The sequence below is a fragment of the Streptomyces sp. NPDC021622 genome (assembly GCF_040640795.1).
Lineage (GTDB): Bacteria > Actinomycetota > Actinomycetes > Streptomycetales > Streptomycetaceae > Streptomyces.
Window position 1 is genome coordinate 1 of sequence record NZ_JBFACK010000022.1, and the last position, 57,671, is coordinate 57,671.

General features: G+C 66.5%; 44 protein-coding genes and 5 pseudogenes. 25 read left to right on the plus strand and 24 right to left on the minus strand.

Annotation, left to right across the window (positions count from 1 at the left end; all coding sequences use genetic code 11):
- Nucleotides 1–541: 541 nt before the first annotated feature.
- Nucleotides 542–1,360, minus strand: a pseudogene (locus AB0G47_RS34635) (MFS transporter); the annotation flags it as partial.
- 112 nt (nucleotides 1,361–1,472) lie between these two features.
- On the opposite strand from AB0G47_RS34635, the gene AB0G47_RS34640 reads away from it, so the two are divergent.
- Nucleotides 1,473–3,077 (plus strand): recombinase family protein, encoded by a 1,605-nt coding sequence (locus tag AB0G47_RS34640; RefSeq protein WP_360778077.1) that lies wholly within the window; start codon nucleotides 1,473–1,475, stop codon nucleotides 3,075–3,077.
- Nucleotides 3,078–3,642: 565 nt separating this feature from the next.
- Entirely contained in the window at nucleotides 3,643–4,221 is a 579-nt protein-coding gene (locus AB0G47_RS34645) for a helix-turn-helix domain-containing protein (RefSeq protein WP_360778079.1), read from the plus strand.
- Nucleotides 4,222–4,286: 65 nt separating this feature from the next.
- Here the strand turns inward: AB0G47_RS34645 and AB0G47_RS34650 are convergent, their stop codons facing one another.
- Nucleotides 4,287–5,087, minus strand: coding sequence for a hypothetical protein (locus tag AB0G47_RS34650; RefSeq protein ID WP_360778080.1), 801 nt, complete (start codon nucleotides 5,085–5,087; stop codon nucleotides 4,287–4,289).
- Nucleotides 5,088–5,305: 218 nt separating this feature from the next.
- On the opposite strand from AB0G47_RS34650, the gene AB0G47_RS34655 reads away from it, so the two are divergent.
- The 10 genes from AB0G47_RS34655 to AB0G47_RS34700 all read left to right on the plus strand — a co-directional run bounded on the left by AB0G47_RS34655 (nucleotide 5,306) and on the right by AB0G47_RS34700 (nucleotide 17,371).
- Nucleotides 5,306–6,136: a hypothetical protein gene (locus AB0G47_RS34655; RefSeq protein ID WP_360778082.1), complete on the plus strand. Its 831-nt coding sequence runs from the start codon at nucleotides 5,306–5,308 to the stop codon at nucleotides 6,134–6,136.
- A gap of 78 nt (nucleotides 6,137–6,214) precedes the next feature.
- Entirely contained in the window at nucleotides 6,215–6,589 is a 375-nt protein-coding gene (locus AB0G47_RS34660) for a pilin (RefSeq protein ID WP_360778084.1), read from the plus strand.
- Nucleotides 6,590–6,603: 14 nt separating this feature from the next.
- On the plus strand, nucleotides 6,604–8,052 hold the full coding sequence (locus tag AB0G47_RS34665) for a hypothetical protein (RefSeq protein ID WP_360778086.1): 1,449 nt from the start codon (nucleotides 6,604–6,606) through the stop codon (nucleotides 8,050–8,052).
- Nucleotides 8,049–9,149: a PrgI family protein gene (locus AB0G47_RS34670; RefSeq protein WP_360778088.1), complete on the plus strand. Its 1,101-nt coding sequence runs from the start codon at nucleotides 8,049–8,051 to the stop codon at nucleotides 9,147–9,149. The genes AB0G47_RS34665 and AB0G47_RS34670 overlap by 4 nt, the downstream gene beginning before the upstream one ends.
- 244 nt (nucleotides 9,150–9,393) lie before the next feature.
- Nucleotides 9,394–11,052: a DUF87 domain-containing protein gene (locus AB0G47_RS34675; protein WP_360778090.1), complete on the plus strand. Its 1,659-nt coding sequence runs from the start codon at nucleotides 9,394–9,396 to the stop codon at nucleotides 11,050–11,052.
- A gap of 13 nt (nucleotides 11,053–11,065) precedes the next feature.
- Nucleotides 11,066–13,552, plus strand: coding sequence for a type VI secretion protein (locus AB0G47_RS34680; RefSeq protein ID WP_360778092.1), 2,487 nt, complete (start codon nucleotides 11,066–11,068; stop codon nucleotides 13,550–13,552).
- Nucleotides 13,553–13,588: 36 nt separating this feature from the next.
- Complete coding sequence (locus tag AB0G47_RS34685; protein ID WP_360778094.1) at nucleotides 13,589–14,617, plus strand: replication-relaxation family protein; 1,029 nt, start codon at nucleotides 13,589–13,591, stop codon at nucleotides 14,615–14,617.
- Nucleotides 14,618–14,635: 18 nt separating this feature from the next.
- Nucleotides 14,636–15,571: a bifunctional lytic transglycosylase/C40 family peptidase gene (locus tag AB0G47_RS34690; protein ID WP_360778096.1), complete on the plus strand. Its 936-nt coding sequence runs from the start codon at nucleotides 14,636–14,638 to the stop codon at nucleotides 15,569–15,571.
- Between the two features lie 841 nt (nucleotides 15,572–16,412).
- Complete coding sequence (locus AB0G47_RS34695) at nucleotides 16,413–16,976, plus strand: hypothetical protein (protein ID WP_360778098.1); 564 nt, start codon at nucleotides 16,413–16,415, stop codon at nucleotides 16,974–16,976.
- Between the two features lie 86 nt (nucleotides 16,977–17,062).
- Entirely contained in the window at nucleotides 17,063–17,371 is a 309-nt protein-coding gene (locus AB0G47_RS34700) for a hypothetical protein (protein WP_360778100.1), read from the plus strand.
- A 13-nt stretch (nucleotides 17,372–17,384) separates the two neighbouring features.
- On the opposite strand, the gene AB0G47_RS34705 is transcribed toward AB0G47_RS34700, so the two are convergent.
- Nucleotides 17,385–18,947 (minus strand): hypothetical protein, encoded by a 1,563-nt coding sequence (locus AB0G47_RS34705; RefSeq protein ID WP_360778102.1) that lies wholly within the window; start codon nucleotides 18,945–18,947, stop codon nucleotides 17,385–17,387.
- Between the two features lie 181 nt (nucleotides 18,948–19,128).
- Complete coding sequence (locus AB0G47_RS34710) at nucleotides 19,129–20,832, minus strand: hypothetical protein (RefSeq protein ID WP_360778104.1); 1,704 nt, start codon at nucleotides 20,830–20,832, stop codon at nucleotides 19,129–19,131.
- A gap of 388 nt (nucleotides 20,833–21,220) precedes the next feature.
- Here AB0G47_RS34710 and AB0G47_RS34715 point away from each other — a divergent pair.
- Nucleotides 21,221–21,547, plus strand: a pseudogene (locus AB0G47_RS34715) (transposase family protein); the annotation flags it as partial.
- 275 nt (nucleotides 21,548–21,822) lie between these two features.
- Nucleotides 21,823–22,056, plus strand: a complete 234-nt coding sequence (locus AB0G47_RS34720) for a hypothetical protein (protein WP_360778105.1) — start codon at nucleotides 21,823–21,825, stop codon at nucleotides 22,054–22,056.
- 653 nt (nucleotides 22,057–22,709) lie between these two features.
- On the opposite strand, the gene AB0G47_RS34725 is transcribed toward AB0G47_RS34720, so the two are convergent.
- Nucleotides 22,710–22,838: a hypothetical protein gene (locus AB0G47_RS34725; RefSeq protein WP_360778107.1), complete on the minus strand. Its 129-nt coding sequence runs from the start codon at nucleotides 22,836–22,838 to the stop codon at nucleotides 22,710–22,712.
- A gap of 178 nt (nucleotides 22,839–23,016) precedes the next feature.
- Here AB0G47_RS34725 and AB0G47_RS34730 point away from each other — a divergent pair, with 178 nt between their 5' ends.
- Both AB0G47_RS34730 and AB0G47_RS34735 read left to right on the plus strand, forming a co-directional pair.
- The gene (locus AB0G47_RS34730) at nucleotides 23,017–24,480 is read left to right on the plus strand and encodes an NB-ARC domain-containing protein (protein ID WP_360778109.1); all 1,464 of its coding nucleotides are present in this window, start codon (nucleotides 23,017–23,019) and stop codon (nucleotides 24,478–24,480) included.
- Nucleotides 24,481–24,537: 57 nt separating this feature from the next.
- Nucleotides 24,538–25,491, plus strand: a complete 954-nt coding sequence (locus AB0G47_RS34735; RefSeq protein WP_360778111.1) for a hypothetical protein — start codon at nucleotides 24,538–24,540, stop codon at nucleotides 25,489–25,491.
- A gap of 176 nt (nucleotides 25,492–25,667) precedes the next feature.
- Here AB0G47_RS34735 and AB0G47_RS34740 read toward each other — a convergent pair whose 3' ends face one another.
- From AB0G47_RS34740 to AB0G47_RS34790, 11 genes are all read right to left on the minus strand, one after another.
- A complete protein-coding gene (locus AB0G47_RS34740) occupies nucleotides 25,668–25,898 on the minus strand; it encodes a hypothetical protein (RefSeq protein WP_360778112.1) in 231 nt (76 codons plus the stop codon).
- A 72-nt stretch (nucleotides 25,899–25,970) separates the two neighbouring features.
- Nucleotides 25,971–26,999 carry a DUF932 domain-containing protein gene (locus AB0G47_RS34745; RefSeq protein ID WP_360778114.1) on the minus strand — a complete coding sequence of 343 codons (1,029 nt, stop codon included), beginning with the start codon at nucleotides 26,997–26,999 and terminating at the stop codon, nucleotides 25,971–25,973.
- Nucleotides 27,000–27,239: 240 nt separating this feature from the next.
- Nucleotides 27,240–27,533, minus strand: coding sequence for a hypothetical protein (locus AB0G47_RS34750; RefSeq protein WP_360778116.1), 294 nt, complete (start codon nucleotides 27,531–27,533; stop codon nucleotides 27,240–27,242).
- Nucleotides 27,534–28,270: 737 nt separating this feature from the next.
- Complete coding sequence (locus tag AB0G47_RS34755; RefSeq protein WP_360778118.1) at nucleotides 28,271–28,873, minus strand: hypothetical protein; 603 nt, start codon at nucleotides 28,871–28,873, stop codon at nucleotides 28,271–28,273.
- A 656-nt stretch (nucleotides 28,874–29,529) separates the two neighbouring features.
- Nucleotides 29,530–29,958, minus strand: a complete 429-nt coding sequence (locus tag AB0G47_RS34760; protein WP_360778119.1) for an NUDIX domain-containing protein — start codon at nucleotides 29,956–29,958, stop codon at nucleotides 29,530–29,532.
- Entirely contained in the window at nucleotides 29,955–30,608 is a 654-nt protein-coding gene (locus AB0G47_RS34765) for a dTMP kinase (protein ID WP_360778121.1), read from the minus strand. The genes AB0G47_RS34760 and AB0G47_RS34765 overlap by 4 nt, the downstream gene beginning before the upstream one ends.
- The gene (locus AB0G47_RS34770; RefSeq protein WP_360778123.1) at nucleotides 30,605–32,107 is read right to left on the minus strand and encodes a radical SAM protein; all 1,503 of its coding nucleotides are present in this window, start codon (nucleotides 32,105–32,107) and stop codon (nucleotides 30,605–30,607) included. Before AB0G47_RS34770 ends, AB0G47_RS34765 begins: the two co-directional genes overlap by 4 nt.
- Nucleotides 32,061–32,867, minus strand: coding sequence for a hypothetical protein (locus AB0G47_RS34775; protein ID WP_360778125.1), 807 nt, complete (start codon nucleotides 32,865–32,867; stop codon nucleotides 32,061–32,063). The genes AB0G47_RS34770 and AB0G47_RS34775 overlap by 47 nt, the downstream gene beginning before the upstream one ends.
- A gap of 225 nt (nucleotides 32,868–33,092) precedes the next feature.
- Entirely contained in the window at nucleotides 33,093–33,488 is a 396-nt protein-coding gene (locus AB0G47_RS34780) for a DUF6302 family protein (protein ID WP_360778127.1), read from the minus strand.
- Nucleotides 33,485–33,970 (minus strand): ATP-binding protein, encoded by a 486-nt coding sequence (locus AB0G47_RS34785; RefSeq protein WP_360778129.1) that lies wholly within the window; start codon nucleotides 33,968–33,970, stop codon nucleotides 33,485–33,487. The genes AB0G47_RS34780 and AB0G47_RS34785 overlap by 4 nt, the downstream gene beginning before the upstream one ends.
- Nucleotides 33,971–34,107: 137 nt before the next feature.
- Nucleotides 34,108–34,536, minus strand: a complete 429-nt coding sequence (locus AB0G47_RS34790) for a hypothetical protein (RefSeq protein WP_360778131.1) — start codon at nucleotides 34,534–34,536, stop codon at nucleotides 34,108–34,110.
- 384 nt (nucleotides 34,537–34,920) lie between these two features.
- Here AB0G47_RS34790 and AB0G47_RS34795 point away from each other — a divergent pair, with 384 nt between their 5' ends.
- The 3 genes from AB0G47_RS34795 to AB0G47_RS34805 all read left to right on the plus strand — a co-directional run bounded on the left by AB0G47_RS34795 (nucleotide 34,921) and on the right by AB0G47_RS34805 (nucleotide 37,414).
- Complete coding sequence (locus tag AB0G47_RS34795) at nucleotides 34,921–36,192, plus strand: transcriptional regulator (protein ID WP_360778133.1); 1,272 nt, start codon at nucleotides 34,921–34,923, stop codon at nucleotides 36,190–36,192.
- A gap of 11 nt (nucleotides 36,193–36,203) precedes the next feature.
- Entirely contained in the window at nucleotides 36,204–36,749 is a 546-nt protein-coding gene (locus tag AB0G47_RS34800) for a GNAT family N-acetyltransferase (RefSeq protein ID WP_360778135.1), read from the plus strand.
- Nucleotides 36,750–36,928: 179 nt separating this feature from the next.
- Nucleotides 36,929–37,414 carry a hypothetical protein gene (locus AB0G47_RS34805; protein WP_360778137.1) on the plus strand — a complete coding sequence of 162 codons (486 nt, stop codon included), beginning with the start codon at nucleotides 36,929–36,931 and terminating at the stop codon, nucleotides 37,412–37,414.
- On the opposite strand, the pseudogene AB0G47_RS34810 reads toward AB0G47_RS34805, so the two are convergent.
- Both AB0G47_RS34810 and AB0G47_RS34815 read right to left on the minus strand, forming a co-directional pair.
- Nucleotides 37,407–37,837 (minus strand): annotated as a pseudogene (locus AB0G47_RS34810) (transposase); the annotation flags it as partial. The gene AB0G47_RS34805 and the pseudogene AB0G47_RS34810 overlap by 8 nt on opposite strands.
- On the minus strand, nucleotides 37,783–38,574 hold the full coding sequence (locus AB0G47_RS34815) for a transposase family protein (protein ID WP_360778139.1): 792 nt from the start codon (nucleotides 38,572–38,574) through the stop codon (nucleotides 37,783–37,785). The pseudogene AB0G47_RS34810 and the gene AB0G47_RS34815, both read right to left, overlap by 55 nt.
- A gap of 579 nt (nucleotides 38,575–39,153) precedes the next feature.
- On the opposite strand from AB0G47_RS34815, the gene AB0G47_RS34820 reads away from it, so the two are divergent.
- Together AB0G47_RS34820 and AB0G47_RS34825 are read left to right on the plus strand one after the other, a co-directional pair.
- On the plus strand, nucleotides 39,154–42,444 hold the full coding sequence (locus tag AB0G47_RS34820; protein WP_360778140.1) for a hypothetical protein: 3,291 nt from the start codon (nucleotides 39,154–39,156) through the stop codon (nucleotides 42,442–42,444).
- 13 nt (nucleotides 42,445–42,457) lie between these two features.
- Nucleotides 42,458–42,751: pseudogene (locus AB0G47_RS34825) on the plus strand (transposase family protein); the annotation flags it as partial.
- Nucleotides 42,752–42,755: 4 nt separating this feature from the next.
- Here the strand turns inward: AB0G47_RS34825 and AB0G47_RS34830 are convergent.
- A pseudogene (locus AB0G47_RS34830) lies at nucleotides 42,756–43,504 on the minus strand (IS110 family transposase); the annotation flags it as partial.
- Nucleotides 43,505–44,381: 877 nt separating this feature from the next.
- On the opposite strand from AB0G47_RS34830, the gene AB0G47_RS34835 reads away from it, so the two are divergent.
- Nucleotides 44,382–45,095, plus strand: coding sequence for a hypothetical protein (locus AB0G47_RS34835; RefSeq protein ID WP_360778142.1), 714 nt, complete (start codon nucleotides 44,382–44,384; stop codon nucleotides 45,093–45,095).
- Between the two features lie 801 nt (nucleotides 45,096–45,896).
- On the opposite strand, the gene AB0G47_RS34840 is transcribed toward AB0G47_RS34835, so the two are convergent.
- Both AB0G47_RS34840 and AB0G47_RS34845 read right to left on the minus strand, forming a co-directional pair.
- Nucleotides 45,897–46,094: a hypothetical protein gene (locus AB0G47_RS34840; protein ID WP_360778144.1), complete on the minus strand. Its 198-nt coding sequence runs from the start codon at nucleotides 46,092–46,094 to the stop codon at nucleotides 45,897–45,899.
- A complete protein-coding gene (locus AB0G47_RS34845; RefSeq protein WP_360778146.1) occupies nucleotides 46,091–47,137 on the minus strand; it encodes a hypothetical protein in 1,047 nt (348 codons plus the stop codon). Before AB0G47_RS34845 ends, AB0G47_RS34840 begins: the two co-directional genes overlap by 4 nt.
- A 442-nt stretch (nucleotides 47,138–47,579) precedes the next feature.
- Here AB0G47_RS34845 and AB0G47_RS34850 point away from each other — a divergent pair, with 442 nt between their 5' ends.
- Both AB0G47_RS34850 and AB0G47_RS34855 read left to right on the plus strand, forming a co-directional pair.
- A complete protein-coding gene (locus AB0G47_RS34850; RefSeq protein ID WP_360778148.1) occupies nucleotides 47,580–47,996 on the plus strand; it encodes a hypothetical protein in 417 nt (138 codons plus the stop codon).
- A gap of 9 nt (nucleotides 47,997–48,005) precedes the next feature.
- Nucleotides 48,006–50,048: a hypothetical protein gene (locus AB0G47_RS34855; RefSeq protein WP_360778150.1), complete on the plus strand. Its 2,043-nt coding sequence runs from the start codon at nucleotides 48,006–48,008 to the stop codon at nucleotides 50,046–50,048.
- A gap of 512 nt (nucleotides 50,049–50,560) precedes the next feature.
- On the opposite strand, the gene AB0G47_RS34860 is transcribed toward AB0G47_RS34855, so the two are convergent.
- The 3 genes from AB0G47_RS34860 to AB0G47_RS34870 all read right to left on the minus strand — a co-directional run bounded on the left by AB0G47_RS34860 (nucleotide 50,561) and on the right by AB0G47_RS34870 (nucleotide 56,421).
- Nucleotides 50,561–50,986, minus strand: coding sequence for a hypothetical protein (locus AB0G47_RS34860; protein WP_360778152.1), 426 nt, complete (start codon nucleotides 50,984–50,986; stop codon nucleotides 50,561–50,563).
- A gap of 75 nt (nucleotides 50,987–51,061) precedes the next feature.
- The gene (locus tag AB0G47_RS34865) at nucleotides 51,062–52,276 is read right to left on the minus strand and encodes an RHS repeat-associated core domain-containing protein (RefSeq protein WP_360778154.1); all 1,215 of its coding nucleotides are present in this window, start codon (nucleotides 52,274–52,276) and stop codon (nucleotides 51,062–51,064) included.
- A gap of 116 nt (nucleotides 52,277–52,392) precedes the next feature.
- A complete protein-coding gene (locus AB0G47_RS34870; RefSeq protein WP_360778156.1) occupies nucleotides 52,393–56,421 on the minus strand; it encodes a DUF6531 domain-containing protein in 4,029 nt (1,342 codons plus the stop codon).
- Nucleotides 56,422–56,982: 561 nt separating this feature from the next.
- Here AB0G47_RS34870 and AB0G47_RS34875 point away from each other — a divergent pair.
- The gene (locus AB0G47_RS34875) at nucleotides 56,983–57,219 is read left to right on the plus strand and encodes a hypothetical protein (RefSeq protein ID WP_360778158.1); all 237 of its coding nucleotides are present in this window, start codon (nucleotides 56,983–56,985) and stop codon (nucleotides 57,217–57,219) included.
- Nucleotides 57,220–57,671 lie beyond the last annotated feature (452 nt).

The following is a 57,671-nucleotide window of genomic DNA, read 5'->3' on the forward strand; positions in this document are numbered from 1 at the left end:
TGACAGAGCACTTCATGCATGAGGACCGAGAGGGATCGAGGATGACGCGAGGCCGTCAACCGTCTCTGAGGCACCTCGGGAATGGCTGGCTGACCCATGTGGTCATCGACGTTGCTACCTACAACTGCCAGCCCCACGAGAGTGTGCTTGCGCTCGCAGCACACAAAGATGAGTGTGGCAGGGCCCCACTCCGGACCGAAACCGGAGGGGGAAGGGTGGGGTACGGTCGATCGGCCGCAGGATTTCGGCTGGGAGCAATTGTCGGCTCCGAGCCCAGGATGAGTGCCGCCCCCGGCGAGCGCCGGGCTTGGATTGACGATGGACAGGCCGGCCGTTTGCCGCACTCCAGAAGAGGCGTTCTGGGCGGGATACAACGAGCCTTGCGAGCACGGTCTCTTGGACCCGAACGAATGCCTGCGCTGTCGACTGATCGATGCAGAGGTAGGCCGACTCGCTGTGCTGCACCGCAACTACCTGAAGGTGCATCTCAACGAGTCAGCTGCGGCCTGAGCCGGTGCATGGATTCTGCTTCACGGCTCCGTCAACGTCGGGTGCTGTAGCCGATCACTGCGGCGAGGGCCGCGAGCACCGCGACGCTGGTGAGGGCGATGGGCAGGGTGAACCAGTCGGCCATGAATCCGATGGCGGGCGGTCCCAGGAGCATGCCGCCGTAGCCGAGCGTGGAGGCGGTCGCGACGCCGCTCGGTCCGGCCAGGGCGCCGGCACGTTCCACTGCGACCGGGAAGATGTTGGCGAGGCCGAGTCCGGTGATGGCGAAGCCGAGGAGCGCCAGCCATACGGACGGGGCGAGTGCGCCCAGGAGCATGCCTGCGGCGGCCGTCGTGCCGCCGGCGACGAGTATCGCGGTCTGGCCGAGGCGTTCGAGCAGGGTTGTTCCGCTGAGCCGGCCGATGGTCATGGCGAGGGCGAAGCAGGAGTAGCCGGCGGCTGCGATGCCCGGGGCGGCGTCGAGGTCCTGCTCGAGATGCAGGGCGCCCCAGTCGGCCAGTGCTCCTTCGCCGAACGCCGTGCAGAGGGCGATGAGGCCGAAGACGAGGACAAGGCCGCGGGTGCGGCTTTCCAGGTGGCGCGGGGCGCCGTCCTCGCGATGGACGTCGCTCGGCGGGTTCGGGGGTTCGAGGCGGAGCAGGGTGCGTCCTGCGACGGCGGTGACGATCAGGCCGATCACGGTGAGGCCAAGCAGGTGGCGCGTGGGGGACAGGGATCCGGCGATCAGTCCGCCGAGGCCCGCGCCGACCATGCCGCCCAAGCTGAAGGCGGCATGGAAGCTGGGCATGATCGGGCGGCGCAGGGCGGCGACCAGGTCTACGGCCGCGCTGTTCATCGCGACATTTATCCCGCTCAAAGTCTGCTAAACACGAAGAAGCGAAGGCTGGTTGAGGGCTCGCCCATGCTGCCTCCCTGACAGCCGGTCTTCCCACGTAACTCGGTTGATTGTTACGGAGGCCGCGATGCTGCCGACTCCACAACGACCCTGTCTGTACTGCCGGTTGTCATACGCGCCGGATGGGTCCCTCGAAAAGGTTGAGCGCCAGGAAGCCGATGGCCGCGCAATGGCACTGCGTCTCAACTGGCCTGACTTTTGCTGCGTGTACGTCGACAACTCGCGCAGCGCATGGCAGCGCAACCGTAAGCGGCCGCGCTGGGACGCCATGCTCCTCTCGTTGGAGACCAACGCCGATCACCAGCATGACGGGATCATGGTCTATCACGGCGACCGTCTCATCCGGCAGCCGTACGACCTGGAGCTCCTCCTCAGCGTTGCTGATACGAGGCGTATCCCGCTTGCTTCCGTCTCGGGCATCCGTGACCTGAGTAATCCGGATGATCGATTCATCCTGCGCATCGAAGCTGCACAAGCATGCCGGGAATCGGATGACATCTCCAGACGTGTGAAGCGCGGGGTGAAGGCCCGGGTAGTGAAGGGCCGTGCACGCCCTGGCGGTCGACGTCCATACGGCTGGGGTGCGCCGACAGGGAGAACGCGAATCAAGGTTGATCCCGAGACGGGCAACGAGCGCGAACTGCCTGTACTCGACTACGACAGGATCGTTCCCGAGGAGGTCGCGCACCTGAGGGAAGTCGGCCAGATGGTCCTTGCGGGCCTGAGTAAGTACGGCGCAGTGCGATGGATGAACCAACGCAGTGCTACCTCGATGGGCAATCCCTGGTGCCCGTCAACTCTGACGCGTGCCCTCACCGCATGGAGGATGGCCGGCCTGATCGAGCACGAAGGGATGCTCCACGAAGCCGTCTGGGACAAGGTCATCGCCCTGGAGATGCTCGAAGATCTCAAGGCTCTCTTTGCTGAGAGTCGGGACTCCTACGGCTACTTCGGGAAGGAACGCAGGCACTTGTTGACTGGCATCGGGGTCTGCTCTCAGTGCCATAAACCAGGTGGGGCTGATGGAGCCCCTGCTAAGTGTGCGAAGTCCGTGCGGATCTGCGAGCACCAGCACATGCCGCTATGGGCGAAGCCGGTCGGGAGTCCAGGACACGAATCCCGTATCTATTACTGCAGGTTGTGTGGGAGGGGCCGCAATGAACTGCTCCTTGACGCCTACGTCGAGGGGAGGGTGCTCCGGCTCCTGGCAGATCCACGATTCGTCGCCGAGCTGAATCAGGCGGATGACGAGCAGCGCCCAGGCGTGAGCGAGGAGATCGCAGGGTTTGAGCGACGGAAGGCCACGCTGTACACGCAGATAGAGCATGCGGCGGAGCACCCAGACCTGGATCCCGTCGTCCTCATGCGGGCGATCACCTCGTACGACCGCAAGTTGATCCAGCTGCGTGCCCAACTGGAGGCGACAGCCCAGCAATGCCTGGTGAGGCGTATGGCCGGGATCACGCGTAGGGAGTGGGAGCAGGAGCCCGTCGAAGTGCGCGCTTCAACGGTTAAGGCGCTCTTCCACGTAGCCATCTTGCCGGCGCAGCGGCGGGGGCCAGGATTTTCCCCGGACTCAGTCAAGATCTGGCGCAGAACACTCTCTGCCGAGCGGAATGGCGAGGGAGACGACAGCGCACCTTCGCCCCGTCAGGTGCAGTCTGCCAACTGACAATCTCCACCGACAGCACGCTGCGATACGAGGGCTCCACCTGCCCTCGATCGCGGTGTCTGGAATTCGGGCCACCCGCTGTAAGTGCTGTTGCTGGATTCTGGATACGTCGATGGTTTGGCAGCGCTTAGGGTGCAACCTGTCGGGCAACTCGACGGATTTAGCGGGGTGTACTACCAAGAAAGATGATCGGCGATCCAGACGGCTGCAGCGCGCACCAGCCCACCGCATACTCCTGCCGCTGCGGCCCGCTGTAGGTCTCGCCTTGAGGTAGATGGATCGTGCTCATGCCCGCAGGGGCCTCGGCCCTGAGGAGGCTTTGCGTTGTCGGTGTCCGACTGACGTGCGGCGGGCGTGGGGGCTGAGGCTCGACGAAACACGAGTATGCCTTCCGTTCGCTTACGCATCAGGGTTTCCTGGCGCAGCTTCAGGCTCGTTCGATGTCGAGGTACTCAACAGCCCCATGGATAACTCCGGTCAAGGCGCCCCATCTTCCGCTGCCGTCGGACTAGGTGAAACCCTGTGTGGACGGTGTCGGACACCGTGGGACGGCAGGGGGGACCGTATGCCGGCGCTCAACAGGCCACTGATCGCTGAGGGAGCCCACAAGTCGCTCAACACGCTGCTGCACTCCCTCCATCTGAAGGCCGGGCATCCCAGCTGTCGGCAGTTGGAGAAGGAGATCGGTCAGGCGGGGATATCGCGAAGCACGATCCATGATGCTTTTAGTAGTCCGAGACTTCCAGCCCAGGACGTGGTCATGGCCCTCGTGGATCATTTGACCAGCAAGACACCGATGGCCAACCCGAAACGGGCGAAGGTGAATCGGCGCCTGGTGTACGAGATGTGGGTACGTGCCGCGGAGCGGCTGAGCGAAGAAGCCAACCCCGGCGAATCACCGACAAAGCAGGGAAGCGCTGGGGCGCCTTCGACGCAACTGCCGCAGGAATCCAGTCTGGTGAATTCCATCTACGTCACTGTCGATGAGGCGGCCATTCTGTTGGGCGTCTCAAGGCAGCTGATTTACCGGATGGTACACGCTGGTGAAATGGCCGCGATTCGAGTGGGGCGGATGTATCGCATTCCGGAGGGGGAAGTGTGGAGAACGGAGCGCGTCCTGGGGCACGGTTCCGTTGAGTCGTGAGATCCGTAGGCGGTCGGCCACTTCCTGAGCTGTCAACCAGCGCTCGTGAGGCGTGGGATTCGGCATCAGTGCCCCACAGCCCGCACCGCGGGGAGCGGACGGATGAACAGCGACAGGCTGGCGTGAATGTGCCGTGGCACCCCGCGCAGGGTCACTTGCTCCAGCTGGATGAGGCCGGCGCGGAGCGCGGCCGGTGCCAGGAACCCGGGGATCGTCGTCGAGCAGCTACCTGCGGCATGACTGTGGGTGATGAACGCGAGAAGTCCAGCCGTGCTCAGAAGGGTGTTCCACGGGACCTGGTCGATCCAGTCGGTCAACCGTGCGTCCACGCACGCGATCACCATGTCGAAGCGCTCGGGGTCGGACTCGATGGACTCTGCCCGGTCCTTGAGAGTCCGATGGGCGACTGTATGCGGGGCAGGCGGCCATGGCGTCGGTCCGGGTCCGGACTGCACTGTCGTGGGCCCGAGGCTGCGGCCCGGCGGCCGACGGACCGGAAGGACCGTGCGCACGGCGACCGGTCTGCCCAGTCCGGAGGCGGACTCGGCGGCCTTGCCCAGAGGGCCGCTTTGGTTGTGGTGGGGGTCATCTGCGTCCGCCGTGAGCAACAGCACCGTCTCGCGAGGCTGACAGTAGTGAGTGACCACGTCGAGGACGGCGAGTGTCAGCCAGTCGGGGGTGCCGTGGCCGTCCGGCGGGTCGTAGAACTGCGGCATCTCTGAACCCTCGTGTTCCTCTTCGGTGACGTGTTCTGTCGCCTCAAGAGGCCGGGATTCGCCGCGACTTTCGACACCGGTCGGCAAGCTTCCCCAGCCGCGATCGTCGGAATGGCTGTTGTCGGCGTCCTGAACTTCCGCTGCCAGCACTACTAAACGGGCTGGTCAGGCACTGCTGCGGTGCTGCTAAACGGCACTTGAACAGTCAGTATGCAACAGCCTGAGCGCGCCACCGCACGACCGCCTACCGCTATGTACCAAGTCAGGTGACCGACGTACTGACCTAGGTGGCAGTTGCTGCTCTCTTGGCGGCAGGCGTGCTTGCTGAGGGCGTCAGGACGTTGGTCGCTCTCGAAGGAGGCGTCTCCATGTCAGGCGCCAGGCATGATGCCCGCGGGGCCGCGGGCTGGCGATCGGACGGGCAACTGCCGTTGAGCATCGCCCGACAGTGCTTCAAGGCGCTGGTGAGGGGGCCGCAGCCACTGGCCCTGGACTGCCGAACTCTCGCTGGGCTGCCCCAAGGCCTCGTCCCTCTGGACGAGTTGCTCGATCAGTTGCTCCACGGGCATTGCCCACGCGCCACGAAGGACGCTGTCTGGTCCGAGCTCGTGCAGCGCTCGCGGGCCGATGGTGCCATCTGGACCCTTGCCTGCACGGGAATGGCCCTGCCCGCGCTGGCCAAGGTTTCGAGACGGCTCGCGACGTCCTACCCCGGGGACCCGGCCGACGTACACGCCGAAGTCCTCACCGGGTTTCTGGGGGCGCTGCCCACCATCGATCTGGACCGGCCGCGTGTGCTCGTGCGGCTCAAGTGGGCTGCGTACCGACGGGGATTCGCCGCGCTCTCCGAAGCATTGGACGCTCCCACCCCTGCTGGCCCCGGATTCGAGTCCGCCCCGCCGAGACCGCCGTGGGGTCATCCCGACCTCGTGCTGGCGCGGGCGGTCCGGTCGGGAGTCCTGACCCGGACCGAGGCGCACCTGATCGGCAGTACCCGGCTGGACAAGGAGTCCGTCAGCGACTGGGCGTGCGCCCACAAGGCGACTCCTGCCGCTGTCTACAAAGCCCGGCGCCGGGCCGAACACCGACTGATCGCATTCATACGGGACGGAATCCGGACCGGTGGTGCGGACGACCCGGTAGCCGGAGCCGCGATGGCGGGCATCGCGGGACCCAAGTTGTCCAAAGGCGCCGCCTAGCGCGGTCTTCTCGGGTGCGGGGGCTCCTCATCGACCGCTGCTTCCGCGATTCCCGCTCCGTCCTCGGAGGTGCTCCCGATGCGCCAGAAGTCTCCCCGCACCATCTGGAACCGCATAGCCCGGTGGGTACTCCTGGGCCTGCTCACAACCGCATTCTCTGTTGTCTGCGTCCCCTTGGCATTCGCCGTGGAGGCTGGCCAGGTGCTTGCGTTGGCCAAGTCCGTCAACGAAGTCCTGGACAACATCCGCAACTGGATCATGGGCGTCCTGGCCGGTCTGGCGACGGTGTTCCTCACGGTCGGGGGCGTGCGCTACCTCATGGCCGGCGGGGACCCCGGCGAGGTCGAGAAGGCCAAGACCGCCTTCAAGAGCGCGGGGTGGGGATACAGCCTTGCCGCCCTGGCTCCACTCGTCGTCGCGATCCTCAAGGGGATCGTCGGGGCGGGGGACTGATGAGCCTCTTCCTGATGTCCGCCAGCCTGGCTTGTGCGCCCGCTGCATCTTCGCCGCGGCACGCTGAGGCTGCCGTCACCGCCGCCCCGGACGGCATCGAAGACTGGGTGGCAAAAGGGGTCACCGCGGCCATCAACGCCTTCTTCGAAGGGCTGGTGAGCGCCGCGCTCAAGCCGCTCCTGGATCTGCTCAGCCATACGCTGCTCGCCACACCGACTCCTGATTCGCTGCCGCGAGTCGGCGAGCTCTGGACGGACTCGTGGCAGATCACGATGGCCTGCTACTCGCTCCTGATCATGGTGGCCGGGGTTCTCCTGATGACTCACGGGACGGTTCAGGCCCGCTACTCGATCCGGGAGATCGGGCCACGGATCCCGCTGGGATTCCTCGCCGCCGGCCTCTCACTCATCTTCGCCGAAAAGGCGGTGGACCTCGCCAACGCGCTGTCCACGGCCGTTCTGACCGGAGGGCTCGACAAGAAGTCTGCGGGCGCGGCACTACGGGAGTTCGTCCTCAGCAGCTTCGCCTCGGACGACGGCATCTTCATGGTGCTCATGTGGGGCGCCGTAGCCGTCGTCCTCGTGGCACTGCTCGTGACCTACATCGTGCGGGTCGCGCTGACGATCCTCCTGATCGCCGGGGCCCCGCTGGCCCTGATGTGCCATGCCCTGCCGATGACGGACGGGGTCGCGCGCTGGTGGTGGCGGATCTTCGGCGGGCTGCTGGTGATCCAGGTAGCTCAGTCCATGGCCTTGATCGTGGCCATCCGGGTGTTCCTGACGCCCGGGAACTTCAGCCCGTTCGGTCCGACACAGAACGGGTTCGTCAGCGCGCTCGTAGTGCTCGGGCTCATGTACATCCTCTTCAAGATTCCGTTCTGGATTCTTGGGTCGGTGCGCGTCGGTCATGGGCGGTCGTTCGCCGGCCGGTTGGTGCGCGCTGCTGTGGCCTACAGGGTCTTCGGGATGATGCGCGGCGTGGCCGGACGTGGTGGCGCGGGCGGCCATGGCCCGCGTGGGGGAGGTGGGCCCGGTGGGGGTAGGCCTCCCGCCGTCTCCCCGGTGACTCCTCCTGGCCGTGGTCCGGCACCCATCGGCGCGAGGCGGGGCCGAGGTGTTGCCGGCCCTCAGCGGGGCGGCGTTACGGGAGTACCCCGTCGGCCTCCCGGAGCACCGCTGTTCCTCGCCCCGAACCAGGCATCCCAGGGATCGCCTTCCAGTTCCGGTACCCGGACAAGGGCGATGGGCCACCCCGCGCAGGCCCCAGCAATGCCTCGCTTTCAGGAGCCTGGCGCGCATGCCCGCCCGCCCGTCGTCCGCCCCTTGCGAGCCGCGCAACCCCCCGCTCCAGCGACCTTCCGAGCTCCCGTACAGGGCTACAGCGGTTCTCCGTCGCACAGGGGCACCGCGCCGACGCCACCACTTCCCCGCACCTTCTCCCGCCCAGGAGGTGACCGGCCATGACCCAGCCCGTGCGCATTCCCGCAGACGTCGATCACGAGGACACGGTGCTGGGGAATCTCAACGCCCGGCAGCTGCTGATCCTCGCCCTCACCGGCGCCGTCCTCTACGGCTTCTGGTCACTCACCCGAAGCGTTGTACCGCTCCCCGTTGTTCTGCTCGTCGCCTTGCCCTTCGGAGGCGTGGCCACGCTGCTCGCGCTCGGAAGCCGCGACGGCCTGTCTCTGGACCGGCTCGCCTTGGCCGCCGTTCGGCAGCGAATGGCGCCGAGTTATCGGGTCGCAGCGTCGGAGGGCTTCCATCCGTCGCCTGCCTGGCTGCGCGAGCGCGCGAACCCTGCGGGGCACTCGCACGACCCGACGCTTTCGCCGGACTTTGCCCCGGCGCAGCTGAGGCTGCCCGCCGAGGACGTATCGGAGGCCGGTGTGGTGGACCTCGGGACCGACGGAGTCGCGCTGGTCGCCATCTGCGGAACGGTCAACTTTGCGCTCCGAACCCCCACCGAGCAGGAGGCCCTCGTCAGCTCCTTCGGGCGCTATCTGCATTCGCTCACCTCACCGGTGCAGATCCTCATACGAGCTGAGCGCCTTGATCTCTCAAGTCAGATCAGTGAGCTACGGGAGTACGCTCCCCAACTGCCGCACCGCGCCCTCGAGACGGCAGCACATGAACATGCCCAGTACCTGGGGCAGTTGGCGCGCGAAGCCGATCTGCTGCGCCGCCAGGTCCTGCTTGTCCTACGCGAGCCCGTCCACTCCGCTGTCCGACGGGCCGACGAGCTCGATGGGGCCTCGCCTCTCTCCGGACTCGCTCTGCGCAAGACGCGCTCGGGTACGTCCAACCGGCGGTTCCTCAGCGAGGACCACGCCCAGCGCCGTGCCGCAGAATCCCGTCTCGCGCAGCGGCTGACAGAAGCTGCCGAGCTGCTGGGTCCCATCGGAATCGTCGTCGCACCGCTGGACTCGGCGCAGGCCACTGCCGTGCTCACGGCCGCCTGCAACCCGGACAGTCTGGTGCCTCCGTCACCTGCGTCGGCCAGTTCTTGGCAAGTCATCACCGGGACTCCTGAGGCTGGGGCTGAGCCGTATGAAGCACCGTGATCGCGGGCGTCGCAGCCGACCTCACGCCGCCACAGGACGAGAAGAAGCACGGCCGATGCGCGATGCCGCCTTCGTTCCCGATTCCTTGGCTGTGGCGGCGCGACACCTTGAGATCGGAGCCGAGTGGGTGGCTTCCTTTGCCGTCACTGGCTACCCCCGCGAGGTCCACCCGGGCTGGCTGCAGCCCCTGCTGACCTATCCGGGGCGCGTAGATGTTTGCCTCCACATCGAACCGATCGACTCAGTGACGGCTGCCAACCGGCTCAAGCGGCAGTTGGCACGCCTCGAATCCAGCCGACGCTACGGCCAGGACAAGGGACGACTTCTCGACCCCCAGGTCGAGGCCGCCACCGAGGACGCGTACGACTTGTCGTCCCGCATCGCCCGCGGCGAAGGCAAGCTTTACCGTCTCGGCCTCTACCTCACGGTGCACGCCTCCGGCGAGGAGGCGCTCAGGAACGAGGTGGCCGCAGTCCGCTCGCTGGCCGCCAGCCTGCTCCTCGATGCCAAACCGGTCACCTACCGCAGCCTCCAGGGCTGGGTCACCTGCCTGCCCATGGGCCTGGATCTCCTGAAGACGCGCCGCACATTCGACACCAGCGCCCTGGCCGCGGCCTTCCCCTTCACGAGCCCCGATCTGCCGTCAGCCGACCCCACTTCGGCCGCGGCTCCGAACGGAGTGCTCTACGGCTACAACGTCGGCAGCCAGGGCCTGGTCCACTGGGACCGTTTCGCTCAGGACAACCACAACTCGGTCATCCTCGGCCGCTCCGGCGCCGGCAAGTCGTACCTGGGCAAGTTGGAGTTGCTGCGCTCGCTGTATCGCGGGATCGAGATTTACGTCGTCGACCCCGAGGACGAGTACGCCCGCCTCGCCGGATCCGTTGGTGGCACCTACGTGCACCTGGGGAGCGAGAACGTACGACTCAATCCCTTCGACCTTCCCGTCCACACCCGCCCGGACGGGCGTCGTACCGCTCCCAGGGACGCGCTTGTGCGCCGGTCGCTGTTCCTGCACACCGCCGTCGGCGTGCTGTTGGGCGGTCCGATACCGCCTGCCGAACGGGCCGCGCTGGATCGTGCCATCACGGCGACGTACCAACAGGCCGGGATCACCGCGGACCCGCGCAGCTGGATGCGCCCCGCGCCGCTTCTCAGCGACCTGACCGACGTCCTCAGCCGATCCAAGGACCGCGAGGCCGGTGAACTGGCAGCGCGGCTCGCGCCGTTCGTCCACGGCCCATTCTCCGGGCCAACGACTCGTCGCCCCGAGGGACACCTCGTGGTCTTCTCCTTGCGAGACCTGGCCGATGAGCTGAAGGGCATCGGAACCCTCCTAACCCTCGACGCGGTCTGGCGCCACGTGTCCAACCCAGCGGCGCGCAGGCCCCGATTGGTGGTCGTCGACGAAGCATGGCTGCTGATGCGGGAGCCGGCCGGGGCTGACTTCCTGTTCCGTATGGCCAAGGCCAGCCGCAAGCACTGGGCAGGGTTGACCGTCGCCACCCAGGACACCGCCGACCTGCTCGGCACCGAACTCGGGAAGGCCGTGGTGTCCAACGCCGCCACACAGATCCTGCTCCGCCAGGCGCCCCAGGCCATCGACGAGATCACTCGGACTTTTGATCTGTCGGACGGGGAGCGGCAGTTCCTCCTCACCGCGGACCGAGGGCAGGGGCTGCTGTGCGCGGGCCCCCAGCGGGTGGCCTTCCACGGCGTCGCCTCTCCGACTGAGCACTTCCTCGTGACGACGAACCCGGCCGAGCTCGCTGCGTACGCGGAGGACGAGATGGCAACTGCGGTGTCCCACGACTCATTCCTGGAGTTCGAGGCCTCGGATGACGACCCACGTGTTGGGTCGGACGAGACATCGGACGGCCATATCGAACTCGACCTGACGTGAGGGCGGGATGGGCATGTCCTTCGCCGCCGTCGCATCCGGGATTTCCGTCGCCGGACCGCGTCTGGACGAGTATCTGCGCGATCCACTCGGCTTCATGGAGGCCTGTGCCTCGTACCTCCATCAGCTCCTCCGCGTCTGGGGTCCGTTCGCGCTCCCCGCTCTCGCGCTCGTACTCACCACGATGGTCGTGATCCACCGTTGGTGGAGGCGGCGTTGTCGCAGAGCGCTGGCCGCTCACGCTCACGTCCTGCGGATTCTTCCGCCACCCGAGGTCGAGCCGGCCGGCGCAGCCGTGCTGTGGTCCCACCTCGTCGGCCTGCTGCGACCGGCGTGGCGCCGGTTGCTGACGGGCCAGCCACACCTGTGTTGGGAGTACGTCTTCGACCACGACTGCGTCCGCATCCAGCTCTGGGTCCCCGGCGGTGTGCCTCCCGGCATGGTGGAACGAGCCGTCCAAGCCGCATGGCCGGGCACCCACACCCGCACCCACACGGCAGATTCACCCCTCCAGACGAACGGTCACCCAGAGGCCGCCACGGGGGAACTCCGGTACGCCCGCAGTGAGGCGCTCCCTCTCCGGGAGGACTTCCCAACTGACCCGCTCCGATCGCTCTTCGGAGCCGCGACCAGCCTCGGGCCGCGGGAACACGCAGTCGTCCAGATCCTTGCCCGGCCCGTCACCGGGCGCAGAGTCAGGAAGACGCGACGCGAAGCTCGGCACATTCGCCGCTCCGGTAGTCCTGCCCGCCAGGTCAGCCGCCTCCTCGACGCCATCACACCGGGCTTCCGTACCAGTGCTCGCACGAGGTCACGCGCAGCCGATCCCGTGGCCGCCCTGGAGGTGTCCGCCGAGGACCGGGCGATCGCGGCCAAGCAGCGCGGAGCTTCGTACGAGACCCGCATCCGCTATGCCGTCATCGCCACCCCTCCGGCCCACCCCGCCAGCCCAGAAGATCGCAGGCGCGTGCGCTCCCGGCTACGGGGCCACGCCCATGGCCTGGCCAGCACGTACGCCGCGTACACCGAGCACAACTACTTCCGCCGGGCTCGCTCTCGCCATGTGCTGCGCGATCTCGCCGAACGTCGCCTCAACAAGGGTGACCTCCAGTCGATCGGTGAGCTGTCGGCGCTCGCGCATCTTCCCTGGGACGCCCATTTGCCTGGTCTTCAACGGGCAGGTGCCCGCGCGGTCCCGCCTCCGCCCGGCATCGCAGTCTCAGGCTCGTCGGTCAGGCCCATCGGACTCACCGATACAGGTAAGCCCCATCCGGTCGGCGTTTACGTGGCTGACGCTCGTCAGCATGTGCACCTGCTCGGGGCAACCGGGACCGGCAAGTCGGAGCTGCTAGCCCACATAATCCTGGCCGATGCGGAGGCCGGCCGGGGGCAAGTCGTGGTCGACCCGAAAGGAGATCTCGTCACCGACGTCCTGATGCGGCTGCCTGAGCATCTGGGCGAGAAGGTGGTGCTACTTGATGCCGACAGTAGGTCCCGTCCTCCCGTTCTCAACCCCCTTGAGGGCAAGGACGCCGAACGGGCCGTGGACAACCTGGTGTCGATCTTCTCCCGGGTCTACGCGTCGTCCTGGGGGCCTCGCACCGACGACATCCTCCGTGCGGGCCTGCTGACTCTCCGGGCCCTGCCTGGCACCCCGACTCTCGTCGATCTGCCCAAGCTCTTGTCCGTCCCCGCCTTCCGGCAGCGTGCGGTCCAACAGATCCACGACGATGTGCTCCGCGGCTTCTGGTCCTGGTACGACGCGCTGTCCGGGCCGGCCCGTGCCCACGTCACGGCTCCGCTGATGAACAAGCTCCGCGGGTTCCTGCTCCGCCCGTTCGTACGTCAAGCACTCGCCGGAGGGCCCTCGACGGTCCACATGGACCAGGTCCTTGACCGTGGCGGGATCTGTCTCGTCCGGATCGCAAGGGACGCTCTCGGCGCCGAGACCGCCCATCTCGTCGGCTCCGTCGTGGTCGCCCGCACCTGGCAAGGGGCTACCCGCCGGGCGCACATTCCGCAGACCCAACGCCGCGACGCGTCGCTCTACATCGATGAAGCCCACCACTTCCTCAACCTGCCGTACGCGCTGGGAGACATGCTCGCCGAGGCACGCGGCTATCGGCTCTCGGTGACCTTGGCGCACCAGTACCTGCGCCAGCTCCCGCGAGAGCTCGAAGAGGGAATCAGCACGAACGCCCGCACCAAGATCTTCTTCAACGCCTCACCCGAGGACGCGCACCATCTCGTACGGCACACCGAGCCTCGCATCACCGAGCACGACCTCTCACATCTCGACGCCTTTCATGCAGTCGTACGCCCCGTGCTGCACGGTGCCCAGATGCCCGCGTTCACAGCGGTCACCCAACAACTGCCACCGCCGGCCCCTGGACGCGCCAAGAGAATCCGGGCCGCCGCCCGCCGCAATGCGCGCCCGGAGGCGGGGCCCACCCCTCTCCCAACGCCCGGCAGCCCCACCGCAGATCCCCGACGCACCAACTGACCAAGACACTCCCGGAACCTCTGGAGGCAGGACCTCATGATCACCAACCCCACCCCTCAACGCTCCCTCCGTGGTCACCGACCCGCGCGCCTCAGCGGACGGACCGCCGCCACCGGTGACTACATCGCGCGTCTCGCCCCGCGCCTGACGCCGCGCGACCGGTGGCTGATCCGCATGCTGTACGAGCACAAGGTCTTCACCACACACCAGATCTCCGAGCTCGCCTGGCCCTCGGTCCGCGCCGCCAACATCCGTCTGCTGCAGCTCTTCAAGTGGCGAGTCCTCGACCGCTTCCAGCCCTTCATCTCGTACGGATCCGCGCCCATGCACTACGTCCTCGACGTCACCGGAGCCGCCGTGCTCGCTCGCGAAGCCGGGACTGATGCCCACGACTTGGGCTACCGGCACGAGCAGGCCGTCGGTATCGCCTACTCACTCCGCCTGGCGCACACGATCGGAGTCAACGACTTCTTCACCGCGCTCATCGCCCACTCGCGCAGGGCGAATGCTCGTGAGCGGCTCATCACGTGGTGGTCCGAGGGCCGCTGTCAGCGGCACTTCGGGGACGTCGTGCGCCCGGACGCGTACGGCCGCTGGCGGGAGCGAACAGGTGAGTTCGAGTGGTTCCTGGAGTACGACACCGGCACAGAGCGCCCAGCCAACCGCGTCGGCGCCAAGCTGCCCGGGTACGCCAAGCTGGCCGAGCACACAGGCATCACCACGCCCGTCCTCGTGTGGACCACCACGACGCAGCGCGAAGTACGGGTCCGGTCGGCGATGACCGAGGCGCGTTCCGCACTCGAGTCACCTCTCCATGTACCGGTCGCCACAACGAGCGCGGAACGCCTCGCAGATGAATCGCTCTCCGACCCGTCGGATGCCTGCTGGCTCCCCTTGGGCGCTGGTACGGCGCCCCACCGACGCTTCCACCTGGCCGAGTTGAGCACGGTCTGGCCCCATCTCGCCCCGCTCGCCTGCAGCGCGCCGGGCCCGGGCGGCGGAGGTGACACAGACCGTCAGGTGCCTCCACCAATACCGCAGCCCCCAGAATCCTCCGCCGCGTGATGCGAGGGGTGATCTCCGATGCTCAAGCTGGTAGCCGCAGTAGCCGCCGCCCTGTTGCTGATCACTACGGCGGCCGCTGCCGGAGCGACCTCTTTCCTCACCTCCCTGGCAGGCCAGGGAAGCCGACCCAGCTCAGCCGCGGCCTCGGACATCCCGGCGGACTACCTGGCTCTTTACCAGCAGGCCGCTCCTTCATGCCCCGGTCTGGACTGGTCCGTACTGGCCGCCATAGGAAAGATCGAGTCGGACCACGGCCGCTCCCGCCTCCCGGGCGTCCACCGCGGTGCCAACTACGCGGGAGCACGCGGCCCCATGCAGTTCCTCAGCACCACCTTCGCGGAGGTCACTGCGAAGCATCACTTCCCCGAAGGGGGCTCCCGACCGCCCTCTCCTTACAACCCGCACGACGCTGTGTACGCGGCTGCCGCCTACTTGTGCGACTCCGGGGCTCGCGGCGGACGCGACCTCCGTGGAGCGATCTTCACGTACAACCGCGCGAGCTGGTACGTGTCCAAGGTCCTGAGGCAGGCCGAGAGATATCGAACCGGGGGCACCTCCAGGAGGGTCAAGGAGGCCGCTCCTGCCGCACAGCGAGCCGTCAACTACGCCGAGGGAAAGCTCGGAACGCCCTATGTCTGGGGTGGCGACGGCCCAGCCGCCGGCGACCGCGGGTTCGACTGCTCCGGCCTCACAAAGGCTGCGTACGCGGCAGCAGACGTCACTCTGCCTCGTACAGCGGAGCAGCAGTATCGAGCCGGCCCTCGGCTCGCCGCCGGGAAGCAACTCCGACCCGGTGATCTCGTCTTCTACGGCTTACAGGGGCGGATTCATCATGTCGGCCTGTACATAGGGCAAGGCCGGATGATCCACGCACCCGGAAGGAATTACCACATCAAGATCTCGCCGTACCGCTACGGCGGGGACGATTACGCCGGTGCCACAAGGCCCATTTAAATGATCACGACAGCATCGCCAGGCCTGGCCCTCGACTGTCCACGTCTGCGGCTCGCTTCAAGTGAGGTGCTGACAAGCCGCTTAGAGCTCGTAACAGGATCCTCTTGAGGTGCCCTGGTTGGGCGTGACTGATGTGACGATTCGGCCGTTCGGGAGGGTGTGAGTGTTCGGCCGTGGATCGTGGATGACGACTTGTGGATGCTGATCGAATCGCTGCTGCCGCCCTGGCCGGAGCGGTCACCCGGCCTGTGGCGGACCGGCTCTGCCTGCAGGGCATCCTGTACGTCCTCTAGACCGACACAGCCTGGCAACTCCTGCCGCTGGAGATGGAGTTCGGCTCCAGACAGACCTGCCGCAGTAGACGGGACATCGTTGCCGTCGACCGCGGTACCAAGCGGGCCCGGGCCCACCGGGGTGAGCTGTTATGCCGAGCGCCCGCTGGGGAGTTCGCAACAGGAAATCCAGGCGGAGAGGACCCCTTTGCCTCGCTGGTCCCACACGGCACCGACCGGCTGTCTCTCTCGGCTACCTTCAGAGAAGGTGCCGCGCCGACGCCGAGGGGGATCACATGGCCGGACCACGATTCAAAATACCAACGCCGCAGGCTGCACGCCCCAAGCCGACACCTGCCCCGTCGTCGCCTGGACGTCAGCGGACGCCGGACGCGTCATCTACTCGGCGTCAGTCGTCACCGACGGTTCCTGATCCTCCTCGAGGCACGAACCAAGCCCCGCCCTCGCCGCGTACGACGCCTGACCCTCCGCAGCTCCGGGGGCAGGCTGATGCCTCGCAGAGTAAGACACCGAGACACGACCAGAGGCAGCAGTCACAGGCTCCGGTGTTGCCGGACGCCAAACACGACGTAGCCATCGGCTCCCCGCCCACGACCGCGCCGCCCGCTCCGGACGTGCGGGTGTATTTCCTCGGCGCGATAACCCACAGCCAGGTGGCGATCAACAGCGGCACGGTGACGCAGACCATGGTGAAGGAGTTCACCGAGACCTACCTGGGCGGCACGGCGCAAGCACTCTCGGAGCCAGAGGGCGGATCCGTGTCCAGCGAACCCGACCAGCCCCAACAGCCAACGCAGCAGCCGTGGTCGGCGGCAATGGACGAGGATGTGCGGTCCATCAGCGCCGAGACCTTCTGCCGCAGGTATCTGCCTCTCATGCTCGACGATCTCCAGCGCCGCATCCCGGAGCTGGGGCTGAGCAGGGCAGCTGAGGAGGCCCTCGAGCAGACGATCGTCGACCTGCGAGGCGAAGTGGCTTGCACCCCTGTCGACATGAAAGCCGTCGCCGTGGGGATGGAACACATCCATGAGGCATTGAGGACGGCACCGCAGAACGTCGTGGTCTTCCCGGACGATCCGCGGGGTGCGCCGACGGGGGAAGGAGCGCTGTGACGAGTACGGGCGGTCCGCAGTTCCACGGTGCCATCCACGGAAGTCAGATCGCTATCGGAAACCACGATGTGTCACAGCGGCAGTACGTGACCGCTGAAAGCCGGCCCGATGACGGTCTGGCCGAGGGGGTCGGCGCTCTCCTGGCGGCCCTGGAGCATCTCGGCCTGCGCGCGGAGGAGGAGACCGGGGTACGCCAGGATGCGGAGGCCGTCTTGGAGGAAGCGGCCCGACAGGAGCCGGACGTCGGGCGCCTGCGCCGCCTGATGGGGCGGATCCAGGCCGTCCTGGTCCCGATAGCGGCGGGTGCCGCCGCTGGCGCTGCCACCGGGGTGACCAATGGGACGGCTCAGCTGGCCCAGACCGTCCTCACCGATCTTCAGCAGGCTCTGCCCTGAGTGGAACGTGGGATCATTCCGCCAGCCAGCGCCGCTCCAGTTCTTCGGTCGGTAGCCATATCGGCAGGAGAGCGGGGAGCCCCGCTGCCGCGCGCTCAGCCCAGAGTTGGATGAATGCGGCGACACGCTTTTCCTGCGGCGTAGGTTCCTTCTCCTCCTCGTCGGCCTTCGGAGGGTGGGCGGACCACGGGGGAAGGAGATAGGTGGATGAGAACTCCTTGTGCCCGTCACGAGCGAGTGCCTGGTGGAAGATAGTGGTTAGCGCGGCATCGTCGAGACGACTCGTCGCAGGTGAGGGGACCTCGCCGTGGAGGTGGTTGGCGTGGTTGGCACCCTCCGCGACGGGAATGTTCGCCTTCCGCCCCACCTCGGCGAACAGTCTTTGATCGACAACCCATCCGAGATACTCCGCAGCGAGGATCATGTTCTCCACGTCGGAGTACAGGTAGCGGTGCAGCCCTGATAGTGCCGCGGCCTGGAAGACGACCAGCGCGCTGAGGGCCTCAATGTTCCGGTGGCTGTGCAGTTCAGGATCTCCGGGCACCGGCTCCAGTGAGAAGTACTGGTCCCGTTCCACGTCTCGAAAGATCCCGGTCCCGTACTTTTTCCTGCGGCGTGCGAGATTGCGGACCTTGTCGCTCGGGTTCGACGTGAACGTCCAGTCCACGTCGAACTCCACGCCCTCTCGGTGTGTGACGTGCTTCGGGTGCCGACCCCCATGGGCGTTGCTGCACGCGTTCACGTAAACGGTGAATCCGGCCTGGCAGACGAGCCGGCAGAAGTTCTCGAAGACCTGCCAGCTCTCCGGGAGGGCATGAAAGCTACGGGCGTGGAGACGCTCGCCGTCAGCGTCGATCACGGTTCCGTAGTACGGCAGCGGCTTGTCTTCGGGGCCGGCGTTCGAGGGCTTGCCCAGCTGGGCTTGGCGGTTGTCCGGCGGACCGTGGACCCAGAACTCTCTGGCTCTCATCCGCTGGGCGAGCTCAGCGGCGGGAACCCTGGTCCGGGGCGGCAGGTTGGCCTTGTGCTGCTGGAACCGGGTCACCGAGTCCAGCTTGGTGCCAGCCATCGACTGCAGGACATCGAGCGTCGTCACGAGCAGGTACTCCTCATCGGAGGAGAGGGCACGCCCGCTCCCAGAGCCGCCGAGCACCATCTCGGCATGGGCGCCGCGCGCCGATGCCCGTGCTCTGGCGAGCACCTTGACGTGACGGTCAGCGATCACGGTATACGCGGCCGTCCCATGGAAGTGGTGGTAAGCGATCCGGACGGGGACGGAGCAGAGCACCACGACGCCGGCCACGAAGTTGGCCAGGCGGGAGCCAAGCGGAGGAGCGAGAGCTGAGCCCAACGCTTCGTCGAGTTCCATGAAGGTGCCGGTGAATGCCCTGAGCGCGTAGTCGACATACACCGGGTCACCAGGCACCTGCGATGTCAGTGCCGTCCCGCCCGGGTAGCGGCGCAGGAAACGGTCACCAGTGCGCGCCGCCACGTGGAAGCCGTCGGGACTGAGCAGCGGGGCGAAGAAGCCATCCAAGAAAGTGACGGCGTCCTCCGTCTCCTTGTAGGCATCCAAGCCTGGATCTGGTCGCTCCCAGATGCCCTTCAAGCTCAATTGGAGGGCCTTGGCCTCGCGCGTGAAACCGCCCCCTCTGGATGCAGGCGCCGCCGTCTCGAAGAGACGCCGAAGCTGAACAGCGATCACCTCCGAGGCCGCGAATTCCTCGGCCAGGTCCTGATTTTCCTGGGAACGCCGGTCAGTCGCTCGCCGTGTGCCCACCGGCAGTTCCCCCTGCTCCGCTCTTGGACGAGGGCAATACGCAGCGTCCCGCTACCGGTTCGATGAGCAGGCCGTCGGCGGTGACCAGGATTTCCTCGGTTCGCGGGTCCGGCCTTGTCGCACCTGTGATGGCCTTCGCCAGGTCCTCCATACCCTTGGCGAACACCCCGGCGCTCGGCGTGCCGCCCTTGGCGAGGTCGGAGATCGCGCTTGCCTGGATCGGAATGAGCACGCACAAACCGTCGCGCTGGACGTCCTCGACACGGTACATGTTCCGGAACGGCCGGAAGCTCTCGACGTCGGGCGGGGCCGGCGGCACGGCAACGCCGTTGTAGACGACGTGCAGCAGCGCATTGACGAGTCGGACAACGAACGTCCGCCCTAGGCGGTCCCACAGGAATCGCAGGTACTGCTCGGTGTAGTAGTGCCGGTGACAGCGCAGGTGCTCCTCCTGCGCTGTGATCAAGGCCATGATCTTGGGATCGTCAGGCTGGGGAACCGTGTCCGCCAACAGTGCCTCCGCCATGCAGAGGAAGCCGGGAATACGACGGAACAACTCCGACATGGCGTGGTCGTCGAGCAGGGCCTTGCGGCCCGCGTCGTCCAGCCCGGTGCCCCACAGCTGCCCGACCGTCTTGGCCAACGACTTGAAAAGTTCGTACCTCCGCTTCTTGTACTCCTCCTTCTGGAAGCTCGCAGCCTCGCGGAGGGTGTAGACGGAGTGCAGGACAAGGAAGAGCTGCAAGGCGTCCGCACCGACCGCAGCGGCCGCGCGGGCAGCGGGGATCTCATCAGGTCCGCCGCCGACTACCGCAGTTGTTGTCCCGTCCTTGAACGCGCCTATCTCTCGCGGTCCCTTCGGTGTCTGCAGGACGTCCGCGATGATGTCTTCGACGTAGTTCGCGTGGTGGTACGGCTGCCATCCCGAGCGGTTGCCGAACAGGTACTCCTCGATGCTGTCCAGGGACTGCTCAAGACGCGCTTGCTGCGCCAAACGCTGTTGCCGCACGGTCCCGAGCTGCCGCACTGACTCGACGATCGAAGGCAGAGAGTCTCGCAAACCGTCATCAATCAAGTACTCGGACAGGAACTGTGCGTTGGCGGCGATGAAGGACTGAGCCGCACCCGAGGTGCCGAAGTCCAGCGGAGCCAACTCTGCGATGACAAGCGGCTGAGTCTGGTCCTGAGCTGTCGTCACTCGGAACCGCTTGCATATCTCGTAGAGATTCAGGGCGAGTGACCGGTCCTGGTAAGGATTGCGCAGAACGCGCGTGTGACGGCTCTCGACCGTCCCCTCGGTGACTCCTCGTACCTGGATCTTGGCCTGGGTGGCGATCTTCTGGCTGGACTTGACCGTTGTTTCGTGAACTTCGTTCACGGTCGAGGAGAGCGTGTTGCTGATCGTGCCCGAAGAAGTCGCGTTCGCAGAGACACCTACCCCACCCAGGGAGAAGCTGCCGTTTCCGGACACCGACCAGTTCGAGCTGCGAGCCGAGGTATGCGCGGCAGTGAGGGCCTCCTTGTCGCTTGACGTCCCCTCGGTCGCCGCCTCGACAGTCGAAGCTCGCTCCCGGCTCTCCTCGATCAACGACCGGTCGGTGCGGTGGAGTTCAACAGTGAGCACTTCACCTGGGGCGAGCGAGAGCGTGCTCGTGAGATCCCCGACCAGCACTTCCCGCAATGCCCACCGCTGGGTGAACTCGGCCTGTACGGAGACGCTGAGGCGAGCCGTGGTGCTCCAGCAGCCCAGAGCGACAGGGAATCCCGCCTCAGTCGGATCACCTGCCGATGTGATCTGCCGCTGGAAGCCCAGGTGCTGGTCAGGCCAGGCACGTTGGTCCGGGGAGGAGCATGGCGCCAGCGGTCCGACGGAGCCGTGGGGCGTCTGTGAGCCTGAGGAGGGAGAGCCCTCTCTTGGCGCGTCGGCCTGGGAGGTTGTACGCGAACTGGACGGAGAATGGGACTCTGCCATGGTTCAGACCACTCCTGTCCGACTCAGGGAGGCGGCACCAACGCGTGCTCCTATTGCAGCACCGGAACGCATCGGTCAGAAGAGGCGAGCCAACATCTGCGCCCGCCCCCATGGCCTGGTCGACGCCCTCAATCGGCTCGCCGCCACCCTGGGCGTCCCCACCCTGACCGACCTCGGCTACGAGGACATCGGCGACGGGTTCCGCCACCCGGTCAAGCAGCCCAAGGGCGGCGAACTGACCGATTCAGAGCGGACCTTCAACGCGGTGATCCGCGGCGTGCATGGCATGGCGGAGCGTGCGAACACCCTGCTGAGCGTCACCTTCAAGGCACTGCGCAGGGTCAGCCTCGATCCAGCCGCCATCACCAGCATCACCCGGGCCGCACTCGTCCTGCTCCGCCTCGAACACGGCCGCGCTTCCTGAGCAATGATCACGAACCATCACCAGGCGTTACCGAGAAGGGTTCATTGAGGTCACGGACCGCGAATTCCTCACCAAGGCTGGCCTCCACCCGAACGAGCTAAGAACCAGCGAACCCATCCTGTCTGCCGAACTTGCTGCATAGCATCCAAACGGAATCGCCGAGTGGCCGTCAGATGCACCGCTCCAGCGGACGTGATCTATGCGTCCCTGAGTGCCACTCAATACTCCTGCCGTGTGGGCGGCTCGGCGGGAAGGTAGCGTCAAGGAGGTTTGTCATGTCGGCGTTCAGTTATGCATTGTCGGAGTTCGGTGGGGGATTCCTAAACCAACTGGGGCGAGAAGCTGCCTCGGCTCTCACGGAGTGGGTCAAGAATCCAGAGAATCGGGCTACTGTCAAGAAGATCGGCATGATCGCAGCAGCGGCCACGGCGGGGCTAGTCGCCGGGGTGCTGATCGTCAGTGCCGCGACTGTTATCCCAGAAGCTGTGGTCATTTTGGTCATCGCGTAGGGTGCACCTCATTGCCGGTGCCAGCAGTACGGCAGTGAAGTACGGCGACCGTGGAAACCACAGGCGGCCATCCTGAGCCGCCGACATCACCTGTGAACATGCCTGCAGACCTCGGCGACCTTCGCGCCCGTAGCTTGCTCCACCAAGAGCTGATCTCCCGTCTAAATGCGCTTGCACTGACGAAGAGCAATCGGCGGCCCTTGCGGCACTGATCCAAGAAGCTGAGAGGCGCTGCGGGGGTTCCTCACCCAGGGAGCCGCACGGTGCAGGCGGGCCTTCGTGAGCCCGGTGGGGGTTAGACCGCTCCTGTTCCGGCTGTACATCTCTGAGGGGGTGAGGTGGCGGACGAGATTGCTCATGTGCTTGCGGACTGGGACGGGATTCTGCAGCGGGCGCACGAGGTGCTGTCGTCCAGGGCCTGTGACCGGGGCTTTGTCCGGTGGGGTTGACGACGTTGCATTAAGCGATTCGCGGTGACCTGCCAGGGCTCATGGCGGGGGTGAGGGAGGGGGTTTCGGCGATTCGGTAATGGGCGTTCAATCGGAAGAGCGAGGCCTGGACTTGGCGAGGGGCGGCAGCCCTCCCAGCAGGAAGAGGTGCCGCCCCTCGGGCTTGCCGCACGGCAGGTTCAGGTGCCCAGCCCGCCGGTGTCTTCAGTGGCGGGTGTTGTACCAGATTGCCAGGGCGATAAGGCTGCTGCCGAGAGCGGTGGCGGCACCACGGACGGCGGCGAAGAGGATGGTGGTGCCGAGGCGGCGAGTGATCCTACGAGTTCGCGTCATGGGGGCTGGTTCCTCTTCAGATAGGGCCCGGCCGGGTGCCGGTGCTCGCGTCCCATCACAGTGCGCGGCCGCGGCGAATTGAATGGTTTGCGGATCCGGGGTGGGTGTGAGCGGTTACGCTCCTGTTCGAACCGGGTTCCGGGATAGTCCGGGTCGGATCCGGGAGGGAGACAGCGCGATGGTCGGCACTCCGTTTCGACCGGTGGCTACGCAGTCCAGGGTGCTGGCCGAGTTAGCCCGGTTGTGGGATCAGGCGGCGCATCGGGCTTCGGTGACGAAAGTCCGGGTCACCCAGACTGAGTTGGCCAAGCAGTCCAGAGTGCCGATCCAGACGGTGAATTCCTGGGCGAAAGGCGCGTCCACGCCCCGCGACCTCGACCAGCTCACCGCCGTCGGACGAGTTCTGGCTGGATGGGCTGGGGAATCGGCACCCATGGCGGCCACGTGGGACGAGCTGAAGCGCGCGGACCAGGCCTCACCCCCGGCTGGCCACCGAGCGGGGACGGGTGCCAGCCGTCCGCTGGTCGAGATGACCGACACTGGGCCCGAGCGAGCCTCGGTCGCTCCAACCGATCGGCCTGCACGACGAAGTTCGGCCGCGCCTTCCGGCAAGGCAAGTCAGCAAGTCGCAGCCCAGGTTCCGCCGATAGAATTTATCGGACGCCGAGAGATCTTGGCCACGCTTCTGGCCACCCTGAGAAATCCGCGGATTCCGCTCATCACTCTTAAGGGCATGGGGGGAATCGGGAAGACAGCGCTTGCGCAGGAAGCCGCACGCACTCTGGCGGATGAAAACCTCTTCAGCAGCATCTTCTGGCGCAGCACCCAGACAGAGAGGTTCATAGGAGAGGGGGTGGTGCGCACCGAAGTTTCTGACTATTCGTTCGAAGCGCTTCTCGACGATCTGCTTCGACACTCGCAGTTGGCTTGGAGTGCTGACGCATCCACGGTAACGAAACAGCAGATCGTCAGGAATTGGCTGGCCGATAACGATAACCAAGTGCTCATCGTGCTCGACAACCTGGAAACCGTGCCAGACCGAGATGCAATGGTCGCCTCGCTGATCGATATTCTTGGCCGAGGCAAGATTCTTATCACAAGCCGTTACTCTATCCTCCGCGAGCGCGCGTTTTCCCTGGATCTTGGAGGGCTGTCGCGGCAGGACGGCATCGCCTTTCTTGCGAGCACTGCTGAGCGCCAGAACAACGCGAACCTGATGAGTGCCGACCCTGACACGCTCGCCCGCATCCGAGACGTGGCCGGCGGGGCGCCATTGGCAATGCAGCTGATTAGTGGGCAGATGGACCACCGGCCGGTGGAACAGGTCCTTCGAGTGGTCGAGGAAGCCGGATTCACTGATCTGAGTTACGCATTCTACAGCTTCCTGTTCCGGCGAATTTGGGATGAGCTGGATGGTCCGGCCCGCAAGGTGCTGGTCGCCATGCGACATTTCGAAGGAAACCCGACCGCGTCCGCGATTCAGCACACGGCAAACGTGATCGATGACGAGTTCTATCCAGCGACCGCGAGACTGGGACAGCGATCCATGCTCGCTATGACGAGAGGCCGCGAAGCGCGGTACTCGCTGCACCCGCTGACGAGGTACTTCATCAACACCGACATCGTCGCGCGATGGGAGTGAGTGGTGGCTCGCGCAGTCTTAGATGGACCTGATCGCACGTTCGATAGGGAGTGCCGCATGCGGCGTATGCAGTACCTGATGCGGGAGGTGGTAGCCAACGCTGCCGATAACGCCACATTGGAAGCAGATCGAGTCGACATTATGTCGGCGTTGGCAGTTGCGCGGGAGCGTTGTCAAGGAAGCGACCTCGAGCAATGCTGGCTCTATATACGAGCGGTGGGGGCCCTGGCCAGATTCCTGGGTTTCCGTAATGCGCTGAACGAGCGCGTCGCTTGGGGTAAGTCTGCACTAGAGGTGGCCGAACTCATCGAGGACGACTCGGCGATCGCCGAACTTTGCGCCTCAGTCATAGCGTGGCCCTTGCTCCAGCTTGGTGACTACCCTGAGGCGGAGCGCTACTGCCTGGAAGGACTCAAGGCGGCCCAGCGGTGCGGCGATTCACGTGTTGCGGCCCGGTGGGCTGGCAATGCTTCACGATCGCTCTCCGGCATCGCCCGGGACGCCGATGACGGTCCCAAAGCGCAGCATTGGGCTGAGCAGGCAGCGATATACGGCCGCCGCTGTGAGGACGAGTCGCTGATACGAGGGGCAAAGCTGGATTTCGGGTACGCGGCCCTGCTGCTGGGAAATTTCGAAGAGGCGGAGTGTCTGTTTGCCGCCTTGCTGGAAGAGGAGGAACGCGGCGGCGACGAGGAGCGTATCGGGAACCGCTCCGGCGATGCGGCGCTGGCGATCATGAACCGGGCGTTGAGGTCTGACGTTACCGCCGAGCGAACCCGACTATGCGATCTGGCCAGCGCGAATGTGGAGCGCAGCCTGCAGCTTGGTGAGAAGATCAAGCATGCCGTCCTTGTCGGCGAATGCGAGATCGCTCTGGCGACTCTGGCGCGGATCAGAGGGGATGAGGACGAGTACCGGCGATTGATGGTCAATGGCCGACGCCGCTTCGAGGAGCTCGGGATCCGCCGCAAGGGCCGCGCCGAGCAATTCGTCACATTTCCTAGCGGTTAGCAGGTTGACGGGATCACGGCTCAATCGGTTGGCCGCATGAGGAGCCCGCGCCAATACGCTGAGGCGACCGCACGCATCGCGAAGGCGGACCGCCGCGGTCGGCGACCTCACTCGATACGAGCTGCGCCCAAGCCAGTCACGGGTCAAATCGTGCCATCCCTAAGCCCTCCCCCTGGTTACTCTCCAAAAGGATCATCGCGCAGCTTGTAGCCGTGATACGCGTTCATGACTTCGACAGACGCGCGATTCGCCAGGTGGGACAAGTACAACAACTCGCGGGTGATCTCGGCTCGCCTCCGGCGTGCGGCGCGGGTAGGTGCCTCATCTGGCTCGGCCTCGTTCAACTTCTCCAGAGCTGCCAGGAGTTCTCTCGTAGTCGCCACCGCGTCGTGCAGGTCGATCCTCACGCCACCACCTCCAGGCTCTCCGGCAGTCTCGCGCATGAGCGCTGCCGAGAGAGCCTGTGTGGCGAGGCGCAGTTACGCCGACGACGAGCTCCCGGTCGCCACCAGGACACCATTGAGCGTCTCCAGGGTGTCGAGGTCGAGTTCGTCGATCCCGCCCGTGACGGCTCGGAGCATGTTGCGCTCCGCACGCTCGGCGCCGCGGACTGTCTGCTCGTGATGGGCGTACGTGTTCACGGCCTGCAGCACTCCGTAGGCAGTGTGCTGCCACGGTGCGACCCGCACATCGGTCCGCCACAGCCTCTCCAGGGCTTCGCGCTTGTGCTCGGCGAGTGTGCGGGAGCGGCCCGGCTCGTCCGCCAACGGTGCGTGAGCCTCAAGGAATTCGGCCCATTGGCGGTCGGTCACCGTTGTCGCACAGAGCCGCTTGACCTCGGCAGCGAACTCGTCCGCGATCTCGTAGACGATGTTCAGTGCCGCCCGCGCCTCACCGATCCGCAGCTTGGAGTGCCGGGAGTGCCGGATCTTGATCTGCTGGCCGGCTTCGGCGAGCCCCGCGCTCATGGTGTTGTCGCAGACGACGTTCGTCACGGCCCGTTTGAACGTGGTCGCGAGCGAGCCGTCGAAGCTCGTCGCTCCGAACAAGTGCGGTCGGAACTCCACGCCTTCGGGTGTGGTGACGTTCTCCGGCACTTCGACCGAGACCCAGGCAACGGCTCCCTGCCGGAGCAGCCCGGCCGAGCCGATGGCCAGCTCTGAGTCGAGCAGCTGGTCGATGGTGCCGATCAACCATTCCTCGTACGGGTGCGGTTCGTACCCGTCGCTGAAGATCCCCATCACGTGCTCGGTGTCACTGCGGATGAACGCCCGCCGGTCCGGTACGCAGATCAGCCCGCCAGAAGCGGGACCCTCCACGTACACGGCGCTCGGGATCGCGTCCCATCCGAAGAGCCGCCGCTTGACGTCGCCGACGGGGATTGCGCCCGGGTAGTGGTTGGGCTCGGCACTCTGCAGATCCGCTCGGTAGTGCCAGGCCGTCCCGCGCTTCTCGGTGAACCCGATCAGCGTGTTGGCGTTGAGCCAATCCAGGGTTTCTTTGGACATGAAATTCCCTCCTTCGGTGCGTGGGCTTGGAGTGGCGGGACACCTGCTGCCGCCTGACTAGTTCAGCCAGAACACAGCAGGCAGTTGCAGTCGTGAGACTCGTGTGCGCACGGTTCTGCCCCACTGCTGCACGGGCGGCCGTGATCGGCCTGGCAGGGCGCTTCTCCGTGGCACATAAGGGTGTCCTGGGAGCATGCGTTGGGGTCGTCCCCGTTGGCCGCGCAGTGCGATCGAAGCTGTTCAGCGGCCGGAGCTGTACGCGAGGTCAGGGACCCCCAACAGGCTGATGGGGCCGCAGAATTCCTCTTCCGACGCGGTCCACTCCGCGGCTGCTGGCTCCTGCTCCATGGACGCGGTGATGCCATCGGACTTGATCGACCGCAGGAATGCCCAGCGTCCTCGCGGCTGGCCGCAATCGGGCGTGACGCACAGATCCATCATGAAAGCTGGTCGCGTCGGCGAGCCAACGTCCCGGTAGCCCGTGGCCCGGAACCGCTCCTCAAAATCTCCGGCCCCCCGGTAGGTCTCGAGCATGGTGCGCACTGCCGCGTTCGGGTAGGTCCCGAACACCTCGCCGAGGACGTCCCTGTACGCATGCCAGCAGGCATACGGGCCGTGCCTACCCGATGCCGCTGTGCGTGCTCCGGGGCCGTGACTGTTCGCTGCGCGGAGCCGCGCCACGATGGCCCGGCAACCCGAAGCACGCGCACCGGACGCCACGATGACGTTCCCGTCGTAGAGGTAGTCAGACACCTCTTCGGTCAACTCATGGAAGTCGTTCAGTGGGACTCCCCGTATGTACATGACGTATTGCCCCCTTACTACTTGAGTTTGCGCCTCGCCCTAATGCGGCAAGGCGGGGCACCTGTCAACGCGCTGATCCGGTTCGTCGACTCCAGGAGTCCGGCAGGAACCCTCCACGGTTCAACCATTCGTCCAGGGCTGCGAAGTGTTCGAGGACATCGATCAGCTCTCCACTCCAGTCCTCATCCGGCCCTGCAGATACGGACTCCAGTCCGTCTACGGCCCGTCGCAATCGCTGGAGTGCGGCATTGGGATCCATCGGCGCGTTCCCTTCGTGATGCACCTGGCTACAGTTCCAGGCAATTCCGCACTGTCAGCTAAATGCGGGGATCCAATTGCCCCAATTACCGATCAGGGGAGGTCTTTTCAAAGTCTTTATGCGCTCCGCGTCGAGTCAGCCGCAAGCCCTCGAAGGGAAAGGGCTCTGGAGCGGCGAAGCTCCAAAGCCCTTTGCTTCACTGCCTCCGCTATGCGGCTTCCCCCACCCGCAGACTGCGGTAGACAAGTTCGTCGCGCACCGCGTCAAGCTGGCACTTGAGGTCCCGCCACTCCTTAAGGGCAGCGTCCTTGGTGCGCTGAACCTTCGACGACGAATGCCGGGGCCCGCCATGCAAGGCTCGAGCCGCCTTGCTGATCACGCCGGCGCGACCCAAGTCATCTGCTTGGCACGCCAGCTGGAGAAACAGTCGAAGCGTCGGATACTCGCGCCCACCCGCCCATGCGACGTGGAAGATGGCCGCACAGTTCGTCGCCAGATAGGGCGCAGTGGCGAGGATCGGTGCCACTTCCGCGTGCTGAATCCCGCGCATCACTTGACGTCCGGGCGCAGCATCGACGTCGTCAGGCCCGAGGTCGAGTCGGTACCCGTTGCTCGCCGCCGCGTCCCGCACTGCCCAGTACTGGATCCTCATGCGAGAGACGACGATCGTTGCCCCGTCCCTACGGACGTACTGCCACGCAGCCACATCCCGGGAGGACACCCAAACTGCGGCCGGCTCGCAGTTGGTGGAGATCTCTCCAAGCCGCTTTGCGAACAACAGGATTGCGTCCTGCGTGACGTCGTCACTCACGTCGTCCGTGCCATGCGGAGCGTGGCCCTCGCGGGCAACGGTCGCGCTACCGTCCATCCGCTTCCGTGAGCGCGTGGCGTCTACCGCACGACAGTACGCTCGCGCCACGCGTCGAATTTCGAGAAAGTCATCCGTAGTCACCTGTGCCATCTGATCGGCGGTGACTCCTAATGCCGAATTGCCCACGATCGTGCCCCGATCGCTCGCGACGCGCGCCCTCTGCGCTGCGCCTCGACAATTCAATTGTCCCGCAATTCCGGAACTTGGCAAGGGAGTTGACCGTATCTCGCCAGTCGAATTTGGTAAATCAATACCCGGCGCGGGAGGGGTGGAATTTGACCTAACTGCCGAGCTTCAGTAATTCGCAATCCCGGTGAATGGGAATTGGATTCAAACTCAAAACGGAGAGTGGGAATTGAGGTCTGGAATATCTCGGAACAGAGAGCCCCTACATGCGACAAACAGGAAGCCCTGGCAGCTGACCCCTCCTACTCGGATACCGCTCCCGCGGGAGTGAGTTGCAAACCGCGCAAGAAGGGCCTCCACCCCGTCGAGCAGCACCATTGGTCAGCCTTGGGGCTACCTCTCTAACAGGCAGGGTAGTTGGCGGGCCTCATGGTAGGGAGAAAGGAAGGGGTGTTCACCTCCCCGAGCGGCTACCAGCCGTGCAGTGTCAGTCCGCTGGCGCCTGACAGGCAGCGGTGGAGGCCGGCGGCTGGGTATTCGATGATGTCGTCCGGGAGGTCATGCACGTCGAACCACCGCAGGTCGAGACACTTGCCCGGCTCACGATTGACGGCCTCACCGGTCCACTCCGTGGCGAGGAAGAAGAAACCGACACGGTCGCCTTCCGCCTGGCGGTGGTGGACGACGTGAGCCATCCGCAGATGCGCGGGGTCCACGATGACACCGGTTTCTTCGAGGAGTTCGCGGGCGGCCCCGACCGGTAGCGGCTCGTCGGAATCGAGCTTCCCGGACGGCAGGTGCCAACGGCCGTTCCCGTAAGGGCCGCCGCGTTGGGACATCAGGATCTTGTCGCCGCTGCGCAAGATCACGTGTGTGTCGAGGATGGGGCGATTCGTCATCTGTTCACCGTGAGCGGGTCGGGGTCACTGGGACCGACGCTACCGGGGCGGCGGGTGAGAGATACGGCGATCTGTGCGGCTGACTCCGATGGGGTGGTGTTGCCGGTGTCGAGGGCGAGGAGGGGCACGTTCATGGCGCGCAGCGTCTGGGTGGCCCTCTCGTACAGAGCGAGTTCGCGGGCTGGGCTGTCGGGGTCGCGCTCGAAGCGGTGATGCGCTCCGCGTTCTGCGAGCCGAGCGGCGATCACGGGTGGCTCGGCGGTGAGGACGACCGCCAGGTCGGGCAGCGTGATGCCGTCGTTGAGCGCTAGGAGGAACGGCTCCGGTACCTCGTCGAGCCGCTGTACGACGAGGGTCGAGGCGAGGTAGCGGTCGCATACGACGGTATCGCCGGCGGCGAGCCGGGGGCGTATCTCGTTCTCGAGGTGGTCGTAGCGGTCTGCGGCGACGAGGCAGGCTAGGGCGTATCCGGTGATCTCGTCGGCATGGGTGCGGGTGAACGCCCCGATGGGGCGGTTGGACGGCTCGCGTGTGGCGTGCACACGATGGCCGCGCCCGCATAGGTAGTCGGTGAGGGTGGTGACGAGGGTGGACTTGCCGACACCGCCTGGACCGTCCACGGTGACAAAGGTGCCGGGGCGCCGATTCATGCCGCGATTCCCTTCGTCCTGCGGTCGTGCTGTTCGCGGGAGAGAGCGGCGAGGTGGGCGCGTATCTCGTATAAGGGGGTCTGGGCGAAGGGGATGTCCACGGAGAAGTTGAACTCGTCCCTGCCGCGCATGGCCTCGTCCGCGCCGTGCTCGGTCAGGTCGACGTCGCCGTACGCGAGCATCTGCGCGGGGCCGTGGCCGACTTCGACCAGACGGGACCAGATCGGCGTACCGGGGTAGGGCCGGAACTCGAACACCGACGCGCGGAAGGTGCCGGGTAGTTGGTCGGACAGCGCCCAAAGAGCGTGGATGTGCTGGACGGTGGCGTCGAGGTCTTCGCGCTGCTCGCCGGGGTAGCCGAGGATGAAGTACCCCTTCACGTCGATGCCACGTTCCAGGAGCCGTCGGGATACGGAGGAGGTCATCTCGGCCGTGATCCGTTTGTCCATCGCCTTGAGCACACGGTCACTGCCCGACTCGATCCCTAAGGCGACCTCGCGCAGTCCGTTCACGGCGAGGATGCTGAGCAGGGTGTCCTCGGCGCGGTGGAGGACGTTGATGCGGCCGGTGGCGTCCCACATGTACCGATCGCCGATGTTGTGGGCGGTGAAGGCTGTCATCGAGTCGCGGATGATGCGGTCCGCGCCGAGGAAGAGGTCGTCCACGAACCGGAACGCCGTTGCGCCGTAGGCGGCATGAAGGTTCTCGAGTTCGTCGATGATCCCTTCCGGTGCGCGGGTCCGGATCTTGATGTCCGGGTTGGCGGACACCGCGGCGCCGCAGAAACCACAGTCGTACGGGCAGCCGCGTGATCCGACGATGTTGGCTTCGGTGCGGCCGTCGTCGGCGCGGTAGGGATCCTGGGGCAGGAACGCACGGTCGACCAGCGGCAAGGCGTTGATGTCGGGAGCGGTCCACCGCAGGCGGTCTCCGCCGCGTGCCAGGCCCATCGCGTTCGTGCCAAGGAGCCGGTCCCGCCACATTACGTCGGGAAGCTCGGTGCGGCGCTGTTCGTCGTCGAGGAGGGCGGCGACGCGGGTCTCGCCCTCACCCAAGACCAGGGCGTGCAGCCGCGTCATGCGGGGGTCGGCGAGCACGGTAGCGGGCATGGCCTTGGCGTGGTGGCCGCCGACCATGAGGCGGATGTCCTCGTCGAGTTCGGCCGCGATGCACGCGGATAACTCGTAGGTGGGGGCGAGGAGGTTCATGCCCACCCACCGAGGGCGGGCGCTGTTGATGGCGGTGACGGTCTGTGCGAGGCCTAGGCCGTGTGCTTCGGCGTCGAGGACGCCGACGTTGAACCCTTGCTGTGCGGCGTAGGTGGCGATGTACGCCATGCCGAGGACGGGCAGTGTGTAGTCGTTGACGCGGGGCCGCTGGTCATAGTCGCGCAGTGGTGCGTTGACGAATAGGGCGTCCAGTGCGCGGGAGTGGTCCGCTCCATGGATGAGTTCAGCGGTCGTGCCGGGCTGCGCCTCCGTCGTGCTCTGTGCGGGCATGGCTCCCCCAAGTGAGAGTGAACAGGGTCAGTGCGTGCAGTTGCGGGCGGTTGGGCGCCCATCGGCGCCACTGGGCTTCGAAGTCGCGTTCGGCTTCGGGCAGAGGCAGGGGCACGGTGGAGGTCGCGGCGCGCGCCCAGGTGCGGACCGCGAGGTCTCCGTGCGGGTAGACCGAGAAGTCGCCGGTGTAGTCGGCGGCGGCGGCCGACGCCGTCCACGGGCCGATGCGCGGTACCTCGTCGAGGGCCTTGACGAGTTCGTCGGGGCTCATGGCGGCCCACCGCTCGTGGTTGTCCTGGTAGGCGGCCGCGGCGGCTTGCAGTGCGGTCCGGTGGAACTTCGCGCCAGCCTCCGCGAATGCCTCGTCCGATAGACGCAACACCGCCTCGGGGTCGGGGGCAATAGCCATCGGACCGGCCGGGGTGTCGAAGGTCTGGCCGTGCTCTGCGCACCATCGCCGGTAGACCTTGCGCGCCTGGGCAGCGCGGACGACCTGGCGCAGGATCGCCGTGGTGATGGCGTCCCAGAGTGAGGGGTTGCTGAGGCGGGCGGTCGTGCCGAGTGCCACGAGAGGACGCAGGAGCGGTTCGGGGGCGTTGCCGTGGGGGAGTTGTGCGGTAGGCGTGTGAGACAGCTCAGGCGGTGCCTCGGCGTCAGCGCCCACGGGGCGAAGGGCGAGCGTGATGCCGTCCCAGTGTGCGAACCAGGTGACGCCGTCGTGCCGGAGGACTCGCGTAGGCAGCCCTTTGGCGTCGGTCATCCATGCGGGGTGGTCTGTGGTCAGGGTCGTATTCAAGAGTTCGTCTCCACTCGTGGGATCGGCGCGACGGGCGAGGCGCCTGCGCTCGGACCCTTTCTAACGAGGCGGACGGGTCTGATGTCGGCGGACTGCCTCACGTACCGGTGTGGACCCACACGCCGATCGAGATGGACAGCACCGCGACTCCGAGCAGCAGGATCTGGAGGATCACCTCCGTGCGCCGCTTCACGAGGCCGTCAGGCATTCCTCGGCGTAGGCGGCTGCGCCCGCCTCGGTGTAGCCGAAGCTGCGCCCTCGCTCGAAAGGATCACGCTCGGGCCCTGGGCTGCCCCAGCGCACGGTCTGCGAGTGGTCAGGAGGGCCGAGGGGGTGTGCCTTGCGCAGGTTGGGAAAGCCGGGGCGTTCGTCGAGTCTGATCAGCGCCGTCAGTGCCTCCTCCCAGTTGGCGAGGGTGAGTTCGCCGGCCCTTCGGCTGCCGCCGACCGGCACGGCGAGTCGCGTGCTCCGGTGCTCTCCGTTGCTAGCGGCTCCGGTCGACACGATGACCGCCCTGTCGAGGAGGCCGGGGTCTTCCAGGCGTTCGCGCATCCGCTCTCGGTCGTCTTTGTGGCTCTGGCTCATCTCTGCTCCGGTGTGCGGGCTGGGGTTAGCGTCGGACGGGCAGGGAGGTCGGGGTCATGTCGGGGAGCATCAAGGGCTGCCTCGGAGTTCAGGACGGGAAGGGCCGTTATCTGGTGGCTTGGGAGATCGATGGCCGCTTCCACCGTGGTGCCGCCGCCGTCGGTCTCGCGCTGATGCCAGCGGCTTGCCAGGGCAGCGACGATCCGTAGGCCCCGGCCGTGCTCGGCATTAGCGGCGACATCTTGCGGGCGGAGCTGGCGGTGAGGGCCGCGGTCGCCCACGCTCACGACGGCTTCGTCGTCGGTGAGCCTGACCCCGAGAGTGATTTCCGGACTGCGCGTGTACGTCACCGCGTTGGTGGCGAGCTCGCTCACGATCAGCCGCATGTCCGCGCGTACGGCCTCGGCGACACCCCAGTCCGCGAGCGTGTCACCGACGAACGAGCGGGCCTTGCCCGGTGTGCGCTCGGAGTGCCCCGACAAGCGGAGTTCCGTCGAGCGTTCGGAGGGCTCATTGTGGCCGCCTTGGCGGGCACCACTACCGCATCGCGGTACGGGGACTGACCGGGCAGTAGGTGGCTCAGCAGCCGCGCGGCTTCTCGGAGTGGATGCCTGGGGGCTCATGCCGTCGCCCCCGCAGAGCCCGGCACGGCACGTTCGTACCGTCCGGCCTGGGGATACATGGCGAACACGGATACCTCCAGCAGCCACGCCCGCAGCGCGGCGCGGTCACCGGGATGCCAGGCAACCTCTTGCTCGGCGGGAGCGATGAGCCCGTTGGCTTCGCCACGGGACAGGGCGCGCTCAGCCGTCAGCCAGCCGGTGCGGAGGCTGCGCGGCGCGTCGGGCGGAGCGAGGTCGTAGAGCTCGTGTACGACCGTCCAGCAGTGGGGCGCTGCGACGGCGAAGTGATGGAGGACGTCCAGCGCCCGGATCGCGATCTGGTAGTCCACATTGCTGCTGTAGAGCACCACGTGAGGGTGAGGGGAGACCGTGCCGAAGGTCTCCCAGCCGGGCTCGGCGGGCGTGGTGGTGGAGGCGTCGTGCATGGCCCTCAGCTCCTGAGCGCTTGAAGTAGAAGCAGCTTGGCGGTGAACATTGAGGCGATCGCGGTGGCTTGGGCCCGCGGCGAGTTCGCTGATCTCCCCCCCACGCGGTGAAGCGCGAGCACAACGTCGCGCCTTTCGGCAGCGACACGCGCGCCGGTTCAGGCATGGAGCCGACCGGCCATCCAGGCCAAGTGGCCCGCTGATCCGTGCCCTGCCGCTCAGGTCCGGCGCCTCTGGTCATGACCTCGAGGAAACCGGAAGTGTCCTGTTGGGCATCAGGACGGAACTGGGGCAGTTACTCGCAGGCAACCGGACAGTTTTACCCGGATGGGGGCGGAGGTAGGTCTACCGTCGAGACACGTGGGCGCACGGTGGGGGACAGTCATGGCAAGGCAGAGGAACACCAAGCTCGAGGCCCTGTTAGTGGAGTTCGGCTACACCCACCAGCAACTCGCCGACGAGGTGAACCACGCCGCGCAGGTCGTGGTCGGCAAGCCCAGCAACTGCACCGACCGCCACGTGCGGCGCTGGATCGCGGGCGACGTGCAGTGGCCCTGGTCCCGCTATCTTCTGCCTCTGCAAGACATCTTCGGCCGCAGCCCGGAGGCCATGGGGTTCATCCCGCGCAAGTCCTCACGCGTACCGGCCCCGCCTCGGCGTCCGGCGCCCGTGAAGGAGGAACGCCCCGTGAGACGCAGGGAGTTCATCGCCGTCGGCCTGGCCGCGGCCCTCGGCCTCGACGCCATTCCCAGTGCCGGCCGCCTGGGCACGGCAGATGTCGAGCGGATCCGTGGCATCGTTCCTGCCCTGTACAACCACGATCACGCGCTCGGCGGAGGCGCACTGCACGCGGTCGCCGAGCAAGCCCTGCGCAGCGTCCACTACGCGCTCAACCACTGCACTTACGGATCGCGTGTCGAGCGCGCCCTGTACGCGGCGACTGGAGACCTCGCCGCGTCGGCAGGATGGTTCGCGTACGACGCCGGTCTACAGGAGGACGCAACAAGTTTGTACAGCGAGGCTCTGCAAGCGGGCATGCTCTCCGGCGACGGCATGCTGCAGGCCCGCGTCTGGTCCAACCTCGCCATGCAGGCGCGTCTGATGGATCGGGACCAGGAGGCACTGAGGATCGGAAGGGCTGCGGTGGAGACCCGGCAGGCGAAGCAGGACCCGTGGTTGATGTCGTTGTTGCACTGCCGCCAGGCAGTTGGCCACGCCAGGGTCGGCGAGCGGACACGTGCCGAGCGCTCCCTGGCACGGGCTGAGAGCGCCTACGATCGCGCGCACGGCGAGCCCGCTGCCTGGCTGTCGTTCCTCACACCGGCGGAACTCACCGGACTGGCCGGGGCTGCGCATCAGGCGCTGGGCCGGTACGGGCGGGCGCAGCAGCTCACAACGTCCGCGCTGGGCATGCTCGAGCCGCGCTTCGAGCGCAACCGGGTCTACTACACCGTGCAGCGCGCCCAAGCCCTCTTGGACGGGGGAGAAGTTGAGGAGGCTGCAGCCGAGGCCGGGCGCGCGGTGGCGATAGGCAAGCGGGTGCAGAGCGAGCGGGTACAGGGCAAGCTCGACGGGCTCCGTCAGCAGATGCGCCGTCACCCCCACGTGCCCGCGGCCGCTGACTTCCTGGAGCAGACACGACGGACGGGACCGTGAACATGGAGCGCATGCGACTGGAACGACGCAAGGCGGCAGAGCTCAGCGATATCCGGCCCCAACTCCTCGACGTCTACGCGGAAATCTATGCCGACCGGCTCGCCGGGGACTTCCACAGTGTCGAGCGGTTCGACGAGCGGCTCGGATGGAACACCGAAGTCCCCGGATTCGCCGCGGTCGTCGGCTACCTCGACGATCGGCCCGTCGGCTACGCCTACGGCTGCACCCTGCAGATGGGAACCCGATGGTGGAGCGGACTACGCACTCCGGTCCCGGACGGCGCCACCGCCGAGGACGGCACCCGCACCTTCGCCCTGTCGGAGTTGATGGTTGTCGACAAGGTACGCGGTACCGGTGCGGCGAAGGCGATCCACGACGAACTGCTCGCTGGCCGCCGCGAGCAGCGGGTGACGCTCCTTGTTGAACACGACCATCCCGGCGTGCGCAGCCTGTACGAGGCATGGGGCTATGAGTGGTTCGGCGATGTGCAGCCGTTCGACGACTCGCCGCTGTACGACGCCATGGTGATGTCGCTCGTCCCTGAGGCTGTCCCTTAAAGACAGTCTTGGCCTGCTGCTCTGAGCTGGGGACGGCCACCGGGTATCCACAACCGTTCCCCAAGATCTGTGCTACATCGACGCAGCTACACCTAGGGAGCTCGGGGGGGGTGCCTCTATGTCTTTGGTCAAGGGAAACGGGGGTGCGATGGGTCGGTGAGCCGGGGCAGCATGGTGGCGTGGCTGATCTGCTGTGGGATGACGTGAAGTGCTTCTTCGACCCGGACTCGATGGGGTCGCTGCCGGACGTGCGTGTCCCGGATGCCTCGGTGGAGGACTGGCAGGCGGTCCTCGATCTGGTCGCGGAGAAGAGATGGAAGTGCCAGTACTCCGAAGGAGAGTTGGTGCTTCCGGTGCCCCGGGCGGAGGCTGTGCTGTCCCGTCCGGCAGATGTCGAGTGTCCGGACCTGCGGGTCTGGCCGACTGCCGATGTGTTGGCGATCTTCCGTTTCCATGCTGCCGATGAAGTCGACTTCGACGTCGACCTGCGGGAGTTGCAGGGCCAAGAGCGGCTGAACGTGTTCTGCCGGTTCCTCCGGGAGATCGGGCAGCGGCTGGGCAAGCCGGTGCTGATGGATCCGGAGGGCGACCCTGGTCATCCGGTGATCGGCTTCGATGTCCAGGCCGATCGAGTCGTTCTCCTCGCAGACCCGCAGTTCAGGTGACTGCGGCTGACGGCTGCGGTTCGTAGAAGGTCCCGTCGCGAAGCATCGCAAAGAGGACGTCGGCCCGGCGCCTTGCGAGGCAGAGCAGGGCCTGGGTGTGGTGCTTGCCCTGGGCGATCTTCTTGTCGTAGTAGGCCCGGGACGGGGGGTCGCCCAAGGAGGCGAACGCGGAGAGGAAGAAAGCCCGTTTGAGCTGCTTGTTTCCTCTCCTGGAGGGCTGTTCACCGCGGATCGAGGAGCCTGAGCTTCGGGTTGCCGGGGCGAGTCTGGCGTAGGCGGCGAGGTGGCCGGCGGTCGGGAAGGTGCTGCCGTCACCGACCTCGATCAGAATGCGGGCTCCGGTCCTGACGCCGACTCCCGGCATCACGTCAGGACCTTCGAAAGAGGGTGGGCCTCCAGCAGTTCCTCGATCCGCGCGGCCAGCAGCTTGTGAGGACAGCTTTGGCGATGACGGTCATGCGGCTCGGGCTGATGCGCGATCTTCGGAAGATCTGCCAGGACTTCAGCCGTGCCATGCCGCGTTCGACCGGTGCCCTGCTTGCTGCCAGGGCCCGGTTGACGGTGCGCTGGGTGAGGGTGAGTTCACCGTGCGGTGGGCGTTTGAGTCCGGTGGTGACCCAGGGGTCGGCGCCCTGGTAGGCGCGGTCGGCGAGGATCGGGACGCCCTGACGCTCGCAGATCTGGATGATGCGGTGGGCGCGGGCCGCGGTCAGGTCGTGGGTGCGGCCCGGCAGTGCGGGAGAGATCCACAGCACCTCGCCGGCGGGGTCGGTGACGACCTGGACATTCACTCCGTGCCGGCGGTGCTTGGCCGAGTAGTCGGCCCGGCTGTCACCGACGCGATCGCATTCGGCGAGGGTTCCGTCCAGGAGGACGAAGTCCGGATCACGCTCACGCAGAGTCTTGAGCAGGCCCGGCGCGCGGTCGGCGAGCAGACCGGTGACGGCGGTGACATACGCGTGGACAGTGCCGACGGATATCCCGAAGCCGGACGCGATCCGGGCGAGGGTGTCGTGGCGGCGCAGGTACACCAGAGCGACGAGGGCACGCTGGTGCGGCGGGAGTTTGCACCTGCGGTCATCCTCGCGGGTGACGATGAGCATGGTGACCCACTCGACCAGGGCGTGAGGGAGGTCGAGTGCGGCAGGATAGGGAACCAACAGGGCTCCTGTGCCGGTGGGTTGAGACTTCGAACACCTCAACCAACGGCCCGGGGGCCTTGTGCGTTGCGGTCCTCACCTCGACCTGTCCGACGTCACCCGATCAGTGGCCACGTTGAAAACGCTCACTGTTGGTAGCCGAACCACCGCCCAGCGCCAACGCTCCGGCGCCCACCGCGCCCGCCGCCAGGGCCATCGTCCTCTTGGTCGTGATCATCCCCACAGTGCGTGATACGCCTTGACGTCGGTCTCGGTCGGACCGTTGATCTTCTTCCCTGAGATGTGGCCGTAGTCCGCCCGCAGCAGCGAGGGGTACATCCGGTGCCGTAGTACTTGTGGGAGAACCCCAGGACGTGGCCCAGTTGGTGCGCGGCGACCCTCCGGCGGTGCTCGTCCGTGCCCATCCGCTTCCCGTTGTCCAAGGTAGGCGCGGTTCAGCAGCAGATGGTCCGTGCCGAGCAGTACGACCGGGCCCACTCCGACCACGACATCAAGTGAGGCCGCCGGGCGGGCTCCACCACCCGGACCGATCGGCGCGTCACTCAACGTGACGAACACGCCACTGCCGATAATGGCGTCATGCCGCTCATCACCGAGGAATTTCGGGACAAGCTGGTTACGACGGGCCGCCGGTGCAGCATGGGGCTCTGGGCGCTGGCGGTCGCGGGATTCCTGGTGATGACCGAGATCTCCCAGCTGCTGGCCGAACTGACCGTGGCCGACAAGCCCTCGTACCCGGCCGGCGCGCTCTCCGGGTGGCCCGGCTTCACGCCCTGGTCGGACGAAAAGCGCCTCGACGCAGTCACCGTGTGGACGCAAGCCGGCGCACCGATGCCCGCAGGGGACGGCCGGCGAGAGCTGTACCTGTCCTGGCTCAGAACGTATCTCGCGCTGGACCTCGCCGTCTTCACCCCCGCGTACCTGCTCCTCATCCACCTGGTGATCCGCAAGATCTGGCAGAGCCTCGGGGCCGACCGGCCAATTCCCCGGGCATTTCTCGACGGGTTCGTGATCGCCGCCCTGGTGTTCGACTGGGCGGAGACGGGCCTCACGTTCTTCCTGGTGGGCGATCTCTCCGGGGACCCGTCGCCAGCCCTGGCCCATGGGGTGGCGTGCCTGTCGGCGCTCAAGTGGGGTGCACTCGCACTCACCGCGCTGTTCGGGGTCCTGGGTCTTGCCCGGATGCTCGTCGGCCCCCTGATCGACTGGCTGGACAGGTGGACGCAGGGGACGCTGTCAGCGGGCCGCGTCTGGACGCGCCACCGCAACCAACTGGGAGTCCTCCTCATCCTGGCCCTGCTCGTCGTCGTCCCGGGCGACGGCCCGCTGGAGCAGCTGCCCGACATCGAAAGGGCCTGGGCAGGGCACACGAGGGGGCAGCTGGTCGGCGACCTGGTGCCACCCTTCGTCACGCTGATCGGATTCTGCCTCGCGCTGTGGGTCGTGGGGCGCTGGGGTCTGCTCGACGGTGCGCCGACGAACCGGGACAGCAGGCCGTGGCTGACATGGACACTGTGCGGGGTCGGAGTGGCCCTGCTCGTGGGGGCCCTCGTCCTCCACCTGACCGACCACGCCACGCCCGGGGTGTACGCGATTCCGGCGCTCATGCTGGTGCTCGCTTTCTGGAGTCTCCCGCTTCCGGAGGGAGGAGCGGGGACAGCGCGCGAGCCCACCGGGATTCCGGACTCCGAAACCCGGCCAAGGGTGCGCAGCATGGGCCGCGTGCTGGCCGTACTCCCGCTCGTCATCGCTGGCCTGGCGCTCGTGCATGCCTTTGCCCGGCCGTACCTGCTCGGTCCCGAGATCGCGGAGCGCGCAGGTGAGGTGCACCAGATCGGGGTCTACGGGTACGTACAGCTCTTGTTCTGGATCGGAGTGGGCAGTGCGGCATTGACCGGTCCGGTGGTCAACGAACTGGTCCGGATGGGCGAGGACCGGTGGCTCGAGCCCGCCGCTCTGAGCCCGGCGGCGGAGACGGGTCCAGAGGCGGGTTCTGCGACGGTTCCGGAGGCGGAGGCCCTTCCAGGGGCGGTTCCGAAGGCGGCGGCAACACGGCTGCCGGCGATCCTCGGCGCCGTGCTGTTGGCCGCGGCGATCGTCTTGGGAGTCCTCCTGACCGTCTGGCCGGGCGTGTGGGGGCCTCGACTGCGCAGCCTCGGTGTCCTCGTCGTCCTGCTGACGACCGTGACGCTCGTCGCGGGCTGGCTGGCACGGCGCTCCGAGTTCCACCTGCCGCTGCCGGCACTGCGCTACCTGCGCTTCCGGCTCACTCCGGTCTGGCTGCTGGTCATCGCTGCGCTGGTGCTGGAGGCCCAGCTGGACACCGCCGGCGGCTACCACGAGGTGCGGCTCAAGCCGCGGTCGGCATCGGGCGCCGCCCCGGCCGCGCCGGCCCAACCCTTCGACGCGAAGGCTTCCTTCGGCGCCTGGCGGGCGGCGGTGCAGGCCTGCATGGATGCCGACAAGACGCTCAAGCCCGCAACGGCCGTGCCGATGGTCTTCGTCGCCGCGCCGGGCGGCGGAATCCGCGCTGCGTACTGGACCGGGTCCGCAATGGACGAGATGACCAGGCGTCCGTGCGCCCGGGAGATGCTCTTCGGCGCCAGCGGTGTGTCCGGCGGCTCTCTGGGCCTGGTCGGCCACGGGCTGGGACCGCGGGAAGGCAAGCCCGCTGCGAGCGCCGGCCGGGACTTTGCCGCCCGCCTCTCCGGAGAGGACACGCTCGCCTCCGACCTGGCCGCCATGTTCTACCGCGACCTGCCGCGCGCCCTGCACGGGATCAACAGCATGGGAAACCTGCGGCCGGGCGACCGCGCCACCGTGTTCGAACGCTCGTGGGAGAACCTGGACGAGCGCCTCCAGGACGACTTCTTCACGAGTTCCCTCCAGCCCCGCCCCGATGCCAGCCCGCGCCCGGTGCTGCTGCTGAACGGCACCGATGTGAACTCCGGCTGCCGAGTCGTCGTGTCGTCCGTCTGGTCGACGGGCGGTCCTGGCGGAGCGGCCCTGCCGACGCTGAACTGTCGGCGCATGGAAGTGACGACGCCACCAGTGAGCACTGGCGGCGAGTCAGCCACGGCCGGGTTCGCGGCCGGCGCCATCGACGCGGCCGCCTACACCGACCACCGCGCCTGCCGGAAGGACGGGCTCGACCAGGGGCTCCGCCTGTCCACGGCGGTGCACCTGTCGGCCCGCTTCCCCTACATCTCGCCGTCCGGACGCATGCACCGCTGCGTCACGGACGGTAATCCGCAGAAGCTGGCCGATCTCGACGGCGGTACCCTCGAGTCGAGCGGCCTGGCCCTCCTGCTCGAGCTGTGGGAGGCGGTCGAACCACACGTTGCCGCCCACAACCGGGCCGTCGCCGCCGGGTACGAGGCGGGCGCAGGAGCCGACGGCCGCTACGTCCTCCCGCTCCTCGTCGTCCTCGACAACCACTACCAGTCCAAGGCCGCGGCGCCCGACGCCGAACGTCAGCAGGAGGCCGTCGCCCCGCTGATCGCCAGCAGGTCCCCCAAGGCCGCGCTGAGCGTGTCCACGCTGGGGCAGTTGGGGCTGTACCGGTTCACCGGCGCGCTGCCGGGCATCGCCGCCGCCGCGTCGGCGATCCGGGTCGACGGCGTCGCGTGCCCGCAGGTGCGCAGCTTCTTCGCGGCCCCGTCCGCCCGCCCCGGCATCGCCGCGCCCCTGGGGTGGGTCCTCTCCGACATGAGCAAGCGGGACCTGAGGGTGCAGCTGAGGGAACTCGTCCGGGCACCCGACCAGTGCCGGGAACCGGCACGGCTGGACGAGCCGCCGCGGCAGACGCCTTCGACCTTCAGCACCTTCCTGAAGGTGCTCCGGGGACCGGTCACCCTCGGCACGGGGTGAGGAGAAATTCCTCCGGGAACTTTCCGGGAACACCCGGATCTGCGAACGCCAGGGCGTCCCCATCCTCGCCGACCGCGCCTACCAGGGCGCCGGCCCCTGGGTCACCACCAGGCTCAAACGCCCACCGGGCGGTGAACTCACCCTCACCCAGCGCACCGTCAACCGAGCCCTCGCCGCGGCGAGGGCACCGGTCGAACGCGGCATGGCACGACTGAAGTCATGGCAGATTTTCCGCAGATCCCGCATCAGACCCAACCGCATGACCGTCATCACCAAAGCTGTCCTCACCCAGGAGAGGCAACGCTGAAAACGCTCAGTGAGCCGGCCAGGCTCGGCACGATCAACGCGGCCGCCTCGGTCCCCGGAACCGTCACGGTCTGTTCGTCCAACGCGTCGAAGATCTCCTCGACCAGCCGCTCGGCCATCCTCGGCGCCGTCGGCCGCAGCAGGGTGACCAGCCGCCGACGGCCGGCCTTGCGGATCTGGGCCGGGGAGCCGAACCGTTCCAGCAGGGTGAGGGCGGCCGGGTGCTGCAACCGCGGCCCCAGTACCTGTTCCAGCGACGGGTGGATCTGGGTCAGCAGGCCATGGAGCCGGTTCGCGACCCTGGTCGCTTCCCCTGCGGGGTCGTCGTCGAAGCCGACGATCATCTCCAGCTTGGCGATCGTCTCGTCCTCGCCGTCGTCCGCCCGCAGCGTGTGGGGCATCGCCCGGGCAGCGTCCGCGATGATGAACGCGTCCCTCGCGTCCGTCTTCGCCTCGCCCGGATAGAGGTCGGCGATCCGCCGCATCGTCAGCCCCGGAAGGTAGGCGACCGGGCAGCCCATGTCCCTCGCGACCGGCCAGTGGCAGGGCCCCGATTGAGGCCGGCTGGTCGACCACGACCAGCACTGTTGCGTGCTTGGCCTGGAGTTTTGCGAAGAGCTCGCGGAGCTTGGGCTCGGTGTTGGGCAGGGCGCTAGTCGAACGCCTTCTTGCCGGCCGGGGTGACGGTGGTGGCGTGGTGTTCGCCCTTGCCGACATCCAGGCCGAGGAAGACGTCGATGTCGCCGGTGTCGATCACGTGCAGGCCCCTCCATCACGCTTTCGTCCGGCCTGCCCGGGCACCGAGCTGCCATATCCACGTTGCGGAGAGCTCTTCCGGCTCGGATGAAGCCGGTGCTCAACCCCTCATCAGCGGTCCGTCGATGCCTCCGGACCCGGTGACACCACCCCCCAGATCATCAACAACAGGAGGGGGAAGTCATGCCGGACCCGAAGGCCGGAGGCCCCATTGCGGAGCCACGAAAAAGGTAACGGGGGGCTGTGCAGGTCCGGCGAGGAACTGTGCCACAGCTACGTGCACCTCCACGCGAACCGCCTTCTCGGAACGGATGCGCCGGGTGAGGCGCTGGCCTTGGAGCTGCTCCGCCGCACACGGGCCGGCCTCGCCCGCGCGCCCCTGGCTTCAGCGTGACGCACCACCTGTTTCGGAGGAGGCGACACCGGGCCCGCCGCGCTGCGGTGTCCATGTTGCCTACGAGTGGCCACGGCGACGTCATTTGGTACCACCGAGGCGTCTCGAAGCGGCCCCAATCTGTGAAGATCGCCGCGCATGAAGTCGGCCTGGAGTAGCTCCACTTGGCCCCTATGGCATGTCGCTCGTGGCGCCGGTTCAGGTCGTCGCGGTACGGCTTCACAAATTCGGGCCCGTCGGAGGCGCCTCGGTGGATCCGAAAGAGCACGCCGCAGCCATGAGGAGTCGGAGTACGCCGGTGAAACTCCCTGGCTGGACGTCGAACAGGCTGCCGCGGCGGTGAAGCGCGAAGACGTGTTCTCGCAGCAGATCGCGGGTGAGAGCACGGTTCTTGTGGTTCCGGCATCAGAGTCTGCTGAGCCAGCGCATCAAGTGGAGGGATTGCTCGTTGCTCCTGGAAAGCACCTGGGGAGGGACGGGTATGGCCGTACCGCGGCTTCGGCGTACTGGCAGGCTGCGTGGCAGCAGCCGTGCGCGGCTCCAATCCATACGCCAGCGCCGGCATCGGCGGGCCGGCAGACAGCCGCGTGATTGGACTCAAGTCGCAGCAGCCGTAGGAGCATTCACTGCCGGTGCAGGTCTCCTGTTCACTGCGGTCGCTACATGGGCCGGATACCAGGCAACGAAGGTCACGCTGGAGCAAGCCGAAGACGCCAGGAAACAAGAAGCCCGCACTCAGGCGGAGATGCTTGTTTGGTGGGAGCAAAACATCGACGGGTACTCCACGACCATTGCCAATACCTCATCCCGCCCTGTCAAACACCTCACGGCCTACTTGCACACGGGCGGTACCGATGAGGTGAAGGCCGTCATGCTTCCGAACTTGCCGCCGTGTACACACTTCACTGCGGACCGCGCCGCCTTGGCTAAGCGAATGAAAATGTCAGACGATCCCGCGGACGGCTTCACCACCGTCATGGCCGTGCTGTCGTTCAACGACTCCAGAGCGCAGCGCTGGACGCTCACGCAGGGCGACACGCTCGCACTCGTGTCGGACAAAGACGCTGAACGCAAGGCTGCGGAAAAGGAGACGAAAGTGAAAATCGTTCACGACCTCGTGCCGACATGGAATGGGGCGCCCGACGCTCACCTCGTCAAGAAGTCTGACCCCGACTCATGCGGACGGGTTCCCTGACGGCATGGGTCTGGGCTCCGCCATCGCATGGATCGCCACCGTGAATGGCCCGTGCCTACGACCCGTGTCAGCCGCACCCGCCCTACTCAGGGCTGTACGTCAGTAACCTGCGACCACGGGCTCCAGAAAGCCCAAGGCATCCCGGTCTCCGCGTGAGTCGTCGGCATGGTGCAACTCGCGGTGTGGCTGCGGCGTGCTCTTTCGGATCCACCGAGGCGCCTCCGACGGGCCCGAATTTGTGAAGCCGTACCGCGACGACCTGAACCGGCGCCACGAGCGACATGCCATAGGGGCCAAGTGGAGCTACTCCAGGCCGACTTCATGCGCGGCGATCTTCACAGATTGGGGCCGCTTCGAGACGCCTCGGTGGTACCAAATGACGTCGCCGTGGCCACCTACGAGAGCCCTTCCGCGCCCAGCAGGCGACCAAGGTCAGCAAGCGCCTTCCGCGGGAAGCCGTCACGCAGCAAGGCCACGGCTCGGTCGAAGTCCTGGAGCTGCCCTCCACTCTCGACGAGCCACAGCCGCGAGTCGGCGACCGGAATGCTGCCCTAGGCCTGGCCTGGCGCGTCATCTCAGATCGGGTCCAGCACGGTGCCGTCAGGACGCACGACCCAGGCGCGAGGAAGGTAGAACTCGAGCCCGGCATGGGTGAGGGCGAACCCCTCGAAATACGCCAAACCTTCGTGACGGTGGGCCTGGGCTTAGCGGGCCGCATTGCTGCGAGGCCGGAAGACTAAGAACAAGCTCAGGGGGCGGCTCCGTCAGGCGCGATGGGTGGCCGGGCCTGGCCGTATTGGGTCACTGGTTATCGCGGCTCTGGTGGGAAGAAGATGGAGCTCGCTGGGGGCCGGAGTTGCGGCGAATGCTGCTTCGAAGTTCGTGCCAGGCGCTGACGACCTCGGCGACCTTGCCTAGCAGTTCGCGTAATTGTCCCAGGATGAGAAGGACCACGCCGAAGCCGGCCAAGACGTACAGGGTGACGCTGTCCCAGTTCACGAGGCGTCCTCGTCATGCGCTTCTTGGATGGCTTGCGGAAGGACACGGTCGAGCCAATCAGGGGCGGAGCCGAGCCGTTCGAGCTGCCGCCTGGCGTTCTTTCCGTAAACGGCGTGGCCCCATCGGAAGCGGAGCTGGATACCGCATCGCGAGCCTTCACGGTGCGCCAGTTCGTATGTGCACTGTCGCATATACCGGTCACTCGTCAGCGGCGGGTCGTTACAGGTGCAGTGATGCTCGACGACCTTGAGTGGCAGCCCCCAGAAAGGATCAGTAATCCTAGCGAGCAGGGTGTCATGGTCGAGACGCACGTCACGGCGCGTGTCGAGTTCGAAGATCCAATCTTCGCCGGTGATCCATGACCGTGTGGAGTAAGCCGTGCTGGCGGTATGGAACAGAGCGATCCTTCGCAGCAGGCCAGCACCGATCCAGGCGATGTCCCGTTCCGTCCCCCGGACTAGTGGGTGCCGCTGCTCATCCTGCCGTTCTTCGTCGCTGAAGAAGCGGGATCGCCACAGGGCCGGGGCGTGGGCCCTGCCCAGGGACTCCCAGCGTTCGTCGAGGTAGTCCTTCCACGTGGTGCCGGGGACGCCGCGGATGATGAGTCGGCTACCGGTCTCGGCCAGAGTGAGATGGAGGTCGCTACCGCGGATCGCGGCGATCCGCAGTCCAAGGACGCCGTTCACCTGGACGCCAGGTTCGGAGTACGGCAAGAGGCGATCCATGGCGTGCCAGGCCACGGGATAGTCCTCGCCGTCGGAAAGCTCAACGTGAGGGTCGAGATGGACCACGATGGGCTTGCCTGGGCTCAGACGTACGTTGGCGACTCCCACCGGGTGCGCCGACCATGAGCCGCCGTCGCCGAGTTTCGACAAGACCTGCGACTCGAGCAGCGCCTGATCGCCTGAGGAGTCCGGCAACGGCGTCCGACTGCTCGCGTTCTTAAGGGCGTCCAGGGCGAATTGATACGGCTCACCGGTGTAGGTGATCCGGGTCCGGACCAGGTTGGAGAGGCGTCCGCCAGCAGACATTGCACGATCCATCCTCGAACGCTGCTGCCCCGAAACGCCCGACAACTGATCGGCGCACCCTGCGTGGGTGCCATCGGACACACACATCGAACCCTGGTGAAGCTAAGGCTTCTTCGTCCTTTGGGTGACGCTGCACTGGGGCAGCTCAGCGTCAGGACAGGCCCCCTGAAGGCCCTAGTCAGATTACCAGGGGGCGATGTGATGCGTAGGCCGATTGCCGTGTGAGAGGCGCCAAGGGTGGGACATAGTCGTCGAGTTCCTGTCCTTTGACTCGTAGGGCGTGGCCCGCCGCCTCGATGTCCATGCTGCGCCGCCACGCGGTCTGAAGTGAGCTGCACGGCGCGCGCTCGCCGTCTTCTCCACGTGCTCATGGCTCCCTGCCGATTCCTCACACCGCTGTGCTGTGACGCCCTATCGTGGATGGTCCGGCGGGGCGTCTCCTTTGGAGGGCTGGGTGGATCCTGAGCTGACGGCTTTGGCAGGTTCAGCAGCAACCGCACTGGTGGCGGCCTGGACCACGGACACGTGGACTGGTGTGAAACACAGGCTCGCGCGCCTGTTCGGTCGGCGTAGTGCGGAGCAGACCACGGCGGCTGCAGCGGAACTCGACGCCGGTCGGGCCGATGTGGCGGTCGCCGAAGCGACGGGAGATGTCGTACGCCGTGCCGAGATCGAGTGCGCCTGGAGGGAGCGGCTCCGGCTCTTGCTGTCCGAAGAGCCCACTGCTGCGGCCGAACTGCTGCACATTGTCGATGAACTACAGCAGAGCGGCACCAACGGTGCCCACTACGGCGGCGACCATATTGAAGTCCACGGAAACACCTTCCACGGGCCGGTTCAGGTGAAGGGTGTCCAGAACAGCCGCGGCTGAGGGACCCGAATGGCCAGCGAAGGCGACAGCATCGATGTGCAAGGCAACTTCATCGGCGGACCCGCTCAGGTCTCGGGGACACAGCACAACTACTTTGCCGCCAGCCCTCCTGCGCCTCTGCCGCCCACCGACTGGATCATGACCGGGCAGGCGGCTCCGCTGGACTTCGGCGTTCACCGGCCCCGACAGCGCGATGGACAGGCCACCATGCAGCCCTATGTGCGCCGGGACGCGGACGCGCAGCTGCGCCCGCTGGTTGCCCGGCTGCGGCGGACGGGCGGTCTCCTCGTGGTCACCGGAGATTCGACAGCGGGTAAGACGCGCTGCCTCTTCGAGGCCATGCGGCAGGAGCTGACCGGGTGTCGGGTGTGGGCGCCGCCGCGCAACGCTGACCTGCGGGGCCTGGCCAATGCGGTGGTGCCGGCGGAGGGGTGGGTCCTGTGGCTCGATGACCTTGAGGACTACATCCGGGAGACCGGGCTGGAGCCCGCCCTGGTATCCGACCTCGTGGGCCGGCGAATGGTCGTACTGGCCACCTTGAGGGACGAGTACGTCGACCGGTATCAGCGTCGCAAGGCGAGCATCGGCACGCTGGATCAGCCCCACCCCATTGCGGCGCACCTGGCGGCGCGCGTACTGAACATGGCAGAGCAGGTACCGCTCGCCCGCCTGTGGAGCCACGATGAACTTCGCCGCACGCGAAAGACAGATGACGCTGGCCTGGCGGAAGCCGCCACGCACCACGGTGTCTACGGGATATCCGAGTACCTCGCGGCAGGACCGGCTCTGTTGGATGAAATGAGTCGGGCGTGCCGCGCGGGTGGAAACCCTCGCGGTCACGCCTTCGTCAGGGCCGCGATCGACCTGTCCAGGGCGGGACTGTTCGAGATTCCCCTCACGGCTATCGAAGAACTGCATACCCGGTACCTGGAGAACACGGCAGGTATGCGGCCGGAGTCAGCCGGGGAGGCCTTCACCTGGGCAACCCGTGTCCACTATGGGGCGACCGGGATGCTCAACCCCGTCGGTATCGACTCAGTGGCCTGGAAACCCTTCGACTACCTGGTCGAACACTTCTCCCGGGGCGATGGCGACCTGCCAATCCACCGGGCTACCTGGGCCGTGGTCCGTAGGCACGTGCACGGCGCACACCATCTCCATATCGTTGGAATGCTGGCCGCCGCGTGCGACGAAGAAGGCGTCGCTGAGGACATCTGGCGTGCCCTGTTGGATGAGGGAAGTTCTGACGCGTGCTTCCGCCTGGCCATTCTGCGGTCACGGCAGGGGAGAGCTGCAGAGTGCGAGACCCTGCTGCTGCAAGCCGCCGATCTCGCGCACGAGGATGCCCCCTACGCACTCGGGTTGCTACTACGCGATCAAGGTCGCGTGTCAGAGTGCAAGCTCCAATGGCAGCGCGCCGCCTACGACGGAAACGCCGAGGCCGCCTACAGCCTTAGCTCCCTCCTGCACGACCAGGGAAGGGCAGCAGAGGCGGAGATGTGGCTCCGCTCAGCTGCTGACAACGGCTGTGGCGAGGCCCTTTACACCCTGGGCAAGTTGCTCGCCAGAAGGAAGCAGTATCGGGAAGCCGAACGCTGGCTGCGAGAGGCGACCCTCGAAAACGTTGAGGAATCGGACGAACTCCTCGACGCAGTAATCCGGCTCCGTGAGACCACCCAGGCCGTCGAAGAACTGAGACAGGAGGCCGAACTCGGCAACAGCGACGCGGCGTTCGCCCTGGGGGAGCTGCTTAGGTCACTGGACGAGGTGGCAGAAGCCGAGATCTGGTGGCGCTGCGCCGCACACGCTGGTCACCCCGCAGCAACGTTGAGATACGGATTCGTACTCTCCCTGATCCACAACGACTACGCGGCCGGAGAGCCCTGGCTGCGCAAGGCGGCCAATGCAGGAAGCATCGACGCCTCCTACTGGTTGGGGCTGACCCTTGGCATGCAACACCGGATGCGTGAGGCGCAGCAACTCATCACCCATGCTGCCCAGGCCGGACACCCGGCCGCCCGAGAACACCTGGATGCACAGACCGCGCCCTAGATGATCGTTTCCAAGGGGCCTGTCCCTTCTCAATGAATCCAGCATGCTTGTCGTGGATCCCAGCCGCGGTTGGGTGATCGGGCACGGGAGAAGTGCCGCGTGCATTGCGGAGTCCACCGTCCCACGCTCGTTCCATAGGGCAGTGGGTTGGTGGCGCAGGCTGACGAAGCTTGTCCGGCTGCGCGTGACCATGTGTGGCTTGAGCTTTCAAACGAGCCCTCACGATCGGTCTGGTAGAGCCGTGGGGCGAGATCGTGCCGCATGAATGCGGCTGATCGGAGGGCGAGCGGCGCAAGGTTGTCGTTCCTCCCGAGGCCGAGCGTGCAGCACGGCTCAAGGTGCGCCAGTGCAGGGCGCCATGTGGGACCGCCTCGCCGGCCACTCCGACTTGCGCCGCCTGCGGGCACGCGAGCAGCTCGGTACCCAACCCGCCCGAGCCGAGCCGTGAGGCCACACGCTCATACGTCGACGCCGCGCACGTGCCCTCGGGTGTTCGCGGCCCGCATCGTTTACTAACGCAGGTCCGGTGGGAGGTTGTCGCGGGCGGTGGTGCGGAAGAACTCCAGCCTCTCCGTGTCCTCCTCGACTTCCTCCAGCATCCAGAAGGCGTGAGTTGCCGCATCGATATCGCGACCGGAGGCGACCTCTTCGTAGAGAAGCCAGGAACCCCCGCGTACGACATCGCGACAGCGGTCCGCGATGTCGTCCTGCTCTCCTGCTGTCAAAGACGCGAGCACCATCATCAACTCACGCCGATGCCCATAAGGCACCCCGCCCGCCAGGGCGGCCATGACCATCGATGCAGTCGCGACGGCAGGCTGCATCAGGTTCGACTGGACATAGGCATGACCATCCGCCCACGACTGTCCCGCCGGCGCAAGCGGCTGCCCATCAAGCGAGCGCAGGAAGTCTCTCGGAAGGTGCGCGGCCGACTCCATGCAACCGCACCTCATGCTGGCCCAGTCATGCCGTGCAATTTCAATCCGCGCCGCATTCATAGACCAGTCCATGAGTTAATAGTTCCCCCTGTCCCATTCGCCGTTCTGCCATTTTACGTTCGATGGGAACGAGAATGGGCTCGGATAGTCGATCTGGCACTTCGCGCAGACTGGCTTAGGTACCACTACCGATTTTCCGTTTACCTTCTCGACGGTGACGGCATTGGTGAATCTTACTTTACTGGGATCGCCCCCGAGGGCGTTGCATACATTGCCTTCCGCGCAGAAGGCCATGCCTGGGCGCTTGCCCCCTGAAGAGGCGATGACGATTTCCCCGGTCTCGACGTTGTATCCGCCCACATACGTCCTGGTTCGAGTTCTGCTCGAAAAGTTCTTCAGGGCGAAGGATTCCAGCATGGATTCCGCCTGGCTCGACTGGCCTGCATGACTCCAGCCGGGCTGAGAAGCATACCTTTCCAGCGCTACATCCCGCTGTCCCCCCGAGCCTCGCACTCGAGGCTGCTCCCACGGCATCCGTCCGGAAGATTTGGCAGCCTGTTCTCCGCCACGCCCGAAGATTCCCTTCCCCCAGCTCCAGGCCGGGCCGATGAGGGGTGCGGCAGCGCCGCCAGCGGCGCCAAGCAGGAGGTCCATCGGGCTCGTGGGCTGGCACTGCACGGTGTTGACGGCGTACGTGTAGCCCATGCCGATCGCAGCGTCGGTGACAGCCGCGGTGGCCAGGGCGCGCCCGCCGGAGAGGCCGAGGCCGCTGGCGACGCTTGCGCCTGCGGGGGCGAGGTAGCCGGCGCCGGCGCCGATGGCGGCGCCCTTGACGGTGGCGCCCGCGAAGTCGCCCCAGTCGAAGTCGTCGCGGTGGGTAAGGGCGTAGATGCCGCCGCCGAGGACGCCTCCGATGCCCGCCCCGATGCACATGGGGCAGTTGCCGGTGGGGTCGGAGAGGTTGGCGGGGTCGTTGTCTGCGTAGTTGTAGGGCGACTTGTTGGGGTTGTCCAGGGCCGCGGGGACGGGGTCTTGGGTGGTGAAGCGGCGCTGGTCGGGGTCGTAGGAGCGGTCGCGCAGCAGGAGGCGGTCGGTGAGGTATTGGTCTTTGTACTGGCCGGTGTAGCCGTAGATGCTGGACTGGCCGCCGGTGATGGTGGCCTTGCCGCTGGGGGCGCCCCAGGCGCTGTAGGTGTAGCGGTAGTTGTCGGTGCCCTGGGCGTCGAAGACGGTGCTAACGGAGTTCTGGCGGTCCTGGGTGAAGTAGAAGCTGCCGTTGGTGCGGTCCATGGACCGTGCGGTGCCGTCGGGGTCGAAGTGGTAATCGCCGAGCAGGGCGCCGGAGCCGTTGGTGTCGGTGGCGATCTGCGGGAGCGCGTTGTTGATGTCCCAGCGGGAGGTGCGGATCAGCGCGTTGTTCTTGTTGGCGACGGTGCGGTTGCCGTCCGCGTCGTAGCCGAAGGTGTAGGCGTCGGCGCCGATGGTGGCGGACTTGACCCGGCCCAGCGGGTCGTAGGCGTAGGTGTCGGCGCCGTCTTGGTCTGGTTGCCGTCGTCGTCGTAGCTGTAGCTGGTGGTCGTCGTTCCGGCGGCGGTGGTCTTGAGCTGGTCGGCGGCGTCGTAGGTGTGGGTGGTGGTTGTGCTGGAGGTCTGGGAGGTCTTGAGGTTGCCGACCTTGTCGTAGGCGTAGGTGCCGCCGGTCTTGCCGGGCAGGCAGGACTCGGTCGTGGTGTCCGTGCAGGCCCGCGTCATGCGGCCCGCGTCGTCGTAGGCGTAGCGGGTGGGCTTGCCCGACGTCGGCGTGTCCGCGGTCAGTTGGCCGTTGTCGTCGTAGGTGAAGGCGTTGCTGCCGGACGGAGTGGTCACCGAGGCCAGCAGGCCGGCTGCGTCGTAGGTACGGGTCTCGGCGCGGGCGGTGGTGGTGGGCAGGGTGACCGAGGTGAGGTTGCCGGCCGTGTCGTAGGCGTAGCCGGTCGTCTTGCTGTCGGTGGTCTGGCCCTTGATCCGGCCCGTTTTGTCGTAGCTGTAGCTGATGGCCCGGCCGTCGGGGTAGGTGCGGGACTTGAGCGTGTCGTCGGTATTCCAGAGGTAGCTGAACGGCTTGGCCGCGCCCGGCGACGTGATCGTCTGGATCTTGTCGTCATCGTCGTACGTCAGGGTGCGTTTGCCGGTGGCGTCGGTGACTTCGCGGATGCGGCTGGCGTCGTCGTAGACGTAGCTCTGGGTCGGGGTGCCGTCGGAGTAGGCAACCTTGGTGGGCAGTTGGCGGGCGTCGATGGTGGTGGTGATGGTCTGCCCGCGCGCGTTGGTGACCTTGGTGCGGTTGCCCTCGGGGTCGTAGTCGTAGCCGACGGTCTTGCCCAGTGGGTTCTTGACCGACTTGAGCCGCCCCTCGGCGTCGTAGCCGTAGGTGGTCGCATGGGTGTTGGCGTCGGTGCTGGTGTCCAGGAAGCCGGCCGTGTTGTAGGTCATCAGCGTGGTGCCGGTGTCCGGGCCGGTGACCTTCTTGGCGCGGTTGAGCTCGTCGTACTCGTAGAGGGTCTGCTTGCCGCGCGCGTCGGTGACGGTCTCGATGTTGCCGGCCGGGTCGTAGCCGGTCTTGTTCGGGTGGCCCCGCGGGTCGGTGACCGAGGTCGGGTTGCCTGCCGCGTCGTAGCCAAAGGCCCAGGTGTACTTGGCCGGGTCGGCGCCGCTGGCGTTGCCGCGCGGGTCCACCCTGCTGGCCAGTTGGCCGTCGTCGTCGTAGCCGTACGTGGTGCGCTCGGCCTCCGGGGAGACCTCGGCGCTTAGGTGGCCGTCGGCGTCGTATTCATAGGACGTGGTGTAGCCGGCCCAGGTCTTGGACGAGGCAAGGCGGTTGTTGTCGTCCCATGTCAGCGTCGCGCCGTGGCCCAGGGCGTCGCGGGTCTCGGTGATGGAGCCGTTGTCGTCGTAGGTGACCTTGCGGGTGTGGCCCAGCGGGTCGGTGAGCGAGAGCGGCTGGTTGTCCGCGTCCCAGCTGAAGGCGCTGGTCTTGCCCAGCGGGTCGGTGACCGTCTTGCGGTTGCCGACCTTGTCGTAGCCGAACTTCCAGGTGTAGGCCGCCTTGGTGGCGCCCGTGGCATTGCCGCGGGCGGTGACCATGTCGCTCTGGCGGCCGGCCTTGTCGTAGGTCCAGGTCGTGGTGGCGCCGGTGCGGTCGGTGACCGAGGTGGTACGTCCGACCTTGTCGTAGCCGGTGATCGTGGTCTTGCCCGCCGGGTCGGTGACGGTGGTGGGACGGCCCGCGTCGTCGTAGTCGTAGGTCGTTACGCGCTTCTTGGCGTCGGTGACCGTGTGGAGACGGCCGGCCAGGTTGTAGGCGTACGAGCTGGTGTTGCCACGGGCGTCCGTGACGGTCTTGATCCGGTCGGCTGCGTCGTAGGTGAAGGTGGTGGTGTACTTCGCCGGGTCCGCTCCGGCGGTGTTGCCGCGTGGGTCGACGACCGTATTGACCTGGCCTGCGGCGTCATATGTGTAGGTGGTCTTGCTGCCCTTGGGCGTGGTGACCGTCTTCAGGTTGCCGGCGTCGTCGTAGTCGTAGCGGGTGGTCTTCCCGCGTGCCGAAGTGGCCGTCTCCAGCAGCTTCGTGGTGGCGTTGTAGCCGTAGAGCGTCTTCTTGCCCAGCGGGTCGGTGGCCGAGGTCAGCTGGTCGCCGGTGTAGCCGAAGACGGTCTTGTTGTTTTCGCCGTCCTCATATGTGGCGACGTTGCCGCTGCTGTCGTAGGTCCACGACTCGTCGGAGGCGCCGGAGAAGCGTCTCTTCATCCGCCCTGAGCTGTCGAAGTCCCACTGTGTTTCGCGGATCTCGGCGTCGACGTCGCTGGTCCGGTTGAAGTGCGCGTCGTAGCGGTAGTAGCTCTTGTTGCCGAGCGGGTCGAGCTGAGTGAAGAGAACGTTCTTGTAGTAGACGTCCGTCCACACGCCCCCGTCGGGGGCCGTGACGTCGGTCTGGTCGAACTGACCGTTCTTGGAATAGGCGAAGGTGGTGGTGTTGTTCAGCCCGTCGGTCTGCGACTTCACCCGGCCCTGGGCGTCATACACGTTCGTCGTGACGACTTTGCTGCGGGCGTCGGTGACCTTGCTCAGCAGCCCGCCGTCATAGCCGTACGTCTCCGTGGCCCCGTCCAGCGCTTTGACACTGGTCAGTTGGTCGCCGGTGTAGCCGTAGTCCACGACCCGGCCGTCGGCCAGCGTCACCTTGTCCAGGAGGTCCCCGCTGTACGCCAGGGAGGCAGCATGGCCTGCGGCGTCAGTGATCTTTGTGGGCTGGCTGCCGGTGTAGGTCAGGGCCAGGCCCTTGCCCGTCCGGTCCTTGAGCGAGGTCAGCTGCCCTGCCGCGTTGAAGGCATAGACGCGGTGATCCGCGGTGGTCAGCTTGTAGCCGCTGCCGTCCGCAGCCAGCGTCGAGCGGGCCTGTCCGGGCGCCTCGAACGTACCGCCGGACTTCTTGGCGTAGGTGGTGCGGGCTCCGCCCTCGCCGGTCAGGACGACATCGCCGTCGGCTTCGGCCTTGAGCCGCGTCTCCCACGGCAGTTGCCAGCCCTTGCCCAACGCGCCGGCAGCGGTGTTGTCCGAGGAATACACGCGCGCCGCGGTGAACGGGATGCCATGAGCTGCGACTTGGGCATCGGTGAACGATTCGGTGAACGCGCCGGTCGCGGTACTGATCGGGTCGGCCCGGGTGACGGTCGTGCCCACCGCACCGCTCGCGTCGCCGCACACCGCGCTGCAGGCCGCGCCCTCCGGCAGGACCGGCAGAATGTCGAAGGCGTTGTACGAGCCGCAGGACTCGGTGTCCGTGGGGTCATCCGCCACCGTCGTGCAGGCGTAGATGAAGTACCGGGGAACCGGGTAGTTGCACTCCGTGGTCGGCAGGGTGATCGAGGCGTTGACGACCGGGAATTGCTTGTCGGTGTTCAGGGTCGGCGCCTGCACGGTCTGTCCGAAGTCGAAGACCTTGTTGTCGTCCTGGTTGAGACGGCAGCCATAGGCGTCCAGCTTCCAGCGCACCTTGACCGGATGCACCTCGTCGTCGGCGCCCCCGGTCTGCCAGATCGCCGCCGAAACCTGCAGCGGCTCGCCGGGCACGCCGGCACCGATGTGGTTGCCCAGCGCCATCAGCCAACCGCCCTGCTGGGCGGCGGTGTTGCCGAAGGGATCGGCCGTGTACTGATAGAGCGCGCCGCTCGTATATGAGGCCGCAACGGCCGCGTTCGTGTAGGAGGCTGGGCGCACTGCCCCGCCGGTCGACATCCCCGTCGCCTTGGGGCCGCCCGCTTTCATCGCGCGCCGGTTCTTCTTGAGCAGCTTGAGCTGCTCCGCGGTGGCGGGCTTGCTCTTCGTCGTCGGCAGACCATGCGACTTCGTCGCCTTCGCGCGGTCCTTGGTCTGGTCGCGCCGTTCCTGGGGTGTCACCGGCTTCTGATGCGCCGCCGGTGCGGGCCCTCGGCCTGCACTTGCGCTGTCGCCCCCACGACTGTCGCTGCCGTCACCTGATACCTGGATCAGCCAGCCACTGCCCGCGACCACAGACAAGACAAGCACCACGATCAGCACGCGTATGCGCGCAGACACAGCGGTCAGCACAACCCCACCCCCACGAAACACACACAACTAAGAGTTAGTCGTGTGCATGATGTGACGGAGTTTGATGTGGCGGCCACCTAAAGATCAAACGATGGAAGCTATTTCGTCCCAATTTCAGAAGCAATCTCCTGTTGATCTTTACCTTTCCGTGATTAATAGGTCGCAGGCGGTGATCTGCGAGGGGCCCGCCTTCATGGCGCACGAAGTGTTGAGGCCCGCCCCCGAGTTCACGGTTCGGACTCAGGGGGACTTCCGCCGCAAGAGGGCCGACAGCGCACTCTGCTGGTCGCGGGACACCCTGCTGCAGGAAGAAGTAGTGATCGCTCGTTTGGTCGTGACGGGCGGTCTGCAGCGGGGCGCGGCACGCACGTCGGCGGCGCCACGTTCGGGGTGGCACGGCAGGCGGCCCTCGTCAGCGTCCGCGTTCTGGGCTGCGACGGCCGGGGCGCCGTCCTCGGCGTCATCGCCGGTCTGGAGTACGTCGGCGCCCGACACCTCCGGGACGCGGCCACGCCGGCCACCGCCAACGTCTCCATCGGCGCGCCCGGTTCCCCTCAGCTGAACCTTGCCGCAGACGACCTCGCCGTCGTGGCCCTACCCAGCGATCTTGTTCGCGCATCCCAATGAGCGGTCGAGTCGTCGCGGGGCGCCGAGCGGCCAAGCTCTTTCAGCCACACGAGCGGCGGCGCCATCACAGCCACACCCGGCACCCCCGGGTGACAGAACCTTACGAGTGGCTCGATCGACCCGTGAAAGAACGTAGGGCGTCATCAACCGCGAGCATCTCCGCGCGACCAGGTGAAGAAAGCGCCGGATTCTCCGTATTGACTCTGAAGTCGGTTCGTCGGCACGTATTGCGGTGAGGGCGGGGAGCGGGAGTAGTGGTGGATGCGCCGGAGCACATTTGCGCGCCGGATAGGCGTCTGCTTTGTCCATGGGGTGATGTGGTCGTGGTGTTCCGATCAGGTCGGTGGCGGGTCGAACGGCGTGCTGTGTGTGCCGGGTTCATCGCTGGGCTCTTCCTTGTGGCGGCGGGTTGTGCCTCCTCCGGTCAGGAAGGAGCAGGGAGCGCGGGCTCC

Excerpts from the sequence above, each read along its gene's own strand:
- AB0G47_RS34640 (WP_360778077.1), top strand. The coding sequence starts at position 1,473 with ATGCTGCCGACTCCACAACGACCCTGTCTGTACTGCCGGTTGTCATAC.
- AB0G47_RS34645 (WP_360778079.1), top strand. The coding sequence starts at position 3,643 with ATGCCGGCGCTCAACAGGCCACTGATCGCTGAGGGAGCCCACAAGTCG.
- AB0G47_RS34655 (WP_360778082.1), top strand. The coding sequence starts at position 5,306 with ATGTCAGGCGCCAGGCATGATGCCCGCGGGGCCGCGGGCTGGCGATCG.
- AB0G47_RS34660 (WP_360778084.1), top strand. The coding sequence starts at position 6,215 with ATGCGCCAGAAGTCTCCCCGCACCATCTGGAACCGCATAGCCCGGTGG.
- AB0G47_RS34665 (WP_360778086.1), top strand. The coding sequence starts at position 6,604 with ATGTCCGCCAGCCTGGCTTGTGCGCCCGCTGCATCTTCGCCGCGGCAC.
- AB0G47_RS34670 (WP_360778088.1), top strand. The coding sequence starts at position 8,049 with ATGACCCAGCCCGTGCGCATTCCCGCAGACGTCGATCACGAGGACACG.
- AB0G47_RS34680 (WP_360778092.1), top strand. The coding sequence starts at position 11,066 with ATGTCCTTCGCCGCCGTCGCATCCGGGATTTCCGTCGCCGGACCGCGT.
- AB0G47_RS34685 (WP_360778094.1), top strand. The coding sequence starts at position 13,589 with ATGATCACCAACCCCACCCCTCAACGCTCCCTCCGTGGTCACCGACCC.
- AB0G47_RS34690 (WP_360778096.1), top strand. The coding sequence starts at position 14,636 with ATGCTCAAGCTGGTAGCCGCAGTAGCCGCCGCCCTGTTGCTGATCACT.
- AB0G47_RS34720 (WP_360778105.1), top strand. The coding sequence starts at position 21,823 with ATGTCGGCGTTCAGTTATGCATTGTCGGAGTTCGGTGGGGGATTCCTA.
- AB0G47_RS34725 (WP_360778107.1), bottom strand. The coding sequence starts at position 22,838 with ATGACGCGAACTCGTAGGATCACTCGCCGCCTCGGCACCACCATCCTC.
- AB0G47_RS34730 (WP_360778109.1), top strand. The coding sequence starts at position 23,017 with ATGGTCGGCACTCCGTTTCGACCGGTGGCTACGCAGTCCAGGGTGCTG.
- AB0G47_RS34735 (WP_360778111.1), top strand. The coding sequence starts at position 24,538 with ATGCGGCGTATGCAGTACCTGATGCGGGAGGTGGTAGCCAACGCTGCC.
- AB0G47_RS34745 (WP_360778114.1), bottom strand. The coding sequence starts at position 26,999 with ATGTCCAAAGAAACCCTGGATTGGCTCAACGCCAACACGCTGATCGGG.
- AB0G47_RS34750 (WP_360778116.1), bottom strand. The coding sequence starts at position 27,533 with ATGCTCGAGACCTACCGGGGGGCCGGAGATTTTGAGGAGCGGTTCCGG.
- AB0G47_RS34760 (WP_360778119.1), bottom strand. The coding sequence starts at position 29,958 with ATGACGAATCGCCCCATCCTCGACACACACGTGATCTTGCGCAGCGGC.
- AB0G47_RS34765 (WP_360778121.1), bottom strand. The coding sequence starts at position 30,608 with ATGAATCGGCGCCCCGGCACCTTTGTCACCGTGGACGGTCCAGGCGGT.
- AB0G47_RS34770 (WP_360778123.1), bottom strand. The coding sequence starts at position 32,107 with ATGCCCGCACAGAGCACGACGGAGGCGCAGCCCGGCACGACCGCTGAA.
- AB0G47_RS34775 (WP_360778125.1), bottom strand. The coding sequence starts at position 32,867 with ATGACCGACGCCAAAGGGCTGCCTACGCGAGTCCTCCGGCACGACGGC.
- AB0G47_RS34780 (WP_360778127.1), bottom strand. The coding sequence starts at position 33,488 with ATGAGCCAGAGCCACAAAGACGACCGAGAGCGGATGCGCGAACGCCTG.
- AB0G47_RS34790 (WP_360778131.1), bottom strand. The coding sequence starts at position 34,536 with ATGCACGACGCCTCCACCACCACGCCCGCCGAGCCCGGCTGGGAGACC.
- AB0G47_RS34795 (WP_360778133.1), top strand. The coding sequence starts at position 34,921 with ATGGCAAGGCAGAGGAACACCAAGCTCGAGGCCCTGTTAGTGGAGTTC.
- AB0G47_RS34800 (WP_360778135.1), top strand. The coding sequence starts at position 36,204 with ATGCGACTGGAACGACGCAAGGCGGCAGAGCTCAGCGATATCCGGCCC.
- AB0G47_RS34820 (WP_360778140.1), top strand. The coding sequence starts at position 39,154 with ATGCCGCTCATCACCGAGGAATTTCGGGACAAGCTGGTTACGACGGGC.
- AB0G47_RS34835 (WP_360778142.1), top strand. The coding sequence starts at position 44,382 with ATGGCCGTACCGCGGCTTCGGCGTACTGGCAGGCTGCGTGGCAGCAGC.
- AB0G47_RS34845 (WP_360778146.1), bottom strand. The coding sequence starts at position 47,137 with ATGGATCGTGCAATGTCTGCTGGCGGACGCCTCTCCAACCTGGTCCGG.
- AB0G47_RS34855 (WP_360778150.1), top strand. The coding sequence starts at position 48,006 with ATGGCCAGCGAAGGCGACAGCATCGATGTGCAAGGCAACTTCATCGGC.
- AB0G47_RS34860 (WP_360778152.1), bottom strand. The coding sequence starts at position 50,986 with ATGGAGTCGGCCGCGCACCTTCCGAGAGACTTCCTGCGCTCGCTTGAT.
- AB0G47_RS34865 (WP_360778154.1), bottom strand. The coding sequence starts at position 52,276 with ATGGACCGCACCAACGGCAGCTTCTACTTCACCCAGGACCGCCAGAAC.